The following is a 48,747-nucleotide window of genomic DNA, read 5'->3' on the forward strand; positions in this document are numbered from 1 at the left end:
CCTGCCACCGCAGATCGAGATTGCCTCGTCGCTGCGCTCCTCGCAATGACATATGAGTAGGCTCCTCACAATGATCAACTGGGTGTCATTGCGAGCGATGTGAAACACATCTCAGAATATGCTGCCTCGGCAAGCGAAATTGCCGCGGCAGCATTTACTTTAAATTTTGCTAAGGTATTGGTGCCTTAGGCCGATAGGGAACAACGTTGCTTACTTACATCGGCTAGGAAAAAAATGACACGCTTAACGACGACGCAAAACTCTGGGGAACGCTGGGTATTATCTGGGTTGCCATGCTACTGCTGGTAGGCTGGTTGGCCTGGGAGAATCGCCAGACGATTGAGAGTGAACGCCGAGACAGTATTCAATACGTGGTGGAAAGCGTACAGAGCCAAATTGAAGCGCTACAAGAGCGGGTAGTTGCTGGAGAGCTCAGCCTTGAAGAAGCCCAACAGCGTGCCATCGACAATATGTCTAGCGTCAGTTTTGGCGGTGGAGAATATATCTTCTCCTTCGATGATGACCTAAAGATCGTTTCCCACCCCAAGCGCCCCCGCGGTGAAGACATGAGCGCTTACCAGGATGCCAGCGGCATGGATCTTTACGCTGCTTTTCGAGAAGCAGCTCAAGCTGGCGGTGGGCACGTTGACTACTACTCCCGTCGTATTACTGGTGATGAGCAGGTACCGAAAATCAGTTACGTGGCCTATCTTCCCGAATGGCAGTGGTCGCTGGCCACGGGTGTTTATGTAGATGATATAAACGAAGCTTTTATTACACGTTTAATTTACTCGGTAATGGTACTGCTGATTATAGGCCTTCCTGTAACGCTGCTAATGGGCTGGGTCATTCGTGATGTTGCTCGCAGGCTGGGGGGCGACCCACGCTATGCAGCTAGCGTAGTACGCCATATTGCTGATGGAGATTTGACCCAAACCACTCAGCTTTCGCCGAAGGATCAGCAGAGCTTACTATTTGATATCAACCGGATGCGTGAAACCCTGGCCAATACCATTGGCGATATTCACCACGGCGCAAACCAGGTTAACAGTGGCGTAGAGCAGATTGTGGGTGTTAATGAAGAGCTTTCCACACGCACCGAAGAGCAGGCAGCGTCGTTGGCCGAAACGGCCTCCAGCATGGAGCAGCTTACCGCCACGGTTAAACAAAATGCCGAACATGCGGATCACGCGCGAACACTTGCCACACGCACCGCTGACAGCGCTCAACGCGGCAGTGACTCAATGTCCACGGTGATCTCCACCATGGCGACGATTAACGAAAGCGCCACCCAAATGAGCAGCATCGTTAACACCATTGACGGCATCGCCTTCCAAACCAACATTTTGGCACTTAATGCTTCTGTGGAGGCCGCCCGAGCCGGCGAGCAGGGGCGCGGTTTTGCCGTTGTCGCCAATGAAGTTCGCCAGCTAGCCAGCCGTTCGGCTGCTGCCGCCCAAGAGATCAAAACGCTGATCGAAGCGTCGGACAGCAAAGTGGTGGAAGGCAGCCGTCAAGTGCATGACACCGGCGATGAGATCAATGGCATGGTCGATGACATTAAACAGCTCAGTACACTGGTTCAGGAAATCTCTGCAGCCACCATTGAGCAGAGCAGCGGCATTGAGCAGGTCAATCAGGCGGTAACGCAGATGGATCAAATGACCCAGCAAAATGCCGGCCTGGTGCAAGAGAGTAACCACGCCACCCAAACGCTCGCACAGCTCAGTGCTCAGCTGCGTCAACTGGTTGCCCACTTCCGCATTAACCAGAGCACGGGACATGCACAAGCAAATTTACCCGCCTCGTCATCGGCTCCGCGTGCAGCCCTCCAGCACAGCGATTTTTGATGTCTTGTCATTGCGAGCGCAGTGAAGCAATCTCGGGGTTACCTGCCATCGCAGATCGAGATTGCCGCGTCGCTGCGCTCCTCGCAATGACATATGAGTAGGCTCCTTGCGCAATGACATATGAGTAGGCTCCTTGCAATGATATATGAATAGGCGCTAAACCTTACCTTGGTTATCCAGCTCTACCGCTTCGTGCATACGCGTGAGCAGATCTGGCACCGCGGCCTGAACACGGTTCCAGCTGGGGATAAAGGGTCGCTCACGTGGGTTATCCATAAAAAGATTGCCCGCTTCGAGCAGGTTACTGGCAAACAGCTCCACGGCCTGCTCTTCGCTGTGGCGATCAAGGCTTAGGCCGTTCATCGTCGCATCGTGGTCGTAGGCTTCGATCAAATCCAGCGCAAAGCGGTAGTAGGTAGCTTTAAGCGTGCGGAAGTCTTCGCTGCTAAAGGTAACCCCCTGGGTGGCTAGTTTGCGATAGAGCGCTTTTGAAATATCCAGGCTCATGCGGTTTAAGCCGCTATCAGGATCATCTTCGCTAACCGGCTGATGCTTGTGGTCGTAGGCATCGGCAATATCTACCTGGCAGAGCTGGCGCAGGGAGTAGTTGCGTTGTAACTCCGACAAAACGCCAATTTCCAGCCCCCAATCCGCAGGCATACGAATCCCCTCAAGCACTTCGCTGCGCATCGCAAACTCACCTGACAGTGGGTAGCGAAAGCTATCCAGGTAATCAAGGTAGGGCATCGGCCCACAGACAGTTTTAAGCGCCCGCAGCAGCGGTGTGACTAACAGCCGTGAGACGCGCCCATTCAGTTTGCCCTCGGCAATACGGGGGTAATAACCTTTGCAGAAGCTGTAATTGAAATTGGGGTGCGCCACCGGATACATCAAGCGCGCAAGCAGCCCACGCTCATAGGTCAAAATATCGCAGTCGTGAAGCCCTACCACCGTCGAGCGCCCTGACGACAGCATATAGCCTGCGCAATACCATACATTGCGCCCTTTCCCAGGCTCTAAAGCGCCTAAACCGTGCTCTTCCAGCTCCGCATCCAGGGCGCGCAGCCGTGGGCCATCGTTCCATAAGATGCGCGTGTGTTGCGGCAGGCGTGAGAAAAACTCCCGAGCATATAAAAATTGCTCGCGATCGGCTCTATCCAGGCCAATGACAATCTCGTTGAGATAAGGGACTTTAACCAGCTCATCGACGATCGCCGACAGCGCTGGCCCTTCCAGCTCCGAAAACAGCGACGGTAGAATCAGCCCCATTGGACGTCGTCGAGCAAACTGGCACAGCTCTTGTTCAAGCGCCTCCACCGAGCGCCGGGTAAGGTTGTGAAAGTCGGTAATAATTCCGTTTTGATGAAAGTCACTCATTCACTTACCTCCCTGGATTCATAGAACTGGGGTCAAAGTACTGGACTCAAATAACTGTACTCAAAGGAGAGCGGCATCGCCCTTTTCCGCCGTCGCTAAACGGCGGTCATCTCGCCCCCACCAGTAGGCCACTCCCTCAGCCCAGCCAGTTGGCCCTGTGGCATCCGTGCGATAGAGCGAAGCGTTGCGGGGTTCTACGGCTAAGTCGTGACAACCTCGTATCACGACCGCTTGATCCACTGCTTCGAGCATGGTGATATCGTTTGGCCCATCTCCCAAACCCAATGAAAGAGGCATTCGCCCTCTTAATGCCGTGAAGCGTTTAACCAGCCACTCGACGGCATTGCCCTTATCGGCGGAGCGCCCCATTACATGCCAAAAGCGCCCACCTTGAGTAAGCTGTAAGCCATCCCCCTCTAAAGCGGCGCGAAACGTCTCAAGGGCCGCGGCCGAGTCTTCCCACAACAACGGTTCGCTACCTTCCCGCTGCCGAGCATCCCGGGCGCGAACTGCGTCGAGCCCGGTAAGCTCCATCACCTCAGCTACGCTCATCTCTCCCATGCGGGTAAAGCGAATATCCAAGCGTTCACGCCACACCTTTAATCGGGCACGTATAAAGCCAATATCCACACCAGGATGTTTGATAACGACACCATCACGGCCACTGTCTGGACGGTCTAAGCGTGCATGACACCAGCCAGGGGGGAGACCAATAACCGCACCATTTTCAGCAATAAATGGGGTTGCCGTGAGGCCTAGCGCTTCGCGCAGCAGTATCAGTTCGGCACGGGTTTTACTGGTCACCGGAACCACCGGCACCCCCATTTGCTTTAAGCGGGCAAGCCAGGGAGCAGCAGGGCTGAAGTCATAACTGTGATGGTCGAGCAGTGAGCCATCTAAATCGGTCAAGACAAGCCGCGGCTGCAGAGCCGGATCAACCGAAGGGGTTGACGCTGAAAGACGAGCGGGTTCAGGCATAGCACTACCTCTCTTCGGCCTTAACGCTTCGTTAAGACGTCATGTCTAGAACGCCTAAATAGCTATGGCCAGCTATTAACTACTATGACCAGCTATTAATTGCTACGTAAAGCATAGCAATTAATAAGCCAAAACAGAGAAGTGTCTATTCAACAGAGGGTTACGTGGAATTTGACGGGATAAATAAATCAGAGTACTTGCAAGCACCAAAAAGAGGCAGTTAAAACGCACCACAAAAGTGCATGAAGCAGATCGGTGCGCTTTGTACAGCCCCTTTCAGAATAAGCATTAGCGATAACTAAGATGATAAAAAGTAAAAAAAGCTTTACCGCACTTGGCAACGCTTAATAAATAGCTATACTGATATTGTACCCACTGGCAACCCTGTACACCCCCTCACCTGATGCCAGTGGACTGCAGTGAGCCAAGCCCTTTAATGCCCGCCTCCCCCGGCGGGCTTTTTTCTATGTCATTGCCCCTCTTATGTCATCGCGAGCGAAGCGTGGCGATCATGTTGCCGTCATTGCAAACATAGAGAAGCAATCTCGGGGTTAGCTATCACTGACAAATCAGATTGCCGCGTCGCTGCGCTTCTCGCAATGACATTTTCCTTATAGCTGAGCAGCTATTTACTCCTCTATTAACTGCCCCTTACTCCACATGAATCACCACCTCAACCCGCCGATTACGTGCACGCCCTTCCGCGGTGGCGTTGCTCTCTAGCGGTTTTGTTGCTGCCAAGCCGACTGCGCGAAGGCGTTCAGCATCCACGCCCGCCGCTTCCAGCGCTTCCACAATGGCAATGGCACGAGCACTCGACAGCGCCCAGTTAGATGAGAACTCCTCGGTGCTAATGGTCTGGCTGTCCGAATGGCCCTCCACCCACACTTCGCCATCGTAGCGCTGAATAGTCTCGAGCAAACTGCTCACTAGTGACGACCCATCGTTGGTTAGCTCAGCCGTGGCAGAGGGAAACAGCAGTTGATCCTGTACACGCAGGCTAATCCCCTCAGCCACCCGCGATACTTCAACACCCTCCAGGTCGGGCAAATAGGTAGACTCTTCAACGCGTTCCGAAAGCGCCTGATTTAGCGCAGTCGCCCCCGCTACTGACTCATCGCTCACCGCTTGTACATTTGCCGGGGGGTGGTCGGTTAACACCACCATGTAGTCAGCTAAGGGCGATGTAAAATCATCGCTGCCCGCGGGCATCAGTAGTTTTGGTAAAGAAATAACCGGCTCAGCAGGCGGCAATGGTGCTGCCAAAAGCGGTGGAACACCGAAGCTGACTCGTCGAGGAAGATCGGCCAGCTTGGGCAGCCCTGCCACGCCAAGTGCCGCACTAATCGCCATGGGGTTCAATCCTGCACTGCTCCACCGGGCGACACTCTCACGCTCATGGCTTACCTGGGCCAATGCTTCAGGCAGGGGGACTCCCAAAGTAGGCGAGGATGTGCTCGCGTCCTCGCTCACACTATCCTTCTGGTTCAATTGAGGAATAACCGGCCCTGCAGCGGCGATAATGACCACGAACAGAGCCACCAACAAGGTCATGATATCGAGATAACTGATCATCCAACCGCTACCGCTATCACTTTCATGATAGGCCGACATCAGCGAATCATGGCGCGGACCGCCGCGGTGATCTTCAAGCATTGGCATTATCGCTCATTCAAGTTTTTAACCTCGTGGCCGATCTTGCTAGGTATGATGAATTAGATACGTCGAATTAGGCATGGCAAACTAAGCAAAGCACATAGTCTATCAAAAGCCGTTTTGTAGCGAAAAAGGAACCAGCAGGTGCGCACCCGTCCCCGATTATTTCCATTACCCTATTTCATACGTCCTGTTAGTTTGGGGCTGGCAAGCTTAATGCTTAGCGGCTGCTTTTATGCCAACACATCTCAAGCGCCGATCGCCACTACCTACCCCTATACCGAACAGCAACGTATGCAGGCAGCTCACCACTGGGATGTGCTGGCCCGCCATGAAGCTACCAGCATTTTACAACGCGAGCGCGTTCGCAATCGCGATTTACACATCAGCGAGTCAGACAGTGAAGCACTGCACGCCTACAGTGGCGGTGAATTTGGGCGTGGCTTTCGCGCACTGCTGACCAGCGAACTGGTGTCACGGGGCGCTAACCTTACCACCGTCCCCACTGCAAACAGCGCCAATATCACTATCGACGTCGAAGTTGTCGAGCACCGTGACCGCGGCTTTATCCGCCCACCGGTTGGCGCTTTTACCGCACTCACCGCGGGCATTGCGGTAGCCACGATTCCGTTTAATCAGTGGAGCGAACCTGCGCTGGGATTAATCCCCGCCGGCATGCTTGCCGATACCACCAGCGGTAGTTGGACATACACCGGTGACGAAGAGATCATCGTGACCACGCAAATTATCGATGGCGAACGAATTCTCTACTCTTCGTCCAACATTTACTACATCAATGCCGGTGACCGTCGTCAATATGCCCCTCATCGCGTGCCTCAGGCACCTACCACACCCTCCGTTCCCCTTACTGATACGTGGTAATTTCATGCTGATGACACTTTTAACTACTTGGCGCGCTCGCTCTATCGGCCATGCTACCCGTGGGATGACCATGGGCATAACGCTACTGTTACTGGCTGGTTGCAGCGCGCTGGGCAATGCTAACAACACGCCCGCCGAACCGGAACCCGATCTCTCTGAATTGGTTCATGCCGCTGCCGAGCAGATGGTTGCCAGCAATCCAGAGCTCACGCGCTATAGCCCCATGATTGCCGCCACTTTTGTGAGCATCGACAATCTAAGCCAGTCGTCTACGCTTGGGCGTATTAGCTCTGAAATTATGGCCTCCGCACTGGCCCGCCAGGGTATGCAGGTACGCGAAGTCAAAATGCGCGACAGCATGTTTATCGAAGAGAGCGTGGGGGAATTGATTCTATCACGGCAAGTTCAGCGCCTAACCGCTCAGCACAACGCCCGTTCAATTTTAATGGGCACCTATGCACAGGGCCAGGACTACGTCTATGTAAGTGCTCGGGTCGTGCGAGCAGGTGATGCCATGGTACTCGGCAGCGCCGATTTCCGCTTACCGCTCAATAACAACACCCGAAGCTTGTTAGAGGGCCAAGGGGGTTGGTGAGCACTCACGATTTTTGGCAAGCTCACGTTTATCTTGTAGTGGTGGGCGATTCAATCAACTTATATCCTTGGGCAATGGCAAACGAATGGCAGGTATTGGCGGGCACTTAAACGATGGGTTGCAACTTCGGCCCTCTAGAGATTCAGATCATCTTTTTCTTGAAGCGCTTTATCGAGATATCCGGCAAGACCTGCAACTAGCGCTGGCTGATCAAGACATGATTGAGGCGCTGCTTGAGATGCAGGTTAAGGCCCAAGCAATCGGTTATGGAACCGCCTACCCCAATGCCTTGTATTATATCGTCGAGAAACAGGGTGAGCAGATCGGCCGTGTCACCGTGGATTTCGGTGCCAACGAAGTGCATATTCTCGACCTCGCGCTGATCAAGGGAGCACGTAATAAAGGCTATGGTGCTGTCGTTCTTAGGGCAGTCCAGGCAGCAGGGGCTCAAGTTATGAGCCCCGTTTCCCTCTCCGTCGATCCATTTAATGTGTATGCCAAACAGCTTTACCAGCAGCTAGGCTTCCGCTTTGAAAGGCTAATGGGGGCGGTAGAGCGCTGGGTCTGGTATCCGCAAACGCCCTAGTCAACTATTAGTTAGTAAAAATATTAGTTAAAAACCAGTTGATACCAGGGCCGTGGGTCGCCACCCATTGGGGGTAACACACGGTTAATGTAAACGCCTTCCAGCGTTGCCCCGTCGCCTAAGCGCAAGACCCCGGTGGCGCTGGTAAAATCAACCTCGTCTTGCTGCCCAGACAGAAGAACACCGAAAGGCTCCCGCGCTTCGCCTGCCCCCGGCACTTGGCAGTCGGGGCGGCTTGTGACTTGCTCGACCGTTAACTTCACCGAAAGCGCAGAGGTCGCCTCAAAGGTACACTCTTTTCCCTGTAGCGGCTGAAAATCCGCCGCCGTAATGGTGCCTAACATCGTGACTCCTACGATAAGAGGCCGAACCTCCAAACGTTCGGCCACCATCACTTGTTGCCCTACCTATTGGCGGGATGGATAGATACCCTGCAATGCAATACTGAAGTTCAGGGCGAGATAAGGGTTCATAACGTTAAACGGTTGGCTCCCTCCGCTAATGCCCGTTTGGCCATTGCCTAACTCAACCGTGCCAGAGGGGGTGCCACGGAAGTAATTACGTACAGAGTCACTTAGGCCCACTTTACCGCTGGCTAGATAATCCCCTGTGGCAGGCGTGGCTTGATTGGCGGCATCAGGTGTGGTCATTGCCCCTGCGGCATGGGTATGTTGAGGCATTTGATTGATAGTCAGTGTGCGGTTTTCCGCTCCAGCCAGCTCCCCGATATCGACATTTGCCATGCCCGCTCCCTGACCTTGCCCTCTGGGCATTCGCCCTCTCAGATCTGGCAGGTTAAAGGTGGTTTGGCCGTTGCCGCCATACACAACGCCAAGTAAAGAGAAGAGGGCGGTATTCTGTGCAATAGACAACTGGGCACCATTGCACACCCCCCAGCCTCGAGGCGCCCATTCGAAGCCGAACATTTTGATTTCACCGAGGAATGGATCCATAAAATACTCCTTGTCACTGTTGTAATAAAGATATCTTTAATAAAGGTATCATTAATGCTTATGGCGGTTACTCAACCATTAGCGGCTGCGCATGATTGGAAAGGACGATCCGGTTGCACGCACAGTAACCATAGACTCATTAAACCTAGTAGTAAAATCTTGCATATGCTTAGGGTCACGATCATAATTTTAGTATTACTGTGCTAATTCCTCAATAAACCTAGACTGCTTTTACATAGTTAAGAAACCAAAAAACTGTATAAGCAGTAATATAAATAAACAAAAGTTAAACAAGCAAAAATTGGATTAAAGCTTAGAGCACTTCACAAATCAGTGGAGCTCTTTGATGTAGCGAAGAGCGCGATCACGTGTTTCTGAACATGGGAAGATGGGCCTCATCTAGCGACCAGATCATCCAGCAGTGTTGAAATAGGGAAATCCAATGTATGCATCTTTCACCCTGTGAGCGTCTTTATATCAATCACAGACAGTGTCGCTTACTCAGTGACGGCTGTCATATTCAGCATTTCAGCTTAGATGCCGCAGCATCACAGTATCAGTTGGGTATCACCGAAATCACTAGAGCGGCCACCCATAGCACAACGGATCACTTCAGTATCAACTTCTCGCAACCCCTTGTCAGCGACGTGCTCTCGAAAGATCCTAGAGTAAAGAACTGCACAAGGAGCATTAAGATGGACATTTCACCGCTTCGGGTTGCTATCTTTGACGGCGGCGTCTCCGGCCTGTCACTTGCCTATTACCGGATCGACGCCGTATAGGAAAAGCCATATAAAAAAGACGTATAAACAAATACCTACAGATAAAATATACACAAACAAACAACCAAATCTCTACACAACTTAAAGAGTGTACTCTTTATGAATACTCCCACCCGCCAAACGCCCCCAAGCCAATCGACTGGTCGTAACGAAGTTATCTTCGTCGACCCCCGAGTTGACGATTACCAAACACTGCTTAACGGCGTGGCCGACGATACCGTGGTCATACTGTTAGACCCCAGCGCTAACGGCGTTGAACAAATCGCCCAGGCGTTAGCACAGCGCGGCGAATTTGACGCCATCCACTTGGTTTCCCACGGCAGGGAGGGGCGTATAGCGCTTGGTAACAGCACGCTTGATAGCGAGACTCTGCCGAGTTATGCCCGCTTCCTGGAACAATGGGGCGAAGCATTGGGGCCAAACGGCGACATCCTTATTTACGGCTGTGATGTTGGCGCGGGCGAGCAGGGACTGCGGTTTGTGGAATCGCTAGCGCAGGTAACGGGCGCGGATGTGGCCGCCTCCGATGACCTAACCGGGGCCAGCGATCTTGGTGGGGACTGGGATCTGGAACAACAAACAGGCCTGATCGAAACAGCCGTTTTTTCACCCGCACCGGGGCTATTTCAGTCGACCTTGGCAATATCCAATGAGAATTTTGATGATGTAGGCCTTATCAATGAAAAACCGGTTACATCAATAAACGTTGGAGATTGGACGTTTGCAATGGATGGTGCTGACAGGATAGCTACCCCCAGCCCTTCAGACTTCACGGTCAACTTGAATAATTCAGGGGATCCTAATGACCGAGTAATTTGGATGAACTTTGAGAATCCAGATATTCGTCAATTCACCTTTTCTTCGACCGATGGATCTGAATTTGACCTTGCCTCGGTTGCCATTGGCATATCCGAGACAACAACTGACACTAATCCCGTGGCAACGATTCAGGGGTTCCGTGACGGTGCCGCAGTAACTTCTGCTGAATCACTTGACTTTACAGCTTCCGATACACAAGGAGACGCCCACTACACCTACAACGAAACTACAGCGGGTGGTGCTTATGGCGCGATAGATTTTCAGTCTGGCTACGACAACGTTGATGAAGTCAGGATTACATTTAGCGACGTCGCCGTGCTCGAAATGGATGATCTTGTCGCGTCACCGGCTGTCACGAATAATAATCCCGTTTTTGAAAATACGGATCCAGGCGGCCTGGTCGTCGACGAAACGTCCACTGATACCACCTCCGTCATCCACGATGTCAATGCCAACGATGGCGATAGCAGTGGAACCGACTCTGTCACCTACTCGATCACCGCTGGCAACGTCGACGGCGCGTTTGAGATCGATAGCAATAACGGCGAGATTCGTCTAGCGGATCCTGACGCACTCGACTATGAAGCCACCGCAAGCTACACCCTGACTATCCAGGCCGATGACGGTGAAAGCAGCAACAACACGGCTACTCAAGACATCACCATTTCCGTCAACGATATCGCCCCGGCCATCACCACCGGCCAAGTCTTTAGCGTTAAAGAGAGCGATGATAACAGCACGGTACTGGGCACTGTCGCTACCACGGGCGACGATCCAGTGAACTACTCCATCGAGTCCGGCAACACTGGCAACGCCTTCACTATCGATGGCGCCACGGGCGAAATCACCCTGAGCGATACCAGCCAGCTCGATGCCAGTGCGACCGGCAGCTATACGCTCAGCGTACAAGCCACCGATGGCAATACCGCATCAACGCAAGATGTCACCATCAACGTCACCGACGATGTGGCTCCTAGCGTTACCAGTATTGCCCCCAGCGGTTCACCCGATGCCAATGCTGCATCCGTCGATTACACCGTTACCTTTAGCGAAAGCGTCAGCAATGTCTCTGCCGATGATTTCACCCTTACCTCCACCGGCACCGCCTCTGGCACTATTAGTGCGGTTGCTGGCAGCGGTGACAGCTATACGGTCAGCGTTACCGGTATTAGCGGTGAAGGCGACCTGCGCCTGGATCTTAACAGTGGCACCGATATCGATGATGGGGCCACCAATGCCCCGGCAGGCTACACCAGCGGTACGGCTCACAGCGTTGATCTGGTCAAGCCGAGCGTCACCAACGTCACCTCACCGACGGCCGACGGGACTTATAACGCGGGTGACACCGTTGATATTACGCTGACCTTTAGTGAAGTTGTGACCGTAACCGGGACGCCGCAGCTAACGCTGGAAACCGGGGCAACTGACCGAGTCATTGACTATACGGCGGGCTCCGGGACTAACACGCTGACGTTCGCGTATACCGTTCAAGCAGGCGATGAAACCAGCGATCTGGCGCTGGCGGGCAGCGAGATCCTGCTCAATGGCGGCTCTATAAAGGACTCGGCAGGTAACGACACGGTGTTGGCCCTGCCCGCCTCAGGCGATGCTAACTCTTTGAGTAGCAATAAAGATATTGTGATTGATGCCATCGCCCCTAGCGTTACGAGTATTGCGCCCAGTGGTTCGCCTGCAGCCAATGCTTCCTCACTGGATTACACCGTTACCTTTAGCGAAGACGTCGACGATGTTTCTATCGATGACTTCCTACTCAACACCACCGGCAGCGCTTCGGGTAATATCGCCTCCATTTCAGGCTCCGGCAGTAGCTACACCGTCACTGTGGATACCATTACTGGCGAAGGCGACTTGCGCCTTGACCTGAACGACGGCACCGACATCAATGATGGTGCAGGCAATGCCTCGGAGGGCTTCTCCAGCGGCACTGCACATACCGTTGACGTGATGAACCCGAGTGTAACCAATGTCACCTCGACGAATGCCAACGGTACTTATAAAGCGGGCGACACCGTTAACATCACCCTAGCGTTCAGCGAAGCAGTGACGGTCAGCGGTACACCGCAGTTGACGCTGGAAACCGGGGCAACGGATCGCACCATAGATTATGTGGCTGGCTCAGGTACCGACGAGCTGACGTTTGCGTATACCGTCCAGGCGGGGGATGAGTCCAGTGATCTGGCGCTGACCAACGCTGGAATCATCCTCAATGGCGGCTCAATTCGCGATGCAGCAGGCAACGACAGCGAACTCACCCTGCCCACACCGGGTACTGCCAACTCGCTGAGCGCCAACAAAGACATCGTCATTGATGCCGTCGCCCCCGTCATCACCAGCGTTTCTATTCCGGATAGCAGTCATAAAATCGGCGATACCGTGACCGTCGCTATTACCGCGGGAGAGCCAAGCCTATCGCTGGACGCCGGTACGGTGAACGGGGTAGCGGTCACCGATTTTATCGATCAGGGCGGCGGCAGCTATACCGCCACTTACACGGTACAGGAGGGGGATACATCCCGCGCCCCAGGCGACGATATTCCCGTTAACTTTGTGTTGTCCGATGCGGCAGGCAATAGCTCTAGTGCTTACACTACTGCTATCAGCCAGAGTGCTGATGTCATCGACGCGACTCGCCCCACCCTGGATGGCGCTATTGTACCGTCGCTCGCCACCATTACTGACGACCAGATCGGCAGTGGCGGTTTTACCCTGACGCTGAACTTCAACGAAGCGATGAATACTGGCGTCGCACCCACGATCACCTTCCCAACGGAAGATCCCACAAACACGCTTACCTTTAACGCCGGCAGTTGGACGGATGCCAAGGCCTATATCGCCACCTTCGACACCGCCGATGCCAATGAAGTGATCAATAACGTGGATGTGCGAGTCAGCGATGCTCAGGATGCGGCGGGCAATACGCTTGCCGCCGTAACGCAAAACGACCTCTTCAGCGTGGTGACCGCCACCAGCCCGGCGATTCAGGCGATTACCTCGCCCACCGCCGATGGCACCTTTGCGGTGGGCAGCAGCATTGATATCACCGTGACGTTCGATAAAGCGGTCGACTTTACTGCCAACGGCGGCGCGCTAACGGCTACACTCAACACCGGCGCCACGATCCTTCTCACCAATAGCGACGCCGCTAACCAAAAGCAGTTTAGTGGCCGTTATACGGTGCAAGAGGGTGAGACGGACACCGATGGGCTTCACGTCGCCTCGCTAAACCTGACGGGTGGTGCCACGCTGGTCGCCCACGATAACGGCATAGCGGCGGACCTTGATACGCTGCCCGGCAGTCAAAATCTGGCCGACAGCGCTGAGTTGGTGGTTGATGCTAACTCGCCCGCGGCTACCCCAGCACCCACATTAGCAGCTGATTCCGATAGCGGTGTGAGCGATAGCGATAATCTCACCCACCACACAACGCCCACTCTCACCGGAGCCGGGGCCGAGGCAGGCGCTACCGTGACGGTTCGGGTCGATGGCATCAGCGTGGGTAGCGCCACCGCCAATGGCAGCGGTGACTGGGCCTTCACCTTGGCCGAAGGCGATCTGAGCGAAGGCCTCAACACGATCGATACGCTGGTTAGCGATAGCGCAGGTAATACCAGCAGTGCGTCTGCGGGTCTTGCGCTAACCCTGGATACCAGCGCGCCCACCGTCAATGACGATACAACGGCCACGGTACGTGAAGACGCGGGGGAGACCCTGCTGACCAACGTTAACGGAGCCGGCGACAAGCTCACCGATAACGACACAGGCGCAGACGACACGGCCCCTATCACCGCTGTGAATGACCGTGCCGATGCCCTGAGTAGCGCGGTGGCGGGCAGCAACGGCGGGCGCTTTATTATCGAAGCCGATGGCACGGCTAGCTTCGACCCCAATGGTGAGTTTGAAGCCCTTGCCCACGGCGACACGCTTACCACCGATGTCACCGTCGACATTCAAGACACCGCAGGCAATACCAGCACGTCCACCCTTAGCGTGACAGTGGAAGGCGTCAATAATGCACCTACCATCGCCACCAACGCAGGCCCCAGCGTAAAAGCCGGCCGTAGCGTCACATTAACGACGGCCAACCTGAATGAAGGCGATCCGGATGATGCTGGCGATGAGCTCACTTATACACTGAACACCCTGCCAACGTCCGGTACATTATTGCTCGATGGTACCGCCTTAGCCGCAGGCGAGACGTTTACCCAACAAGACATCGACAATGGCTTGGTGACATTTACGGCGGGCAGCAGTGCGGGCAATGCCAGCTTTGACTTTACCCTGGCTGATGGTGGCGAGGATGGTGTGGAAAGGGTCTCTGGAACTGTGACCTTTACGGTGGAAGCAGCACCGGAGCCAGAGCCTGAGCCTGAACCAGAACCTGAACCAGAACCTGAACCAGAACCTGAACCTGAACCAGAACCTGAGCCAGAGCCTGAACCAGAACCTGAGCCAGAGCCAGAGCCAGAGCCAGAGCCTGAACCAGAACCCGAGCCAGAACCTGAACCCGAGCCAGAACCTGAACCCGAGCCAGAACCTGAACCCGAGCCTGAACCCGAGCCTGAGCCTGAGCCTGAGCCTGAACCCGAGCCTGAGCCTGAACCCGAGCCAATTGAGCTCGCCAACTTTGTTGATATATTCACTGAAAAGGGATGGGAATTGCCATCTGAGCTCTTGGAACAGCTGCGTAATACCGCCACCTTTGTGCGTTACCCTGAGTTCGATACGGTGCTGACACCCATTATCCGTTTATACAACGGCATTCTTGATCGCGTTGCTGAACGGGAAGGCTTGGAGTACTGGGTGGCACAGCAAAATGCAGAAGGCAGCTTCAACGATATTGTTCAGGACTTTATGTTAGCAGAAGAGGTGAGCACCGCGTTACAAGCCATGGGCAGCGATAATGCCACCTTTGTGGATACGCTTTATCAAGCCGCACTAGGCCGTGCCGCGGATGAGAGCGGCCGCGATTACTGGGTAGACATCCTTGAGAGCAACAACGGGGATCGTAGTGAGGTCGCCCGTTGGTTTGTCCAATCACAGGAGTATATCAACGCCAACCCTCCTCTAGTGAACGGCAATAAGCTGCTGGCCTGGGGCGTGAACCTAGAACAAATGGAAATGCGCTCGCTGGGTTTTGATACCGGCGTAACGGCCGATCAAGACGACTTAGCGGAGACGTTAGTCCGGCTTTATACCGGCTTAGCCGGAGAGTCACCTAATGAGGCGACGTTTAATGAATGGCTGGAGAGTGGCCAAACGCCAGAAGCACTAGCGGCAAGCCTGCTGGAAAGCGAAGACTTGCTAACCACCGGAGAACCGATAGATTTTGAGACATTAATCGATACGCTTTATGAGCGGGTGCTAAATCGCTCACCGGACACCGCAGGTGAGCAGTATTGGCAAGAGGTGCTGCAAAACGGAGATGCCAGCCTGACTGAAATGGTGATGGCGTTTACTGACTCAAACGAGCACCAGCAGCTCAGTCGTTCAGAAGTGGATAATTATCTTGATGCCGCCAACCTGGTAGGCGTCGAAACTGACCTTGAGTCCTACCTGTTCGGCTAGGGCTATGGACTAACCCAACGGCACCGCAACTAAGTAAGTGGCGGTGCCGATTTCCTCCCGTCGCTCAATACATGCAGTTTTTTTGAGAGCCAAGTGGCTTGGTGAGGTAATAAAAAAGCTTCCCCTACTCAAACTCAGAGCTTATGGGGAAGCTTTTTTGATACTCAATCCTAATGGGCTACAAATCTATCCTTAAGCCACTAGCAATTCTTGGTGAAGAGGCTCAGAGGTGCCAATAATGGGCGTACTTTCCATCAGCGTATCCAGCCCTGCGACTATCTCGCCTTGATGAGACTCTTCACCCTCGCCTGCCCATTCGATCTCTTCAGCGTAAATCTCGTCAAACTCAATTCGCTCACCGCGCTCAGGTATCAGTGTTGCCAAAGCAGGATCAATGCTATCAAAACTGTTTTGCCCCATAGCCTCTACAACGCCTAGCATACTCAGTACGCCCTCAAGTACTATGGCACTAGAAACCGCATCAAAATCTAGCTCTAGCCCTTCCAGCGCTTTTAAGCTCAGCTCTTCCAGGCCCCGTTGCTCAATGAGGAGCGTAGGCACACCATCAATAGCAATTCCATTGCGTGCTATTTGTGGCGTGTCGCCACCGGGAAACAGTGACAAGTAGCCATAATCAAAATCATCGAGCCCTTGTGATATAGCTACCGCCGCTTGCTGTGCTGTTGCGGTAATGGTGGGATCGACGTCATCATTGGTTGGCCACAAGACTGACATCGTGTCGAGCTTGCCTGACTCGTTGATGTAGTTATTTTGGTTATGGTAATCAAGAATTAATTCAGGTTGAATCGCTTCGACCACCTGCCTAACAGCGGTGGTTTCTGGGATTAATGATGCATCAATCACTTCACTAGAATCCCAGGTACGGTTGAGGTCAATGTCCTCGGAGTTACGACGGGGATCGATGGTTGTTTCAGGGTCTAATTCACCTGCAACGAGCCCCTCCCAGCGCTCAAAACCGTCAGGGTTTACTCGTGGCATCACGGTTAACGTCACTTGCTCACGCAATGCTTGAGCAGCTTCACTGTCACCGCTCAGCCACTCTAGAAAATGCATGGCCGCCTCTGTCCCGGTGGGTTCATCACCATGCTGTTGGGTCACGATCATTAATTTGCGCGCCCCTTCGCCTACCGTGGCACTATATAAGGGCCTGCTTTCCAGCGACTCACCAACCTGCTCTAAGCTCAACGTATCATAGCTGGCATCTAGCGCTTCCAGGTCTTGATAAAGCTGTTCGTTGCTGCGAAAGCCATCCTGTACAAGAGAGCGTTCTGCATCGTAACTATCAGCATCAACACTGGACGAATAAAAATTAGCAATAGAGGCATAGGCTTCGAGCGCCTCTGCATCTGTCGGGCTAGCGCCCCCAATTAGAGCCTGTAACAGCGCTTGGGGAGAGAGCCCAGCACTAGCCTGCTCCGACCAATATTCAATACCCTCTGTCTCTGCTTCACGAGCAAACAGGCTTTGATAAACTTCGTTTATCCACTCATTATCTTCCAGCTCTGACAGTTCAATGCGCCTTGCCTGGAACTCTTCAGACTGCAACATAAACGCCGACACACCATCCATATCCACTGAGCCGCTTTCTATCTGCTCCAGCCAATAATGAAACCCGTCTGGATCAGCCGCGCGCCCTAGGATACCCAAATAAAGAGTTTGTAGATTTTTTTCAATGGAAAGAGTTGTCATCATTAATGCCTCCAGGCATCACTACATATCGTTCCCTGTATCGCCGGTGGAGCGTCATTAGCGAAGCCGAAAATAGGTAGCTACCGCTAGTCACAGCACTTTACTAAGCACCTTTATATTTTTCACGCAGAAGGCTCAGAGTTAAAGCCATCCTTTTCACACCCCTTTAAGGAATAGAGACAAGCACCCTATTTGTCAATATTCACCCTGGGCTTATGTGCTGGCTAAGTCATCGTCAGAGACCTCTATGCTCCAGCACGAGTATTTCTATCCTCTTTTTCATTACAGTATGGCTGGCTTCCACCTACCCAGAAGCACAATAAAAAAGCCAGTCAACATTAGCTGACTGGCTTGTAGATCAAGATGGCCATGCCTGACCAATGTTTTCTTTTAGTGTGTCTTTTGCTCAGGAAGCTCATCTTTTAGCGCACGCGCGTAGGCTGTACGAGCCGTTTGGGCGATAGCTAACTGCTGATTCAAACGTTGAATTTCTTGATCAGTCACGCGCAGGTTGAGTAGCTGATTACGTGCATTTTCAGATAGATCTGACACATTGAATTCACTGCCGTCGATAGTAACGGTTTGTGCTTTATCCTTCGCCATACAAAGCTCCTTAGGGTAATACAAATTAGCGGTGAATTATTGCAGCTACGCGCATAAATGTCGAAGCGGTGTGCACCTAACAAACCTTCTACTACGCTGCTTTGGTATCAAGCGCTGTCAACAGCCCATCAATATCGGCCGTAGCTGGCAACGCCTGAGATGGGCGACTAGGGTGGCGTAGCGAAAATTCTTTTAGCGTTTTAGCAGGCAGTGCGGCATCCAGCGTTGGCACGCCGACTTGCCAGACCAAATGCCTTTTGGTTGAGTGAGTGTCCTCCTCAACCACTCCCCAACCCACTACCCCATGACCTTTCACGTAGCATAGTACTCGATCATCTTGCCGGTAATCGTTAGTCGATTCAAAATCGCTCAGGCGAAATGTAGCCATTCTGATGGGCCAATGCTTTTGCGCCCATTCTTTTGAAACGCTTTGCCAGAAGTATCGGGGGGATTCGGATACCGAAGGCTGTCGATGAGGATCTGGCAACGCGCTTGCCAACAGTAATTGATAATGCTTGCGAGCGACATGGTGATGCGCCAACCGTTGATGGAGCTCTGCAATGTGCGCATCTACAAGGCCTAAATTGATCAGCTGTTTTCGCGCTTTGGCACTTAATGCCCACGTGGGGTAGCGACGCCCTTCAATAACGATACTTTTCGGTAATTTCGCCATCACTTCCCAATCTCGTCGCTTAAAATCAACGCGGCATTGTACTCAATTCAATCAGCACGGTAAAAAGATTCGTCCTGCGCCTCTGGCGTTAGTCAGTCGGATTCATTCAGTCGCTATGTTTTCTAGCCCAGCAGGTATGTCTCGATATCTTCCGGCACCCCAATAAGACCCTGCTCGTAATGCTGTTGAACATATGCATCAACATTAGCTTGAGTTGCATTGATGTATTCATCAGAATTCGTAAACGCTAACACCAAATCCCCCCCATCAAATGCCTCTTTTTGTAGTTGCGTCTGCCAATAGACGGCTCCCTCTGCATCTGGGGCACGTCCTAAAACCTGCTCATAGAGAGAGTCGATCAGCACCTCTGCCGTCGTCTCAGTTTGGCTATCCAAAAACTCACTGCTTGCAAAGAAGTCTGCAGCGGTAGACGTAAGTGATTTGCCACCTGCTAACGCTTCAAGCCAATAGTCGAAGCCTTCCTCATCAGGTTCTCTCCCTAGCACACCGGTATACAAACGTACCAATGCAGTAGCCAACTCCTCCTCAGCTGCCGTCGGCCGACTGTCAAACCCAAGCGCTTCTGGGTCTAAAGCCTGCAAATCAACGCCCCACATTAACAGCTTTGCCCCCTGAACCAGAGAGTAGCTACTGGTCACATACTCTGCCGAGTTGGTAAACGCTAACGCAATGTCTGCCAGCTCTACTTGCCCCCCTGCGAGCTGCTCTAACCAGTATGCCTGACCCGCTGAATCCGGATCGCGGCCAAGGACACTGTTATAAAGCGCCTCAATACGCCCCTGCATTCCACCGCCTAGCTGGTCTGACAAGTAGGTAAACTCTTCCGATACCACAAAGCTATCCGCCAAAACGCGTAAACTACTCCCCGCATTGAATTGTGATACCCAATACTCAACACCTTCTTTATCCGGCTCTCGCCCTAGCAGACCTGTATAGAGTCGTAGCACTGGATCGATAGTGCTTTCTAAACCAGGGTAGCGAAGTAGTTCATCTCGACTTTGCAGCGCTTGATCAAGCGTCTCAGACCACTCCCAACCCGCTGCAGCTAGCAGGGATTCAAACGTCTCCACATAAGACGCGCTATTCTCAACGTCTTGGCTTGGCAGTGGAGAAATCAAGCTGTCATTATCTTTAATCCATTGATCAAGTGTTGCTAAGTGAGCACTCACGTCAGCCGCCCATTCATCAGTCGAAACGGCGCCTACTACCACTGGGCCGTCACTTGATGAGTACCATACTGGCCCACCGCTATTGCCAGGATTAATTTCAAAGTTCTTGAGGTCTATTAAGTCATAACCAGACATAAGTGTTGTGGCGCTATTGTCTTCCATAAGCCTTGGGCCACTGGCATCACGATATACACCGGGATAACCTGTCACACGATAGGTCTCTCCAGAGGCATAATCCCCCAATGAAAACCAACCAATATCATCACCAATGGCATCGCCTAACGAGACTAAAGCAAGGTCATACTCGCTTTCGGACGGTGACAAAAACCCTGGTTCTTCAACATCTAACTCATAATAATTAAGCCCAGCCGCTTGAAAGGTGCCATAAGGACGTGCCCCACCATCGCGGCCAAACTCCACTTCTACATCAGTAGCAGCCCCCAATACGGGATCATAAAGCACATGGGCAGCCGTCAGTACATCGTTACGACCGACCAACGTACCCGAGCCTGAGACCCGTGTACCATCATGAAAGGTAGCTTCTAAGTAAGCCACGGCTGAGAAAGGAAAGGTATTGCTATCAGTACCAACATAACGGGTCATGGATAAACCTCTTTAACAAGCCAGTAATGGCTTACCTTATAAAGCAACATTGGACTGCTAAGAATATTTTCTACGCTGCGAGATGCCGCCTCATAACTTTTCGTTAAAAGCCAATAAAATTTTTCTGATATTCTCGGAATGAGCTTAATTATTCACCGCAACCCAATTATGCTGTTATCCCGTGCTGGGCATTACCAACATTGTATCTTTGCGTGTCTATAATTGACAAAACGTTAGCTGTATAGCATACATTGTTTGAATGTCTAATAAGTAAACTCAAACAATGCAGAAACAAGCGCATACAATTAAATTACTATCCAAAATCGAATTGCAGATCATCGTTATCGTCTGCAAATAATTCATCGACTGATTCAGTCATGCCTATTTTGGCATGCAGTGCAGCACGCTGTGCCAACTGGTCATGCTGCGCCATGGAAAACATCTGACCATAGGCTACCGCCAAAGGCACTCCCTGCAGTTGATGCAACTGCTGCGCTGTCAATCTATTCAGGGCCTCCTCTTCGACTTTATAAAGCCCTTTAATGCCTGGCCCGTCTTCAGTAGTTTGCCATGGCTTCAAGATGCCCTGCTCAGCAAGTGTCTGGCAGGCAGTGTTAGTAAGGCGGCGGTTCTTGGCGCACTCACCAACGAAGTCGAGTTGCTGCCTTACCGACTCTGTCAGCTCTCCCTGCTCATCGAACAGTGGTTCCCCCCCCTGTTGCAACAGATGATCGGCATGGACTTGCAGCACCATTTCATCTGAGTCCTGCCGCCTCGCTACTGCAAAAGGATAACCACGAAAATGGGCGGGAACATACGTCCCTAGCCAACGACCATCCTCGGGGTGGATATAGTGGTGTGAATGCGCTGCTCGACCAAGCAACGCAACAAGATGATAGCGCTCTTCACGCTTAATAAAACCCATAACGAACTGCGTCAAAGCCTGTCGCAGTTCTCCTGCCAGAATCGGTGCTACTGCCTGATCCGCGGTGAACCGATAGTTCTGGCGCGGCGAATAACGCATGGATGCATGCTGTTGACGCGATAAAGTAACCCAATTTGACATGCTATCTCCTTTACAAGAAAACCCCGATCCAAGGATCGGGGTTCAGTTTATCCCATACGTATATCAACAAAGATATAACGTTTAGGAACCAGATGTCGGTACAAGACCGACACCTGGAGTGCGTCCGCTATTACGCAAGGTTAACAGCAGAAGCATCGATTTCGTTACCGAAATCAACGATACCAACCAGCGACGCATCAGTGAACTCGTTGGCGGTATTGGCGTCGTTGACACCAGAACCGGTCAGTTCGAACACTTTGTATTCGCCAGCGTTGTTATCGTTCTCGATCATCACTACAGATTTAACGGTATTGCCAACAAGGTCAGCTACATTGGCGGATACGTCGAGAGTACCGTCGACGATGCTGCCGTAACCAGCGTTGTTGCCGTTTTGGATAGCAGCCAACAGATTTTCTGCTGTCAAGCCACCCCAAGTCTCATCTGCAGCATTACCAGTACCAGCAGCAAAGTCGTTGATGGTGATAACGTTGTTAGCGGTAACGGCAGAATTAGTACTACTGTCAAAGCCAACTGTCGGGAACGTATCACGCGACTCTGCAGAAGTGCTGCCCTGGAATTCTTCGTTGCCTAAGTAGGCAGTGAAGTCCAGAGTATCAGCGCCAGTGCTAGTGCCGTCGGCGTCGAAGTTAACAACGGTGTTACGATCGAAGTTATCTTCAAATACGATGGTTTCGTTGCTGACATCGTTAGTTGACAGAACGATAACATCGCCGCCAGAACCAGCATTGATTTCGTTGCCGGTGTTGTCAGCAGTAGAGGCTGTACCAGTATAGGTGTCAGCCTGAACGCCACCACCAGTACCGATACCGTTAATACCGTGAGCAGCGCTGGTAGAGCCATTCAATACGGCTTGAAGGTTAGCGTCAGTGCCGTCGAAGTTAGAGTCATTAGACTCTTCACGGATGGCAGACTCGAGACGACCTTTAGCCGAATCACTCATGCCGCTTACGCCAGCAGGTGACAAGGTGATTTGCAGATCATCGGCTTCAAACTGGCCATCAACCTGTGAACGGATCACGAGGCTGTTGTCTGGGCCGTTTTCAGCAACCAGCAGCTTGCTAAGCACTTTATGGTTGTTAACAACCTGTGCAATTGCAGCATTGATATCACGCTGATCACCGAAGACGCGGTCACCCAGGATATCGTTCAGGTTGATGATACCTTCGAAACCATTGTCGAAAGAATCAGCTGCAGCAGAAGTTACTGCACCACCAAGGCTAGCACCGGCCAGTGTTACAGTCAGCTGAGCGCCGTAAAGCACAGCAGGAATATCGTTTCCAGCAGGTGTGGTTTGACCAGAGGAAAGGCCAGCCGCATTGCCGCGTAGGTCATCAAATGCAGTGTTCTGAGTGTTAACCAACCAAGTGGCACCCAAATCGCTGTTCATTTGAGACAAACCGCTGTTGTCGCTGTAGATGGTGTCGTTGCCAGCACCAGTGCTGATCAATACACCGCCTGCGCCTTCAGTCCAAACAACGTCATCGCCTTCACCAGTGTTGATCACAACGTTGTGTTGCAGATCTTGCTGGTTAGGCAGACTGAAGTCGTCAGCGCCTTGAGCAATGGTGTGAACAGTATCGTTACCCGCACCTGTATTAATGCCCAAAGAGAAGCCGTTGAATTCAGCAGCTTTGTCGAGGGAGTAATCTACAGTGATGCTGTCGTTACTGGCACTGGTGTTATAGACGTGAGCCTTGTTTTCAGCGTTCGGCGCCCAGTCATTAGCAGTTGAATCCAAACCTGCTTGACCAGCTACAGAAAGGTTCTCGCCTGCAAAAGCAGTAGCGTCGAAGTTGTAGACATTGCCTACGTTTTCGATAGACAGGTCGCCTTCAGCAGCACCAGAAGTTACTTCGATCTGTTCGAAAGCAACAAGCTCAGATTGACCAGCTGCAGTCATGCCGTGAGCAGTAAGAACATTGTCTACCTTGCTGCTACGATCAACTTCCAGGTTCAGCTTCTCGATAACTTTCTGAGAGTTGGACATACCACCGATGATGGCATCGCCAGCTGTGGAGCCACGACCAGCGTTGTCGAGAATCAGGTTGGTTTCGATCAAGGTAGTGCTGACGTCCGGCTCAACCGGCTGTGCAGTACCGGCTACCAGGAATTCGTCGTCAACAGACTCAACGCTGTTGTAGTCGAAGCTAACGTCAGAGAATGCGTTACCTTCTGGATCGGTAACCAGGATTTCCTGGGCAGTGAACGGCAGGTTCACAGTGTTACCGGCTACAGTTACTTGGTTGTAAGGGTTAGCCAGTTCAACGTTGTAGCCATTAAGACCCAGCTCGTCCAACTGTGCTTTTACAGCTTCTTGCAAGCCAGCATAAGTACCGTCAGTAGAGCGCACGTCTTCTAGAACGTAGTCTTCACCGTCAACGCTGAAACCGATAGTCAGTTCAACGTTAGTTAGCGGCGTCTCAGGCGTTGCGGTGGTTACGTCAGCAACGCGAACCATCAACTGAGAGTTGCTCTGCTGAGGACCTTCTTTGGTCAGCGAGTTGGTATCGAATGCAGCACGCAGGTCGGAATCAGTATCAACACTGCGCATACCGAAGGTGATGTCTTTGGTGACGGACAGTTTGCTACCCAGACGCACGTCATCAATGAAGAGACCTGAACGATCGCTGTTGTCAGACCAGAACTCTTCAACGCTGTCCATACGACCAGCATCCAGAACCACGCCATCCAATGCTTCGATGTGTGTTTCTTCGATGTTAGTAGTACGCGGCGCGACATATAAAGCATCAGTACCGAAATTAACGTCTCCAGCATCTACTTTCTGATCGTTAATCAGGCTAGCTTCAATCTTGTCGCGACCAGCGCCGCCGTCAAGAATGTCACCAGTAGACAGTGCGTTGGAAACGGCACCGTTCTGGTTTTGACCAACGAGACCCACAAAGGTGTCGTCTGCGTCAGTACCAGTTAAATTATCACGACCTTCAGTCAGGACGAACGTTTCGCCAGGATTAGAAGGCTCAGTCGGCTCTTCAGGTTCAGTCGGCTGAGGAATACCTGCAACAACTTCAGCGATGTCCAACTCGCCAAGGTCAGTGCTTGCGTCAATTCCGGCTAGGAATTCAGCAGCATAGTTATCAGCTGCGGTGCCTGACTGATCATCACCTGCCGCTTCGGTATAGAGGTCGGCTGCAGCAACTTTATTTGCCAGCGTATCGGCATCTGGCTCATCAGTGTTGGTTGCATTCTGTACGATGGTTAATGCAATGCTCGCCAAATCTTGCTCACCGCTTTCTAACTTCTCTACATAGAAAGCCAGGCCTTCAGCGTCAGCATCACGACCAAAAGACTGCTGATAAATGCCGTTTACCAGTTCTTCGTTTTCAAGGTCGCCAAAACGAGTGGTGTACTCTTCGGAAGTACCGAAAGCACCAACAACTGCTTGCGCGCCGCGGGCTTCAATTTCCTCTGCCCAGAATTCTAGACCCTCTGCATCAGCAGGGCGGCCATAATAGGCTACGTATAATTGTTGAGCCAGATTCAAATTCTCTTGTGTTGCCATGGGACTATAGTCTCCTTGCTTAAGAAAGATACCACCTACAAAGGCGGCTCTTATCACCTTGAGCGCTCAAGGTATTTTTAGGTTCCTTAAATAGCATAGTTTTCAGCGTACTGACTAAGCAGATTGGCTGATCCTCCTACACTACTAACATCAACTGGAACACGCCTAATGTAATGTCACACATCAAGATAAGTCAATTGCTGTGACCGTGGCAAGGTTGCAAAAGCAACACAGGCTACCCGCGTGAACACCTACTACAATAAGCACTCAACGTCAAAACCTACTACAGGGAACCCGTTTTAGGTTTTCGCGCTAACGTCGAGCCAGCTGTGTCAGAACCCTCGCGTGGAGTTTTTTACTAAACTCCACGTTTTCGAACACTGATCGCTAATAATCAGTATAAAGCGATGCGAGCAATTCTTGCAATACTTAGATTGAGAAGGCGCCCTCTTTAACTTGGTGCATAAACTCGTCTCAAAATAGCTACTTGAGCCTTTAGGTCAAATTCCGCTGGGCGTTTTATTGCTTTTTTTTGACAAATAACTGACCCAACGCAACCACTGCTGCGGTATCGAGCTACCGATCCAGTTCTCGCTTTGAGCTCAGCGCCCAACCGTTTGTTCGCCCCATTTATTCACTGTATACCAGCTTTGTGACAACTTGATGCCAAGAAATTTTCTCCGCGTAATAGGCCTCACGGCCTTGCTTACCCATTTGCTTAGCCTGAGCGCGGTGTGCATAAGCATCATCCAACGCCGCAGCGAGTGCCTGAGGGCATGGTTCGCATTTCCAGCCTGTCACGCCGTGCTCAACAAATGCTGTGGGGCCACCACTATCAGTGCAGGTAATGACGGGCTTGGAGGCTAGCATTGCTTCTAATGTGACATAACCATAATCTTCATCAAAGGGAGGAAACGCTACTGCTAACGCATGGGCGTATAGTGTGCGCTTCTCCTGCTCGGAAATATGCCCTAATAGCCGCACTCGGTTACCCAAACCTAAGCGCTCAATCTGTTCTTCAAGCTGGCGACGCTGACTGCCTTCACCGGTGAGCAATAACTTTATGGGCGTCCGGGTGTTCGCCATGGCCTCTATCAATAGCATCTGACGTTTCAGCGGCTCCAGTCGGCTAGGGTAAAATGCATAGCCCCAGTCATCACCGCAGGTAAAGTGTTCAGCTTGGTGAGGAGGATGGTACAACGGTTCCGCTATTAAGCCGTTATAATAGTGCAGGCGTTCTGCCACACGGGGGGAATTGGCAAACAGGCGCTTGGCCCCACCAAGGTGGCGCCGGTCAAACGCTTCTACCTGGGGTTTTAATGCGGCCAGTGCGGGACTTGCCTGTTTGGGGTCGTAAAGCTCATAGCAAACGCGGTGCTGATGCATTAACCAAACCACATGTGCGGGGTGGTGTAAGCCATAGGTAGGAAATTGCAGGCTGATAACACGATCAACCAACACGTCGTTTGGAGCAGTAAGGTCGAGTTGCTCAGCAAACATCATTTGGCGTTCAATCTGTGTTTCGCCATAGTGAAACGGTAGGCGTAGGCATTCCACTTGGTGCCCATAACGCCTTAGCGCCGCCACTAATCCTTCCACATGATAGTTGGCACCGCCGGCGATAAAAGGCGTATGGTTAGCTGTCACGAGTAGCTTCACGGTGCTTCCTTGTGGTTGGCATTTAACCCTCGTAGAGCATCGCGCAACAGTTTAACCATGGCAGCAGCCTGTTCGTCGCTTAGCCATTTAATCGGTGGCTTTGCTTGCGATGTTGCCACTTGTGATAATGATGTTCCCGGTCGTGAAATATCTGGCAGTGCAATGCCTAGAGTCATCATTTTTTGTTGTATATCAGCCATTTCAGTGAGCGTTATAGCTAACGCTTGATACTCCTCACGGCGCTGCCCTTGATGAACTAAAATATCATAAAATTCGCCCTCTTCTTTCCAGCGTTGTTGATAACGGCGCCACAGTAAGTTGACAATCACTTTCCACCCCCACAACCCCCTACGGCAAACGCCAGACAGCGCCGTTAACCGCCGATGCCAGCGGTTGAGCCGGAGCAGTCCACGGGGCAACTCTAGCCGCTCCTGCTTTATGTAGTCTTGGGTTTCAGTCGCTTGCAGCAGAATCATTAACGTGGCAACTCGACCTTCACGGGCTGCAAGCTCGCTATGATAACGAGCCCCTTGCTGGTCTGGCATACGCCCCATTAGGAAGCTATAGGCGCGTTCGACAAATGCCTGGTCATCTAGATGAGCACTCAATAGCTCGGCTAGGCGCGGCGCACGAGGATCGTAAAGTCGATGTTGTTGTGTTTGCAAAATAGGCACAAGGCGCTGCTGCCATAACCAGAGCCAGCTTTCAATTGCCAGCGAATCTTGTGTATCCGCCAACATCGCTTGATCTTTGAGACGCTTAACCAACGTGTCTATATCCTGCTCAACATTTGTCATGCTGGCGGCCTATTTCAAAAGCGCAGTCTAGGCGACACATACCTGAAAACTTGCTGAACCGGTAGCCCGCCACTTCAAAGGTATCGAGACTGTCATGCCACCAGTAACAGTTTTCCAGGTGGTGGTCACTTGAATGAAGTGCGGCAGAGAGGGTGTACTTGCCGGGTGCGATGTTGGCCTTAATACGCACTACTACATCGAGCTCCTCACCTTCACTCATGACCAGTGTTTGCTTGTGCTGATGGGTATTTTGGCCGAACACATCCTGCCCGTACCGATCGCGCAACAGTACTCCAAGGGCGATGTCATCAAGTGCAGCGCTGGCCTTTAAGCGCAAATGAATTTCCAGTGTTTCGCCACTAGCAAGCATTGAGCTTTGGCTATCTTGCCCCTGTACATGGCAGTGGGTTACCACGACTTCTTGGGTACCGAAGGCACCGGATTCACCTTCTCGCAGGTCATCGCCTTCTGCCTGCTCGGCCATAATTCGGTTGTAATGATTAACAGCGCCTTCCGGGTCGCCGTTATGAATTAAACGCCCTCCTTCTAATACAATCGCGCGGTCGCAAAGTACTTTGACTGCATTGAGGTCGTGGGACACAAACATTATAGCGCCGCCCTCTTGCTTAAATTGGCGGATACGCTGAATGCACTTTTGTTGAAAGTAGCCATCTCCAACCGAAAGCGCTTCATCGACTAAAAAGCAGGCGGGATCGGCGTGAATGGCAATGGCAAAGCCTAGCCGCATGACCATGCCGGAGGAGTATGTCCGCAGTGGTTCATGGATATACTCGCCTAGCTCACAGAACTCGATGATGGCGTCTCTGTGACGCTCGATGTCCCCATGCGTCATACCCAGCATCAGTGCATTGATAGTGATATTGTCGATGCCGCTGAGCTCTGAATTAAAGCCAGTACCAAGCTCTAGAAGCCCGGTTACTCGACCATCGATCTGTAAGCTGCCTGCGTCAGGCATCAATACGCCAGTGAGCAGTTTTAGCAGCGTCGACTTGCCCGCGCCGTTGCGTCCTAATACGCCAAGCACTTCACCTTCTGCCACCTCGAAGCTGACGCCGTCCAAGGCGGTATGCTGGGTATGGTGACTCTTGCCAGTAAGGGCTTCTTTCAAGCGTTCGCGCGGTGAGGCAAACAATTTGAAGGATTTATGCAGGTCTTTAACAACAATCACTGTTATCTCCAGAAACGCTGCACGCGGCTAGCACACATGGCTAACACACGTCGCTAACTCAAGTACTTGTACACGTGCTATAGGCGTCGTCGTCAAAGCGAGTCGCGCAGGTCGCGCTCGGTGCGTTTTAGCAACCAAAATCCGACGTACAGTAACACAAGTGTTACCGCTAGCATGGCCAGCAGCCCGGTAGCCCCAGGAAGACGCTGGTATAAAATCAGCTCTCGATAGGCATCAATAAACTGAAACATGGGATTCAAGCTGATCAGCCCCAGCGCCCAGTCAGGTATAATGTCGTCAACGTAAACAATCGGTGTCAGCCAGAACCATACCGGCAGTAACACCGCAACGCCTTCGCGAATATCTTTTAAATACACGGCGAGAATTGCCAGCGAAAAGCCGAGCGCATAGGTAAATGCCAGTTGTAGGGTGAGTACCACGGGTATTGCCAGCCAGTGCCAATCGATGGGAAAACCGATCATTAGCAGGAATACCGCGAAGAATCCCATGCTGATCAGGTAAACAACAATTTCAGCCAATAGTACCGAGAGCGGCAGCGCGGCTAGCGATGTATTCACTTTGGTGATCATGCCCGCGCGTTCGATAAATAGGTTGGTTATGGTGCTTAGGCTTTTGGCGAAGGCGGTCCAGGCGAGAATGCCGCTGATCAGATAGATACTGTAGGTGAAGCGTTCCACCTCGGCACCAAAGCCTTCAAGCCGTGCGCCCATAATGGCAGAAAAAATCAGCACAAAGACCAAAATATTTATTAGCGGTGAGAGCAGCGTCCAGATTCGTCCCAGCACCGAGCCTTTGTGGCGATCCACCAGCTCTTGGCGGGTTAGCAGAATAATCAGTGGTAAATGCTGCCGCCACCAGCTCAGGGTTTGACGTACTCGTTTTTTCAATAACGGACGCATCTCGCGGTTACCTGGCAATGCCATGGGCATGGCTCCTTGGATAGGTCGCTGTGTTTTCTGACGAACATTGTTCGGTTAATAATTGGTCTCCAAGCACCGCAGCTAACCACTGCTCGCTGCTTTGCTGCCAGCCGAGATAAGGCATGCCATCAGAAGCAATCGTATGACCTTCCCGCCAGTCGCTAGCCCAGTCTTGCAGCGCCTGCGCTAGCGCTTGAGGTGTATCGGCGTCGAAGTAAGTCGCATAGTCACCCGCGACCTCGCGGAAAACCGGAATATCTCGGGCGAAAATAGCAATACCCTGGCGAGCAGCCTCAATCAGTGGCAGCCCAAACCCTTCACCGTAAGAGGCTGCCACAAGCACATCGCTTCGCCGATAGAGCTCTTCCAGCAGCGTATCGCTGGCACCTTCCGCCCAAAACAGCTGCTGGCCACGCCTCGGATGCCGTTTGATGCGGCGAATCAGGCCTTCTACCTGCCAGCCTTGCTTGCCCACCACCACCAGATTAATATCAGTGCATTCCGCCCAGCATTGCTCCATCGCGTCTAGCACTTGTTGATGCCCCTTGCGCGGTTCAATGGTGCCCACCATTAATAGGATCGGCCCACGACACCTGGCCAGCGGTTGCAACCATTGTTGCTCTGCTGTGCTTAATACCGCGCTCGTAGGTGGTTGAAAATCGGCTCCAAGGTGGAAGTGCTTGACCCAGGGCCGCTGCCCTTCCTGAAAGCCCTGCCGATCGAGCGCAGCATCAACTTCCTCGGCTACTTGGCGAGAGACACAAGTAATGCCATCTGCCAGCTCACTGACCGATGTAAACCATTCCTTCATCGTCGCTGGAATATGTTCAGGGAAACATGCAGGCAGTGATAAAGGCAGTAAATCATGCACAGTAAAATAAAACCTAACGCCGCTGGCACGCATTCGGCGCATAATGTGACCTGCTTGCTTGAGTAGCGGCGGCGCCCACTCCAAGGACACATAGCGATCGCCGGGGCGTGCTTCTACTGGCACATCGGGGCCCGGTGGCGCTAGTCCTAAGTGTTGGCTGGCAAAACCGCGGGCAAGATAGAAATCATCCCCCCCCCAGCGAATCAGCTCTATCCGCCAACCGGCAGGTGGGTAACGAAGAAGATAGTCGGCTACTCGGCGGGTAACGCGCTCAATCCCGGTTTTAAGGTCTTCCCAGGCAATAGTGCTAACATCAAACAGTAGCCGCGGTGCGTTTTCATCGGGTGTGGTATCCACCTCGCTTAGCACTTTTGTTAGTCGCTTGGCAGACTCAGCCTCTTGCAACTTGTCACTTAGCGGCTCGTGCGCTGCCAGTTGGTCAAGAAATCGTTCGTACTGGTAACGGGGCGCGATCAGTGGTGCCTCCAAAATCGCATGCCGATACTGCTCGGCCACCCGCTCTGGTGCCAGCATGGTGGTCACGTAAGCCCGCCCTGCCTGTCCCAGCCGTTCACGCTCGTCATCATCAGCAATTAGCTGACAAAGAGCTTGACGCAGCGGTGCTAACAGTTGCTGCTCGGGGTCATCGGCCAACTGCCAATGACTTTGCGAGGGCAGTTCCGCACTGCTGCCATGGGCGTTGGCAATCACTGCTAGTCCATGGGCCATCGCATCAATAATAGCGCCTGATGTCTCACCACGAGACTGGGTGCGTAGCTGTACGGCGATATCGGCGGCTTGCAGCCAACGCTGGTATTCCTGGCGAGAAGCATAGCCAGTGACAGTCACTTGGCAACCAAAGGGATGGCGCTTAATCCGACGCGCTAGCGTATGGCCGTACTCACCGCTGTGCTGCGCACCTACCAAGACCAGTCGCACCGGCTGGCTCGTGGCATTGACTAACGGCGGCTCGCTCTCTTCGAGATCACCTAAAAAGGCGTCCAGTAAAAGATGGGACAGTTTTTTGGGGTTAATGCCGCCGAAACTGGCAATGACTCGCTCATTGCTGGCGATTCCCAGCACCTTGCGAGCAGCCTGCTTGTCAAAGGGGGCTGGGAGTTGGCGTAAATGCGGAATTAAATACGTTGGGCCGGCTTGCCCTTGCTGCCACCGTTCGGCCAATGAGCGGGCAAAGGCGGAGTGGTAAATCAAACCACCTGCTGGGCGAGTTACCATACCATTCACTGGGTATTGCTCCGCTCCACGCGCGTTTTGTGCCGCCTCGGCATGTGCCAGCAGTGCCGGGTAGCCGTGATCAATATAAAGCTGCTGTACTAGCGCGTCAGGCTTCAAACCGCTTTCGTTAAGCCACCAAACAGCATCAAACAGGAAGTAATCGTGCAAGACCACAATCCCAGGATGCCGCTGTAGCAAACCGAATTGGTAGGCATGGTAAAGTGAATTCCCCACCTGATAAAGGGTGTAATCGAAGGATTCAGCTCGCTGCAGAAAAGTGTCAGCATTGATACATTCAAAAACACTGCTTAGCTCGCGATCTACTTCGGGCTGATCAACTACCAGCGTAATAGTAAAATGCGTGGCTAGATAAGGTAGTAATTCTGCACTGTAGTTGGCGATGCCCGTTGTTTGAGGCGGCAGTGGCGAAATAAAGGCCAGTGTCGGTTTGTCAGCATCAATACTTGAAGGCGTAGACGTCAGTTCGAGCGTCAGTCGCCTTTCACCCGTGGCAATATCGATTACCGCTGAGGGCATCAACGCATTAATCATATGCTGTACAACGATATCAGGCAAAGCGGCACTCACCGATGCCAGCGTTTCTTCCTGGTCGGGCAACAGCGTGTGACACTTTCTAGGCGCCACGCCGAGGCGAAACAGATGGCGGTGGCAGGCAACCAGACTAACTTCATCAAAACCAAGCAGCAAAACGTGAGCGCTGCCAGCAGGATTATCTGGCGTGAAAACCTCTGATAATGCCGCCAGCCAATCCTCTAGCTGGTTGAACTGTGATTTCTTACGGGCATCAACTATATAAAGGGTATCGTTATTCATGCAGATGCGGCTTCCTACGCTGTTCCAACCCGTCCATTAAACGCTGTTGACGTTCTCCATAGCCTTCGGTGCGATTTGGCGTTACTCCACCTCCGAATGTACCTGCCTGGACTAGACGAATCACCCAGCCTTTTAGCTTTGGAAAGGGCTGAAGTATGCGCTGCCCCAAGCGCCTAATTAGTGGATAGCTGATCAGTTTTTTCACTACGGGGCGCAGCACTCGTTTGACGGCAATCTGAATCACACGTCACTCCTTGGTAATAAGGTACGTTTCAGCGGTACTTCTTGGACGTTTAGTTGAGCTTTTCACTCACGAGTGTTTCCAGACGCTGGGTAAACACGGCATTGCTGAATGCCTCAGCTTGGAGGCGGCAAGCCTGCGGCGAGAATTCGTGCGCCTCAAATGCCTCGATAGCTGCGCTTAGGCTCGCTACAGTTTGCTCAGTAAAGTAAACACCGGTGGCTTGCTGGTGATGCTCCAAACCTTTTACAGTTTCAAGAGCGCCTCCATGCCCATAAGCAATGACCGGCGTACCGCAGGCTTGAGCTTCCAGTGGCACAATACCAAAGTCCTCATCAGCAGCGAATACAAAGGCCTGGGCGCGTTGCATAAGCTGATGCAGCTTTTCCCCCTGCAGGTAGCCTATAAGCTCAATGTGCGGGCTTCCTTCTGCCAGCCGTTTTAAGCGCTGAAACTCAGGTCCGTCACCAACCACTTTCAGTTGGCGTTTTAATGGATCCTGGGCAAAGGCTTGTATGATCAAATCCATGCGTTTATAAGGCACAAGCCGTGATGCCGCCAGGTAGTAGGGCTCCCTCTGGCCGATATGTAATGTAAAGCTGTCGGTGTCTACCGGTGGGTAGAGCACATCTGCGTCGCGGCGGTAATACTTGGCAATACGCTGTGCGACGTTGTGGGAGTTAGCTAGAAAGAAATCCACCTGGGTGGCCGTAAAGTAATCCCATTGGCGCAGGCGCTTAAGCGTTTTACGCACATACGCAGTCATGCCTGGCAACCGAAAGTGGCTATTTTCCAGGTAAGCCTCTTTCATATCCCAGGCGTAACGCATCGGCGTATGGCAATAGCAGATATGGGTTTGACCAGGATGTGTGATCACGCCTTTTGCCACTGCGTGGCTAGAGGAGATGACCAGATCAAAGCCGCGCAGGTCGAACTGCTCAATGGCATAGGGCATCAGTGGTAAACAATGGCGGTAAAAACGACTAATTAAGGGTAGACGTTGAAGACCGCTAGTATGAATACGGTGCTGGGTTAACCATGGGATGCTAGCGCGCTCAAGCGTATGCACTAAGGTGAATATTTCAGCTTGTGGGAAGACTTCTGCCAACCCTTTGAGCACTTTTTCAGCCCCACCATTAACCACCAACCAGTCATGTACAATGGCGACGCGAAGGTGCTGAAAACGTGTAGGGGCTACTTGCATGATGGACAGCTTTCCATGTCGAACGGAATAAAGCGCCATAGCTTAAAGTAAGCATGGCACTAGCTCCAGTGAATACGGCAAACAACCAGAGCTAGTGCCGTTGGTGATTTGCACATCGCTGTGTTGAGGACAGAGATCCTTGAGGGCGTTGTTAACGCGTTCTTGAGCGCTATTTTTACCGCCCTTGGGCGAAAAGACCTTGCTTCAACCTGCCCTAGCGCTCGTTATCGAATACTGCAGGAGAAGTCATTTCCAACTGCGATAGTTCTGGCAAACACACCGACGGATTGTGTAAAGAACATGCTTTCGTCCGTCTTCTATTCTCGCCCATACTTGTCGTTGTAACGCACAATGTCGTCTTCCCCAAGGTAGGATCCCGTTTGCACTTCAATAAGTTTGAGAGGAATCACGCCTGGGTTTTCCAGGCGATGTACAGTTCCCAATGGTATATAGGTGGATTCATCTTCGGAAAGCAGGAAACTATGTAAATTAGAGACATCCCCATGACCTTCGCCTTGGGTTACCTGGGCAGTGCCTTGAACCACAACCCAGTGCTCGGCACGATGATGGTGCATCTGCAAGGAGAGCTTGCCACCTGGTTTAACGACAATTTCTTTGACCTGAAAGCTATCCGTTAACACCATGGTGCGGTAATGCCCCCAGGGGCGATAAACCTGCTGATGCGACTGACACTCTTTTCGTCCCGCTGCCTTAAGGGCATTAACAATTAATTTGGTATTTTGCGCCTGACGACGATCGGCTACCAGCACGGCATCGTCGGTTTCGACAATGATCAGGTTATTAACCCCCACCGCTGCCACTAAGCGAGACTCACTATATACCAAGCTGTCGTTGGTTTCATGGAGCATTACATCACCATGTATTGCGTTGCCGTTCTCTTTATCCTCGCTGGAGCGCAGCTCGTGGAGCGCGTCCCAGGCGCCTATGTCACTCCACCCTGGAGACATGGGCACAACGGCCGCCTGGTTAGTATGCTCCATTACAGCGTAGTCAATGGATTCGCTGCGACACTGTGCAAAGGCTTCTTCGGCAACACGCAGAAAGTCCATGTCTTCTGAGCGCTGCTCATAAGCGGCCTGGCAATTGGTCAAAATGTCGGGGGCATAAGCTTTGAGAGCAGCTAAATAATTGCTGGCCTTGAACAAGAAGATGCCACTGTTCCATAGATAGTCGCCGCTGGCTAAGTAGCTTTCTGCTACCCCTAGATCAGGTTTTTCGACAAAGGCCTCAACGCTAAAACCTCCCTCCAGCGCCTGCCCACGTTTTATATAGCCGTAGCCTGTGTGCGGCGAGGTTGGCGCAATACCGAAGGTTACCAACTTATCTTGCTGGCTCAGTAAGCGGCCTTTTTCTACGGCGTCAGCAAATGCCTTTACGTCTTTAATGACATGGTCAGCAGGCATTATCAGTAACTCGGCTTCCGGGTCGGTTTTGGCTACTGCTAATGCGGCAAGCGCTAATGCGGGAGCTGTGTTTCTACCGCAGGGCTCCAGAATGATTTGGCTCTTCTTAAAGCCGAGTTGATGCATTTGCTCAGCAACTAAAAAACGGTGCTCCTCGTTACATACGATGATGGGGTCACCTGCGTTGGTGACACCTTTTAGACGTAGCGCCGCTTCTTGAAGCAGGCTGACGTCGTCTCTATGCAAATTCAGAAACTGTTTTGGGTAGTGCTCACGCGATACAGGCCAAAGGCGCGAACCTGAGCCGCCAGATAAAATCACCGGTATGACCATATTTTCCTCGAAAACGTATTTTACAAACATCAAAAAAGGGGCTGGTATTACTGGGTGAATACCCAACACCGTGCTAGCACGTAACTTGCCACAGCAGCGACTACCACCGCCGTGGCGATGGCCCAAAGCCCGGTTACCCCCACCCCTAAGGCACCCGCTAGCACTAGGTTGTTAATACTAAATCCAGCGAGAGACATGACGGTAAAGCGCCATAGACTTGCACTGCGACGAAAAGTAACCCGCTGATGGCCTGCTAATGAGATGCCAAAGGCGACGCTATAGGCCAGCGCATTGACGATAAACTCATGAAGCGCTGGGAATACCATTATCATCAACGCTGCCGCCAGGATATGGGTCATTGATGCCGCTAGCCCAATAAGGCCGAAGCGCAGCATCTGCCATAGTTCAGCGAGTGGAGGTGTATTCGTCACTGGTGTCCGCCACGATGTATAAGGGCCGCTGTTTACTTTCAATAAAAAGACGGCCGATGTATTCACCTAAAATACCGATAGAGAGCAGCTGCATACCGCCAAAAAATAAAACAGCTGTCATCAATGATGCATAGCCTGGCGCATCGCGCCCGAGAAACAACACTTGGCTAATGATGATGATAATATAGATAAACGCTAAGCAGGCGATGAGCCCGCCAATATACGACCATATGCGCAGCGGCAGCGTACTAAAACTAAACATGCCATCTAAGGCAAAGTTCCATAATTTCCAATAATTAAATTTAGATTCCCCCTTCAGACGTGCGGGACGTCGATAGGGAACGCCAATACTTCGATAACCGACCCAGGCATAGAGCCCTTTCATGAAGCGGTTACGCTCCGGCATTGAGCGCAGGGCTTCGATCATGCGACGATCAATCAAACGAAAATCACCAGCGTTTTCAGGGATCGGCGTTTCAGTAATACGGTTAAAAAGCCGATAGAAGCCACTGGCCGAATGGCGCTTAGCGGCCGTATCATCAGGGCGTTCGCTGCGAATACCGTAAACCATATCGACACGCTGCTGCTGCCAAATCGTGACAAATTCTAGAATGAGTTCGGGCGGGTCCTGGAGATCCACATCAATGGGCACCGCCGCATCGCCATGTGCGTTGAGCAAGCCAGCCGAGAGCGCTGCTTCTTTACCGAAATTGCGGCTTAGCGCAATAAACCCAACGCTTTCGTAGCATTCAGATAGCCGTTTTATCTCGCGCTGGGTTCCATCTGTTGAACCGTCATCAACCATCAAAATACGCCACTGCCACGGAGCGTCGGCCAGCACGCTGTGCACTCGTTGAACAAAGGTCGTTACGGTATCGACCTCGTTAAACACTGGAACGACAAGCGTAATGAGAGGGGGAGTATTAACGTCCATGCGATCCTTTATTGGGTGGCTTGTGATGACAACGGTGAGTAACGACCTGACGAAACCGCAACGGGTTGCCATAGAATGGTGACGTTTTCATGCGTCACACAGGCCCAGCTGGCTAATCGACACGCTTGTTGCGAGAGCTCGTGGTCGGTTATCAAATACACATGCCCTTCGGGCAATTCACCTTGTGCCAAATGGCGGCGATAAGTTTGTGTTGCTGTGTCGATGATTTGTTGATTTGCCCTGGCAAGGTAAGCAACGTTGATTGAGAGATGGTGTTCTGCTGCCAACCACAAGTAGGGTTTAATGGCATCAAGGTCATGTGCTGGAAAGGCGATCAAGCTGTCGTGTGATGCCCATACCTGACTTAACTCGTCATCCTTCAATACGTCGTAAGCACGGGGGTCAACACGACTGGCTTCGACTTGATTTTTAACCTTGTTGCGCATGAAGCTGTACAGCTCGCGCAAATCTTCTCTTTGCACCACCATGGCTAGAACCAGCAACGGTAACAGCCAGCATGCTCTCATATTTTGGGCAAGCTGGATAAACGTAATAACCAATAGTAAGTAAAGTAGCGGCCATACCATTCTACCGCTTGACCGTAGATAATCTTTGAACGGCTCAAACAACATGTCGTAGTAGAGCGGAATACTGCCTTGGCCTATCGATACTTCTCCAGCCATAGCGAATGCAAACAGGCCAACGGAGGCTATCCAAGCTGGTAGCCAGCGGTGATCAACTAACGCTTCTTGATGGTAGCCATCATTATTTACTGCATTAACGCTTGCTAGATTTACCCCGCGATTAAACCAGGTGCTGACTATCAGCGCTAACCACAGCAGCAAAACACCTGCGCCAACATAGGCCATACCTTCGTATTGACCTTCTTTAGCGGGCTGCCAGCCGGGAAAAAGCACTGATAGTGACGTAAAATTGTCGTTAAAAAACCATGCCGATGAACGCGGATTGAAAAACGTCAGTAGTTCAGCGGAATAAAAGCCGTAGCCACCCGACGCGGCGCTTTGGCTATCTAAATGAAAGTAGCCTGCCCCCCACATCACAACGAGGATAGTGCAGGGTGTCGCCACCCCCATCAGCCACCACGCTTGATAGCTGTAGAGCACGCTCATCATATGCTGTCGTACTGGCTTGTCTCTTGCGTCAATCGCCCCTTTCACCACCCTATAGCTAATCGATAACCACCAAACCGCCCAAAACACGCCTGCCATAAAAAAAAGATAGAAATGCATCAAAACAGCCACTGTGAGCAGTAACAGCCAACAAGCGGCCCCCTTGAGGCGTTGTTTTTCGGTTGTCAGCGTAAGCTCAATGGCGATTAGAATTATCCAATGCGCAGTTAAGGCTTCGTGGCCTTGAATACCGATACCGCGCAAAATAACGATGGGCAAGCTGCTGATGAGCAATGCGCCAGCTAGCGCTGCATAGGCGGGAACACCGACGCTCAGTAGTAACCGACAAGCTACTAAACCGTTCAAACAATAGTTAATGACAATGGCTAGCCCTAAATATTGAAAAGTGTCGGGCAGCCAGTGGTGGAACAATTTTAGAGGAATAGCGTAAAGCGGTATTGAGTCAGTATAGACAATACTTGTGGATAGTTCAGTGGCTAGCGTTTTCACGGCCCCTAGGGGCCAACCCCACGGCTCCTGACGGAAAAACTGCCAACCAATGTAATGTTGAAAAGAATCACCTTCGTGTAAAAGCCAATCAGCATCGCGAGGGTCCAGCATGCCACGGTAAAAATAAACAGCTAAAAGTGCTGATAGAATGCCAGCACCAACTGCCGTGATCGCCCCGTGCTTTTCGTACCACCAGCGCCACGTCCCTGTCGTCTTCATTGGTCGCTTACTCTAAGGCTGTCGATTCACAAATCCATGCGTGATGGTCATGGCGAGTATTTTGAGATCAAACCCCAACGACCACCGTTCTATATAATAAATATCGTATTCTACCCTCTTTTCCATCAACTTGACGTCGTCCGTGATGCCCCGCAGGCCGTTTACCTGGGCCCAACCTGTCATACCCGGCTTGACGCGATGACGCTGCATGTAGATATCAATGTGGTCTTTATAGTGGTCGTTGTGATCCATGGCGTGGGGCCTTGGGCCAACAAGCGACATTCGGCCTTGTAGTACGTTATAAAGCTGGGGAAACTCATCTAAGCTGGTACGTCGTAAAAAGCGTCCCAATGGCGTTACACGGTCATCATCGTAGGCAGCCTGCTGCGTTGTATCGCTTTTGTGCAGACGCATGGTTCTAAATTTATAAATTTTGAAGCGCTTTCCGTCTAGGCCATGCCGCTCTTGCTTGAATAATACCGGCCCACCCATTTGCCAACGAATTGCCGCTGCAACTGCTAACATTATCGGGCTAAAAAGCACAAAGAGCACTAGACCTAGCACGCGGTCTTCCAGTGCTTTAATAAAACGCATGGAGCCACTAAGCGGGGTGTAATTAAGTTCTAATGAGTAGAGGCCCGCCACCTGCGTAATACGGTGGTTCAACAAGCGTATATCAGGTAAGTCGGGGAAAAAGCGAATACTAGAGGGAATACCGGCAAGCAGGCGCATTAAGTGGCGCACGCGATTACCTTGAACCAGGGGGTAACCTATCCATATTTCGTCAAAATTGCGCTGAAAAATGTTCTCTTGGGCGAAAGCAGCCATTTTGTGAAAAAAAGTCGTGTCGTCTTCATCAATATAATGACCTACCACTACATACCCCGCATGGGGTGTTTCAATGACTTTTTTTTCTAATAGGGCGATATTATCCTTTTTACCAATTAACAGCACTCGCTTTAAGTTATGCCCTTGTGCGCGCAGGCGCCTCAAGTATCCGTACAGCAACGTACGCATTACACTGCCCACTGCTAGCACCGATAATGCAGAAACACCCATCCACAAACGAGAGAAACTCTGTGTGCCTTTAATGGCAACAAGCAATAGGCTGAGCAGGGCAATAGTCGCTACCCAGGTCACAAGATAAATACCGAGCATGGTGTAAAGGCTGCGCCCACGCCAAGGCTGGTAGAGCCCGAATAGCTCACCTACAGCGGGTAGCAATAGACTGCCAATAAGTATCAAGAAAAGGTAGTCATTGCCATCGTGGTCGATATCGGGCATCAGCCAAAGAGTAGCCAATGCTACTAACGTGGCTATACCCGCATCAAAGCAACGCATCGCGCGACGCAACCACTCACTACCTTGGCTTGTTTTTATAACGGCCATAGTATGATGGCTACCGAGCTACCTGCGCTGATGTGGACATTGAGGCCAGTAGCTCCATAATGCGAGCCAAGTCATCGCTTTCCAAGCTCCCGACTGCAGCATGCAGCGCCAGCGTGTCCAAGGCATAATTGCCCACGGTATCAACGTACTGAATACGCTGATCATAAAGACTCGCACGAGCATCAAGCACATCGACAAGATCGCGTAGTCCTAATTGTTCACCTCGTTCGGCGGCATCTAAAAACAGTTGACTCGATGAAATAGCTTGATTCAACGCCTCCAAGCGACGTTCGCCACCGTTAAGTGCTCTGATACGCTGCCGCACCTCTTGGATCGCAAGGTTGCGTTCATTATCGAGAGCAGCCAACCCTGCCTCTATACGTTTTTCACCTTGCCGAACGCTGGCATTAGTGTAGCCACCACGATATATAGGTACGCTTAATTCCACGCTCGCCCGGTAGTCTTCGCTTTCTCTCAGTTCATCGTCACTGACCCGATCTGAATAACTAAGATTTAGGTTTAGCTCGGGGTAGTAACCAGAGCGCCTGACGCTACTATCAGCCTGGACGACCTGTTGCTCTTCGCTAGCATATAGGACATTCAAGTTTTGATTAGTGCGGGCGATCCACGCTTCGGGATCACCAATATCATTATTGAGGGTAACCGTCGTAAGTTCGCCAGGCGCAGAGCTTTGAAATTCGGGCATCACGCCAGTGAGGCGCTCTAATTCGCTTAAAGCATTATCTAGCTCGTTTTCTGCCTCAACAGCATCGGATACCGCCTGATCATACCTGGATTGGGCTTCCAATAGGTCTACTCGATTCCCCACCCCTAAATCAAACGCACGACTTGCTTGGCGGACTTGCAGATCAAGTGACTTTTGCTGGGCTTCCAGCAGCCCAGAACGCTGTGCAGCTAAATAGGCTTTTACATAAGCTTCGCTTACCTGTATCGCCAGCTCTTGTTCTACAACGGCAAGCTGTAGTTCAGCAGCACTTACCTGAGCACTGGCAACATCCATTTTCCTCCAGCGCTCTAGGCTGAAAAGTGGTTGCTGTAGCTGAACTTGATAGTAAGTTTCATCAATTTCACCGGGCCTTGTTGCGGGTTGACCCAAATCTTCATCACCAACGGTTTGGATATTTGTAGAATCTTGCCATAAATACCCTCCAGTTGCGCTGATTTGGGGCAGCAGCTGTGAGCGGGCCATAGGTACTTCTTCTTGAGTAGCATCTAGCTCGTATCGCTGACGAGTAAGGTCTGAGTCGTGACGCAGTGCCCGGGCAAATAGCTCAGGCAGTGATGGCAGCGTTTGGGGTTGTGACTCCGAATTAGCCAACGCTTCTAGTTCAGTAAGCGCTTGATCATCTGCGGTAACATCGCTTTGTGCCAATGCCGGCTGACTAAGCAGCGCAACTGCAAGTACAAGCGCACTCAGGTTAAAAGGTGTCGTCCGTGTCATTAATCCTCCCGGATAGCGCGCGATAGCATGTCAGTAACTGGTTTGGCGATGTAACTAGCAAAAGTACGCTCACCAGTACGGATCATGACTTCAGCAGGCATACCTGAAAGCAGGTGCATTTGCTCCGTCATGTCCTCTTTTCCTTCGTCAGTTACCCGAATGCGCGTTTTATAGTAATTCTGACCGGTCGCCTCATCTTCGAAACTATCGGCGCTGATGTGAATAATCTCACCATCAATTATATTTGTTAGCCGCTGGTTGAAAGCAGAAAAACGAATTTCAGCAAGCTGGCCTATAAAGAGGTTATCGATATCACGCGTTGGAACACGAGCTTCCACCACAAAGCCGTCATCTGACGGAACCACTTCCATGATGGGATCCCCAGGTCGAATAACAGCACCGACTGTATGAACTTGGCGGCCCACCACGGTACCCGAAACTGGGGCGCTCACAACGGTTCGATTGACTTGGTCGGTCAACGAGGTAATGCGCTCCTCCGCTTCCGCTATTTGCGCTTGAGCATTGCGCAGCTGTTCACCTACTTCGGCCTGAAACTCCTGTTGAGTGATCTCTTTTTGCATACGAATTTCGCTGATTTGCGAACGAAGCTGAGCAATATTAGATTGGAACTCAGCATTGTCGCCTTCGTATTGCAACACTTGACGCTCGAGTTCGCGCAGGCGCTGGTTGTCGCCGAGGCCTTCGCGATACAACGAACGGAAGTCTTCCGCTTCTGAACGCAATGAGTTAATGCGCTGGTTATTAACTCGTTCACGCGCTTCTAGACCATCAATCTGCTCTTGCATTTGAATGATCTGCTGATCCATTGAGTCTAGTGTACTGAGCAGCGATTGACGGCGCGCATGAAACAAACTTTGCTGAACAGCTGTTACCTGTTGGATCCTATCGTTATCCACCGACATCAGCTCTTCGGGCATCTCAAGCGTTTCGGCGCCTTGCTGTTCTGCTAGTAAGCGCACTTCCATCGCTCGGTTTATATAGTATTGAGATTGAGCAATTTCAAGTTGCGAGCGCACCTGAGTATCGCTCAATATAACTAGAGGCTGCCCGGCCTTTACTTTGTCACCATCTTCCACCAAAAGCTCTCGCACAATGCCACCTTCAAGGTGCTGCACCGTGCGCTTAAACGACTCCATAGATACATTACCTGGGGCTACCACAGCTACCGCCAATGAAGCTGTCACAGACCACAATACGAACCCGCCAAGCGCTATACCTAGAATAGCGTAACCGAGCTTACGATAGCCTTTATCACTGGTTGGTAACTTCTCTTGAGCCTCACCTTCAATGGTAGCTGGGCCTTGTGGCGTTACATCAATTTCGCTTTTGGCTGGGAGCTGATCTTTGTGACTGCTCATATTACGACTCCTCACTACCACGACCACCTGAAATGGCGGAGAGGCGAGCTGAACCCTGTTGGCCTACTTGAGGGCGTGGCTTTTTGGCAAACTGGGCAAGTACTTGGTCTCGGGGGCCAAACATACTGACTTGGCCTTCTTTCATGACCAAAAGCTTGTCCATTGTTTTTAGTACGCTAGTTCGATGACTTATTACAAATAGCGTTGTACCTTCTGCTTTTAATTGAGCAATGGCTTGGCTCAGCGCTCGTTCACCAGCGTCATCGAGATTGGCATTTGGCTCGTCTAGCACTACCAACACTGGGTTACCATATAAGGCGCGTGCTAACCCTAAGCGCTGGCGCTGACCACCAGAGAGTGCACCGCTATTTGAGGCAATAATCGTGTCGTACCCATCAGACAGTTCCAACACCATTTCATGAACGCCTGCTTTTTTGGCGGCTGCAACGACTTTCTCTGGATCAACATTGCCAAACCGGGCAATGTTCTCGCTGATGGTGCCATCAAAGAGTTCGATATCTTGGGGTAAATAGCCGATATAGGGGCCTAGCTCGTCACGGTTGTATTGATTAATTGCTCCGCCATCAAGCCTTACGTCGCCCACCTGTGTTGGCCATATCCCCAGCAACACGCGGGCAAGCGTTGATTTGCCTGCCGCACTAGGGCCGATGATGCCAACATGCTCACCTTTAGCGACACTAAAATTGATGCCTCGGATGGTGGCCATACGCGTACCTGGAGGAGCAGCAGCTACGTTTTCTATATCAACAACACCTTGTGGAGCAGGCAGCGACATGTGGGGCTGTTCGCCTGGAATCTGTACTAGAAGCTCGTTTAACCGGCCATAGGCACCACGCGCCGATACAAAGCCTTTCCAGCCACCTATCATTTGATCGATAGGGGCCAGCGCACGTCCCATAAGGATAGAACCAGCAATCATCATGCCGGGGGTCATTTCGCCTCTGAGCACTAAGAGCGCACCCAGGCCAAGAATCAATGACTGGAACAGTAAGCGCATCACTTTAGATGTATTCGTTAACGCGCCGGCTCGGTCACTTGCCTGCGACTGCTTAGCAAGAAACTCATGATGGCGCTTTGACCAGCGCCCCATAATGCCAGGCAGCATGCCCATTGCATGAAGCACTTCAGCGTTACGTAAGTTAGAGTTGGCTAGGTTTTGCGCTTGAATCTGTTCACTATTAGCTTCAGCAAGCAAGGTTTTTGTAGACTTCTCATTAGCCACCGCTAGCGCAAATAAAATAATACCCGCACAGGTAGCAAACACCCCGAGCCAGGGGTGGAAAATAAACAGAATACCTAGGTAAACCGGCACCCAAGGGGCATCAAAAAAAGCAAACAGGCCATTTCCGGTAAGAAATTGTCGCAAGCTGGTCAGGTCATTAAGCGGCTGGGCACTTTGGCTGCCAGGGGACATTATGCTACGTCGAAACATGGCGCTGTAGAGGCGCTGATTGATAGTGGTATCTAAACGGTTCCCTATCCTCACCAACATCCTTGAACGTACCAGTTCCAGCCCGCCCATCACCATAAATAGAAATACGACGACGAGCGTCAACATGATCAGCGTATCGAGACTTTGCGTGGTGAGCACGCGGTCATACACTTGGAGCATGTACATGGGGGGAACTAGCATCAGCAAATTGACGAACATGCTAAAAAAGCCCACCGATACAAACGAACCCTTACAGGCGCTTAATGCACGCTGTAGATCCGTTGCTTCCTGTTGCTTTGCCATGGAGGGATCACCGTTGAATCAAAAGAAGTCACGCGAAGATTATCGCGGCAGCATAACAGAAACGCCCCTGCCTAGGGTAGGGGCGTTATGAGAGTAAAAACTGTCAGGAAGGGGGTCGAGCTTATCTATACCCAACCCAAGGTCTGCAAATAAACCGTTAACCAAACAGCATCATGCTCTCATCTGACTCGGTAAAACCAACCATAACGGCGCCTCGCTCGGCACCATTATCCAACTGATCCAACCAGAACTCTTTACCTGCCGAATCAGACGTTCTCTCGAGTACGTTTGAATACATCAGTTCAATAAAGGCGTCGTCTTCTAGATTCCCGTTTTGACTATTGAACTCAGCTGACGCAATAAAGCTGTTGGCAATATCACCTAAACCAGTAGTCTCCTTAATTTCCAACCAGTACCCCAACCCTTTACCATCCGCATCGCGATCAAAGGCAGCATCGTAAAGGCGCAATAGTGGGTCAACAGGCGCGCTGAAGACTGCATCGCTACGCTCATCAAGGTTTTGGATGCGCAGGTCTTCGCTGGCAGGGGTTTCTTCTTCGCTAAATGGCGTTTCGCTGAACATGCTGGCCATGTATTCAGCAAAGGCATCCTGCTCAGTGCCCTTATCGGCGAAGGTAAACTGGCCATCATCTACAAACGCGTCCATAAGATCCACGCGGTCTTGATAGCTGCCTTCATCTAACGGATAACCGTCGCCGCCGTCGGCTAAAAAGCCTAAGGTAACGACTTTGATGCTCTCTTCAGCATCACCTACCAAGCGGCCATTGGCGACCAGTACATCGTTTGCACTGCCATCCTCATTAACGATTACCGCATTTTGGATGCGCTCGCCAGCGGGTTGACTTACATCAAAGCTGTATTGGATACCGCCCACCTGGGCAAACTGACCAGCAGTGACACCCGGCGCTGACGCTGCTACCGCATGCTCCAGGATATCCAATAGCGTGCTACGCGTGACGGTAATGATGGTCAGGTCGTTATTGAAGCGTAGCGATGACGCTGCATCCAGCTGGGATACACCCCCTTCCGGCTTGCCGATAGCGGGGTTGGCGCCCGGCACCTGATAGCTGGGCTCGCTATCGCTTCCTTCCACCACGACATCACCAATCGGCTCACGAATACCACCGCCGTTCTTAAACGATACCAGTACCTCAGCATCCAGCTGTTTGGCGTACCAGAGGTTGGCGTCGGCAGTCAGGTTACCCAGGTTGGTCTCTTCGGTACGCACTGCGCCCCGCTCCCCCACCAGATAAACATCGGTTAAACCAAGGATGTTGCCGTCTTGTTCAGCAACGAATTCCCCTACGGCGCCGACTAGGTCGTTGGCCACATCCCCTTTGGTGCCTTCAGCAAAGGCGCTTTCCAGGTCGCCCCACAGCGCTTCTACCTGTTCGTCAGTGGTGGCATAAACGCCTGAGGTGTTCTCATCGATTGAATCGGCAACAACCCGCCCCTGTTCGTCAAACTCCACCACCAGCTCGGCAACGTAGCGCCAGCCACCATCAGTATTCACTACCACGACATCATTACCTGAGGCGTCCTGGGTAACAATGGGGTATGAGTCATAGGGCTCGCCCGCTCCTGGAAACAAGCCGCGGTCTTGATCTTCTTGATCCGCCAGCAGGCTATTGGAACCACCGGCAATGACGATATCGACCCCATCCAGCAGTGTCGCTAGCTCTTCTTCAAACTGAATTTGCTGAAGGTGCGAACTGAGGATGATCTTATTGATGCCCTGCGATTCTAGGTCATCAATGACTGGCTGAATCAGGTCGGCCAGGGCCTGCATGTCGTTACTACCCCCTGTCAGCACGTCTACATCACCTGGCGAAGAGATGCTTTCAAGGATTTGGGTAGTTACGCCAATAATGCCAATTTTTTCACCACCACGCTCGGCAATCACCGCCGGGGCTAGCTTAGGCTTATTAGCGCCAGCTAATAGCTCTTCCAAAGTAGCTTGGAAAGCGTCTTGGCTGAATAACTCATTGGTAGCCAGCTCGCTTAGGGCGGTATCAGCGGAGAAATCCAGGTTGGCTGAGAGGTAAGGGAACTGCGAGCCCAGCCATTCAATTTCAGCAGCCGTAGCGCCGTTAACCACAGGCGCGATCATTGCAGCAATTAGATCAGTGCCTAGGTCAAACTCGTGATTGCCCAATGTCACGGCCGCAGCGTCGACCAGATCCATCAACAGAGTCTCAACACGCCCAGAGGCCGCCGTGATTCCGCTCATGGAACCCGCTTCTAGCCCATAAATCTCTTCAACCACGGCTTGGAAGGCCGTTTGTAAGCTTGAATCAGCGGCGGCGTTCAAATACGGCCCGGGCAGAACTAAATCACCCGAACCGACAAACAGCGAGTTGGCGTACTGATCTTCTAAGTGATCCACGATAGAAATGAAATTGGGTGCGTTAAGCAGATCTCCACCGCCCCCTTCCATATCGGCTGCGTGCAGGAGTTGAAGCTGGAAATTACTCATGGCGGTTCCCTTTTTTAATCCGTGGAAAAATAGGCAAACGTGAGATTACGCAATCAACCATTGCAAATACGTGACGCTTTAAAGAAAAAGTATTCTAGCGTCGCCAAAAAATCACTTCGTAATCCAAGCATCATTAAAATAAAACATTTAAGTCATTTAATTGCTATGACTTAGTAATAAATTCAACCTTTCCATTCATCCTGTGAGGGCTGGTTAAATGACCAACTTTGAGCTTGTTTCTACGTTATATCGCGATATTTTATTGCGTGAGCCGGATGAGGCTGGCGCTAATTATTGGACTGCCGCCCTGGATAGCGGAACTGTCGATGTTGCAACCACTCTTGACTCAATGGTGACCAGCGATGAATTTCAGCTGCAAATCCAGCCTATTATTACGCTCTATAGTGTTCACCTATTACGTACGGCCGACCCTGCAGGCCTCGCGTACTGGGTCAATGAGTACCGCAACGGCTTAGCATTGGAAGAGATTTCCAATAGTTTTCAAGCGTCTAATGAGTTCGAAGCCACCGTTTCCAACTTGAACGATACCACTTGGCTAAATCAACTCTACAACAGTGTTTTGAACCGCGAGCCTGACCCAGAAGGTTTAGTGTACTGGTCAGCGCTGCTGGCGGACGGGCTGTCTCGTGAGGAGCTTGCCGCAGCATTTATGAACAGCAGCGAAAGCATTGAACAGCAACCAGCACGTGTATTAGCTCCTTTACTCGGCGATGGCTCCAGCGTGGATGATGTTGCATCGCTACTGAGTCGTTATATTGAGCAGCTTGAGAGTGAGCCAGAAGAACCTGAAGAACCAACAGAACCTGAAGAGCCAACAGAACCTGAAGAGCCAACAGAACC

At 51.7% G+C, this 48,747-nt stretch carries 32 protein-coding genes and 1 pseudogene; 6 read left to right on the forward strand and 27 right to left on the reverse strand.

Annotation, left to right across the window (positions count from 1 at the left end; genetic code table 11):
* Window positions 1–234: 234 nt before the first annotated feature.
* Window positions 235–1,850 (forward strand): annotated as a pseudogene (locus tag HALA3H3_RS00030) (methyl-accepting chemotaxis protein).
* Window positions 1,851–2,006: 156 nt separating this feature from the next.
* Here HALA3H3_RS00030 and HALA3H3_RS00035 read toward each other — a convergent pair.
* From HALA3H3_RS00035 to HALA3H3_RS00045, 3 genes are all read right to left on the reverse strand, one after another.
* Window positions 2,007–3,227 carry a glycosyltransferase family protein gene (locus tag HALA3H3_RS00035; RefSeq protein WP_009288458.1) on the reverse strand — a complete coding sequence of 407 codons (1,221 nt, stop codon included), beginning with the start codon at window positions 3,225–3,227 and terminating at the stop codon, window positions 2,007–2,009.
* 60 nt (window positions 3,228–3,287) lie between these two features.
* Window positions 3,288–4,205, reverse strand: coding sequence for an HAD-IIB family hydrolase (locus HALA3H3_RS00040; RefSeq protein ID WP_022519974.1), 918 nt, complete (start codon window positions 4,203–4,205; stop codon window positions 3,288–3,290).
* Window positions 4,206–4,856: 651 nt separating this feature from the next.
* Complete coding sequence (locus tag HALA3H3_RS00045; protein WP_022519975.1) at window positions 4,857–5,867, reverse strand: OmpA family protein; 1,011 nt, start codon at window positions 5,865–5,867, stop codon at window positions 4,857–4,859.
* Between the two features lie 210 nt (window positions 5,868–6,077).
* Here HALA3H3_RS00045 and HALA3H3_RS00050 point away from each other — a divergent pair, with 210 nt between their 5' ends.
* The 3 genes from HALA3H3_RS00050 to HALA3H3_RS00060 all read left to right on the forward strand — a co-directional run bounded on the left by HALA3H3_RS00050 (window position 6,078) and on the right by HALA3H3_RS00060 (window position 7,924).
* Window positions 6,078–6,743 (forward strand): hypothetical protein, encoded by a 666-nt coding sequence (locus tag HALA3H3_RS00050; RefSeq protein WP_240550038.1) that lies wholly within the window; start codon window positions 6,078–6,080, stop codon window positions 6,741–6,743.
* 64 nt (window positions 6,744–6,807) lie between these two features.
* Window positions 6,808–7,338, forward strand: a complete 531-nt coding sequence (locus tag HALA3H3_RS00055) for a FlgO family outer membrane protein (protein WP_035538611.1) — start codon at window positions 6,808–6,810, stop codon at window positions 7,336–7,338.
* An 85-nt stretch (window positions 7,339–7,423) separates the two neighbouring features.
* The gene (locus HALA3H3_RS00060) at window positions 7,424–7,924 is read left to right on the forward strand and encodes a GNAT family N-acetyltransferase (RefSeq protein ID WP_053856838.1); all 501 of its coding nucleotides are present in this window, start codon (window positions 7,424–7,426) and stop codon (window positions 7,922–7,924) included.
* Between the two features lie 23 nt (window positions 7,925–7,947).
* Here HALA3H3_RS00060 and HALA3H3_RS00065 read toward each other — a convergent pair whose 3' ends face one another.
* Both HALA3H3_RS00065 and HALA3H3_RS00070 read right to left on the reverse strand, forming a co-directional pair.
* Window positions 7,948–8,268 (reverse strand): DUF6916 family protein, encoded by a 321-nt coding sequence (locus HALA3H3_RS00065; RefSeq protein WP_039857260.1) that lies wholly within the window; start codon window positions 8,266–8,268, stop codon window positions 7,948–7,950.
* A gap of 63 nt (window positions 8,269–8,331) precedes the next feature.
* Window positions 8,332–8,877, reverse strand: coding sequence for a phage tail protein (locus tag HALA3H3_RS00070; protein ID WP_022519980.1), 546 nt, complete (start codon window positions 8,875–8,877; stop codon window positions 8,332–8,334).
* Window positions 8,878–9,758: 881 nt separating this feature from the next.
* Here HALA3H3_RS00070 and HALA3H3_RS00075 point away from each other — a divergent pair.
* Window positions 9,759–16,064 carry a DUF4347 domain-containing protein gene (locus tag HALA3H3_RS00075; protein ID WP_022519982.1) on the forward strand — a complete coding sequence of 2,102 codons (6,306 nt, stop codon included), beginning with the start codon at window positions 9,759–9,761 and terminating at the stop codon, window positions 16,062–16,064.
* A gap of 192 nt (window positions 16,065–16,256) precedes the next feature.
* Here the strand turns inward: HALA3H3_RS00075 and HALA3H3_RS00080 are convergent, their stop codons facing one another.
* The 22 genes from HALA3H3_RS00080 to HALA3H3_RS00185 all read right to left on the reverse strand — a co-directional run bounded on the left by HALA3H3_RS00080 (window position 16,257) and on the right by HALA3H3_RS00185 (window position 47,886).
* Entirely contained in the window at window positions 16,257–17,777 is a 1,521-nt protein-coding gene (locus HALA3H3_RS00080; protein WP_022519983.1) for a M14 family zinc carboxypeptidase, read from the reverse strand.
* Window positions 17,778–18,164: 387 nt separating this feature from the next.
* The gene (locus HALA3H3_RS00085; RefSeq protein ID WP_022519984.1) at window positions 18,165–18,377 is read right to left on the reverse strand and encodes a DUF6447 family protein; all 213 of its coding nucleotides are present in this window, start codon (window positions 18,375–18,377) and stop codon (window positions 18,165–18,167) included.
* A 91-nt stretch (window positions 18,378–18,468) separates the two neighbouring features.
* Window positions 18,469–18,765, reverse strand: coding sequence for a hypothetical protein (locus HALA3H3_RS26500; protein ID WP_141224355.1), 297 nt, complete (start codon window positions 18,763–18,765; stop codon window positions 18,469–18,471).
* A 407-nt stretch (window positions 18,766–19,172) separates the two neighbouring features.
* The gene (locus HALA3H3_RS00095; RefSeq protein WP_022519986.1) at window positions 19,173–20,843 is read right to left on the reverse strand and encodes a DUF4214 domain-containing protein; all 1,671 of its coding nucleotides are present in this window, start codon (window positions 20,841–20,843) and stop codon (window positions 19,173–19,175) included.
* A 313-nt stretch (window positions 20,844–21,156) separates the two neighbouring features.
* A complete protein-coding gene (locus HALA3H3_RS00100) occupies window positions 21,157–21,909 on the reverse strand; it encodes a SapC family protein (protein ID WP_022519987.1) in 753 nt (250 codons plus the stop codon).
* 130 nt (window positions 21,910–22,039) lie between these two features.
* The gene (locus HALA3H3_RS00105) at window positions 22,040–25,450 is read right to left on the reverse strand and encodes a DUF4214 domain-containing protein (RefSeq protein WP_022519988.1); all 3,411 of its coding nucleotides are present in this window, start codon (window positions 25,448–25,450) and stop codon (window positions 22,040–22,042) included.
* A gap of 630 nt (window positions 25,451–26,080) precedes the next feature.
* Window positions 26,081–27,109: a glycosyltransferase family 4 protein gene (locus HALA3H3_RS00110; RefSeq protein WP_022519989.1), complete on the reverse strand. Its 1,029-nt coding sequence runs from the start codon at window positions 27,107–27,109 to the stop codon at window positions 26,081–26,083.
* The gene (locus HALA3H3_RS00115; protein ID WP_022519990.1) at window positions 27,106–27,906 is read right to left on the reverse strand and encodes a hypothetical protein; all 801 of its coding nucleotides are present in this window, start codon (window positions 27,904–27,906) and stop codon (window positions 27,106–27,108) included. Before HALA3H3_RS00115 ends, HALA3H3_RS00110 begins: the two co-directional genes overlap by 4 nt.
* Window positions 27,893–29,095, reverse strand: a complete 1,203-nt coding sequence (locus tag HALA3H3_RS00120; RefSeq protein ID WP_009288099.1) for an ABC transporter ATP-binding protein — start codon at window positions 29,093–29,095, stop codon at window positions 27,893–27,895. Before HALA3H3_RS00120 ends, HALA3H3_RS00115 begins: the two co-directional genes overlap by 14 nt.
* Before the next feature lie 92 nt (window positions 29,096–29,187).
* Entirely contained in the window at window positions 29,188–30,039 is an 852-nt protein-coding gene (locus HALA3H3_RS00125) for an ABC transporter permease (protein WP_022519991.1), read from the reverse strand.
* On the reverse strand, window positions 30,023–32,977 hold the full coding sequence (locus tag HALA3H3_RS00130) for a glycosyltransferase (protein WP_022519992.1): 2,955 nt from the start codon (window positions 32,975–32,977) through the stop codon (window positions 30,023–30,025). The genes HALA3H3_RS00125 and HALA3H3_RS00130 overlap by 17 nt, the downstream gene beginning before the upstream one ends.
* Window positions 32,970–33,221 carry a hypothetical protein gene (locus tag HALA3H3_RS00135; RefSeq protein WP_022519993.1) on the reverse strand — a complete coding sequence of 84 codons (252 nt, stop codon included), beginning with the start codon at window positions 33,219–33,221 and terminating at the stop codon, window positions 32,970–32,972. The genes HALA3H3_RS00130 and HALA3H3_RS00135 overlap by 8 nt, the downstream gene beginning before the upstream one ends.
* A 49-nt stretch (window positions 33,222–33,270) precedes the next feature.
* On the reverse strand, window positions 33,271–34,422 hold the full coding sequence (locus HALA3H3_RS00140; RefSeq protein ID WP_022519994.1) for a glycosyltransferase: 1,152 nt from the start codon (window positions 34,420–34,422) through the stop codon (window positions 33,271–33,273).
* Between the two features lie 317 nt (window positions 34,423–34,739).
* On the reverse strand, window positions 34,740–36,179 hold the full coding sequence (locus HALA3H3_RS00145; RefSeq protein WP_022519995.1) for a mannose-1-phosphate guanylyltransferase/mannose-6-phosphate isomerase: 1,440 nt from the start codon (window positions 36,177–36,179) through the stop codon (window positions 34,740–34,742).
* A gap of 47 nt (window positions 36,180–36,226) precedes the next feature.
* Window positions 36,227–36,610, reverse strand: coding sequence for a GtrA family protein (locus tag HALA3H3_RS00150; protein ID WP_022519996.1), 384 nt, complete (start codon window positions 36,608–36,610; stop codon window positions 36,227–36,229).
* Window positions 36,585–37,544, reverse strand: coding sequence for a glycosyltransferase family 2 protein (locus tag HALA3H3_RS00155; RefSeq protein ID WP_022519997.1), 960 nt, complete (start codon window positions 37,542–37,544; stop codon window positions 36,585–36,587). Before HALA3H3_RS00155 ends, HALA3H3_RS00150 begins: the two co-directional genes overlap by 26 nt.
* A gap of 8 nt (window positions 37,545–37,552) precedes the next feature.
* Window positions 37,553–39,403, reverse strand: a complete 1,851-nt coding sequence (locus HALA3H3_RS00160; RefSeq protein ID WP_022519998.1) for a DUF6311 domain-containing protein — start codon at window positions 39,401–39,403, stop codon at window positions 37,553–37,555.
* Between the two features lie 12 nt (window positions 39,404–39,415).
* Window positions 39,416–40,792, reverse strand: a complete 1,377-nt coding sequence (locus HALA3H3_RS00165; RefSeq protein ID WP_022519999.1) for an undecaprenyl-phosphate glucose phosphotransferase — start codon at window positions 40,790–40,792, stop codon at window positions 39,416–39,418.
* Window positions 40,793–40,802: 10 nt separating this feature from the next.
* Window positions 40,803–42,254 (reverse strand): TolC family outer membrane protein, encoded by a 1,452-nt coding sequence (locus HALA3H3_RS00170; RefSeq protein ID WP_022520000.1) that lies wholly within the window; start codon window positions 42,252–42,254, stop codon window positions 40,803–40,805.
* Window positions 42,254–43,633 carry an HlyD family type I secretion periplasmic adaptor subunit gene (locus HALA3H3_RS00175; protein ID WP_022520001.1) on the reverse strand — a complete coding sequence of 460 codons (1,380 nt, stop codon included), beginning with the start codon at window positions 43,631–43,633 and terminating at the stop codon, window positions 42,254–42,256. The genes HALA3H3_RS00170 and HALA3H3_RS00175 overlap by 1 nt, the downstream gene beginning before the upstream one ends.
* A 1-nt stretch (window position 43,634) precedes the next feature.
* Complete coding sequence (locus tag HALA3H3_RS00180) at window positions 43,635–45,389, reverse strand: type I secretion system permease/ATPase (protein ID WP_009288091.1); 1,755 nt, start codon at window positions 45,387–45,389, stop codon at window positions 43,635–43,637.
* A gap of 157 nt (window positions 45,390–45,546) precedes the next feature.
* Window positions 45,547–47,886 (reverse strand): DUF4214 domain-containing protein, encoded by a 2,340-nt coding sequence (locus HALA3H3_RS00185; RefSeq protein WP_022520002.1) that lies wholly within the window; start codon window positions 47,884–47,886, stop codon window positions 45,547–45,549.
* A gap of 217 nt (window positions 47,887–48,103) precedes the next feature.
* On the opposite strand from HALA3H3_RS00185, the gene HALA3H3_RS00190 reads away from it, so the two are divergent.
* A partial coding sequence (locus HALA3H3_RS00190; protein ID WP_144410441.1) for a DUF4214 domain-containing protein occupies window positions 48,104–48,747 on the forward strand: 644 nt, incomplete at its 3' end.

The sequence above is a fragment of the Halomonas sp. A3H3 genome, from assembly GCF_000982975.1.
Classification (GTDB): Bacteria; Pseudomonadota; Gammaproteobacteria; order Pseudomonadales; family Halomonadaceae; genus Vreelandella; species Vreelandella titanicae.

Bases quoted from the DNA above. Each gene is read 5' to 3' on its own strand.
- HALA3H3_RS00160 (WP_022519998.1), bottom strand. From the start codon at position 39,403: ATGAAGACGACAGGGACGTGGCGCTGGTGGTACGAAAAGCACGGGGCG.
- HALA3H3_RS00035 (WP_009288458.1), bottom strand. From the start codon at position 3,227: ATGAGTGACTTTCATCAAAACGGAATTATTACCGACTTTCACAACCTT.
- HALA3H3_RS00095 (WP_022519986.1), bottom strand. From the start codon at position 20,843: ATGACCCGTTATGTTGGTACTGATAGCAATACCTTTCCTTTCTCAGCC.
- HALA3H3_RS00140 (WP_022519994.1), bottom strand. From the start codon at position 34,422: ATGCAAGTAGCCCCTACACGTTTTCAGCACCTTCGCGTCGCCATTGTA.
- HALA3H3_RS00155 (WP_022519997.1), bottom strand. From the start codon at position 37,544: ATGGACGTTAATACTCCCCCTCTCATTACGCTTGTCGTTCCAGTGTTT.
- HALA3H3_RS00100 (WP_022519987.1), bottom strand. From the start codon at position 21,909: ATGTCAAATTGGGTTACTTTATCGCGTCAACAGCATGCATCCATGCGT.
- HALA3H3_RS00180 (WP_009288091.1), bottom strand. From the start codon at position 45,389: ATGGCAAAGCAACAGGAAGCAACGGATCTACAGCGTGCATTAAGCGCC.
- HALA3H3_RS00165 (WP_022519999.1), bottom strand. From the start codon at position 40,792: ATGGCCGTTATAAAAACAAGCCAAGGTAGTGAGTGGTTGCGTCGCGCG.
- HALA3H3_RS00060 (WP_053856838.1), top strand. From the start codon at position 7,424: ATGGCAGGTATTGGCGGGCACTTAAACGATGGGTTGCAACTTCGGCCC.
- HALA3H3_RS00070 (WP_022519980.1), bottom strand. From the start codon at position 8,877: ATGGATCCATTCCTCGGTGAAATCAAAATGTTCGGCTTCGAATGGGCG.
- HALA3H3_RS00145 (WP_022519995.1), bottom strand. From the start codon at position 36,179: ATGGTCATACCGGTGATTTTATCTGGCGGCTCAGGTTCGCGCCTTTGG.
- HALA3H3_RS00170 (WP_022520000.1), bottom strand. From the start codon at position 42,254: ATGACACGGACGACACCTTTTAACCTGAGTGCGCTTGTACTTGCAGTT.
- HALA3H3_RS00065 (WP_039857260.1), bottom strand. From the start codon at position 8,268: ATGTTAGGCACCATTACGGCGGCGGATTTTCAGCCGCTACAGGGAAAA.
- HALA3H3_RS00080 (WP_022519983.1), bottom strand. From the start codon at position 17,777: ATGATGACAACTCTTTCCATTGAAAAAAATCTACAAACTCTTTATTTG.
- HALA3H3_RS00130 (WP_022519992.1), bottom strand. From the start codon at position 32,977: ATGAATAACGATACCCTTTATATAGTTGATGCCCGTAAGAAATCACAG.
- HALA3H3_RS00040 (WP_022519974.1), bottom strand. From the start codon at position 4,205: ATGCCTGAACCCGCTCGTCTTTCAGCGTCAACCCCTTCGGTTGATCCG.
- HALA3H3_RS00055 (WP_035538611.1), top strand. From the start codon at position 6,808: ATGACCATGGGCATAACGCTACTGTTACTGGCTGGTTGCAGCGCGCTG.
- HALA3H3_RS00045 (WP_022519975.1), bottom strand. From the start codon at position 5,867: ATGCCAATGCTTGAAGATCACCGCGGCGGTCCGCGCCATGATTCGCTG.
- HALA3H3_RS00125 (WP_022519991.1), bottom strand. From the start codon at position 30,039: ATGGCATTGCCAGGTAACCGCGAGATGCGTCCGTTATTGAAAAAACGA.
- HALA3H3_RS00105 (WP_022519988.1), bottom strand. From the start codon at position 25,450: ATGGCAACACAAGAGAATTTGAATCTGGCTCAACAATTATACGTAGCC.
- HALA3H3_RS00115 (WP_022519990.1), bottom strand. From the start codon at position 27,906: ATGACAAATGTTGAGCAGGATATAGACACGTTGGTTAAGCGTCTCAAA.
- HALA3H3_RS00185 (WP_022520002.1), bottom strand. From the start codon at position 47,886: ATGAGTAATTTCCAGCTTCAACTCCTGCACGCAGCCGATATGGAAGGG.
- HALA3H3_RS00085 (WP_022519984.1), bottom strand. From the start codon at position 18,377: ATGGCGAAGGATAAAGCACAAACCGTTACTATCGACGGCAGTGAATTC.
- HALA3H3_RS00050 (WP_240550038.1), top strand. From the start codon at position 6,078: ATGCTTAGCGGCTGCTTTTATGCCAACACATCTCAAGCGCCGATCGCC.
- HALA3H3_RS00075 (WP_022519982.1), top strand. From the start codon at position 9,759: ATGAATACTCCCACCCGCCAAACGCCCCCAAGCCAATCGACTGGTCGT.
- HALA3H3_RS26500 (WP_141224355.1), bottom strand. From the start codon at position 18,765: ATGGCTACATTTCGCCTGAGCGATTTTGAATCGACTAACGATTACCGG.
- HALA3H3_RS00175 (WP_022520001.1), bottom strand. From the start codon at position 43,633: ATGAGCAGTCACAAAGATCAGCTCCCAGCCAAAAGCGAAATTGATGTA.